General features: G+C 32.8%; 54 protein-coding genes, 2 pseudogenes and 1 other annotated feature. Of the genes and pseudogenes, 6 read left to right on the forward strand and 50 right to left on the reverse strand.

Features of this window, described 5'->3' with window-relative positions:
* Positions 1–127: 127 nt before the first annotated feature.
* The 14 genes from HMPREF2930_RS02045 to HMPREF2930_RS02115 form a co-directional block, all read right to left on the reverse strand.
* Positions 128–316, reverse strand: coding sequence for a hypothetical protein (locus tag HMPREF2930_RS02045; protein ID WP_017175343.1), 189 nt, complete (start codon positions 314–316; stop codon positions 128–130).
* Between the two features lie 717 nt (positions 317–1,033).
* A complete protein-coding gene (locus HMPREF2930_RS02050; RefSeq protein ID WP_017175341.1) occupies positions 1,034–1,510 on the reverse strand; it encodes a hypothetical protein in 477 nt (158 codons plus the stop codon).
* Between the two features lie 112 nt (positions 1,511–1,622).
* Positions 1,623–2,051 (reverse strand): terminase small subunit, encoded by a 429-nt coding sequence (locus tag HMPREF2930_RS02055; RefSeq protein WP_017175340.1) that lies wholly within the window; start codon positions 2,049–2,051, stop codon positions 1,623–1,625.
* A 25-nt stretch (positions 2,052–2,076) separates the two neighbouring features.
* Positions 2,077–2,316: a terminase small subunit gene (locus HMPREF2930_RS02060; RefSeq protein WP_017175339.1), complete on the reverse strand. Its 240-nt coding sequence runs from the start codon at positions 2,314–2,316 to the stop codon at positions 2,077–2,079.
* A 54-nt stretch (positions 2,317–2,370) separates the two neighbouring features.
* Positions 2,371–2,892 carry a coiled-coil domain-containing protein gene (locus HMPREF2930_RS02065; RefSeq protein ID WP_017175338.1) on the reverse strand — a complete coding sequence of 174 codons (522 nt, stop codon included), beginning with the start codon at positions 2,890–2,892 and terminating at the stop codon, positions 2,371–2,373.
* A gap of 11 nt (positions 2,893–2,903) precedes the next feature.
* Positions 2,904–3,137 carry a hypothetical protein gene (locus HMPREF2930_RS02070; protein WP_017175337.1) on the reverse strand — a complete coding sequence of 78 codons (234 nt, stop codon included), beginning with the start codon at positions 3,135–3,137 and terminating at the stop codon, positions 2,904–2,906.
* Positions 3,127–3,969, reverse strand: a complete 843-nt coding sequence (locus HMPREF2930_RS02075; protein ID WP_017175336.1) for a hypothetical protein — start codon at positions 3,967–3,969, stop codon at positions 3,127–3,129. Before HMPREF2930_RS02075 ends, HMPREF2930_RS02070 begins: the two co-directional genes overlap by 11 nt.
* A 53-nt stretch (positions 3,970–4,022) precedes the next feature.
* Positions 4,023–4,820: an AFG1/ZapE family ATPase gene (zapE, locus tag HMPREF2930_RS02080; RefSeq protein ID WP_017175335.1), complete on the reverse strand. Its 798-nt coding sequence runs from the start codon at positions 4,818–4,820 to the stop codon at positions 4,023–4,025.
* 12 nt (positions 4,821–4,832) lie between these two features.
* Positions 4,833–5,615, reverse strand: coding sequence for a DnaD domain protein (locus HMPREF2930_RS02085; protein WP_017175334.1), 783 nt, complete (start codon positions 5,613–5,615; stop codon positions 4,833–4,835).
* 277 nt (positions 5,616–5,892) lie between these two features.
* Positions 5,893–6,210 (reverse strand): type II toxin-antitoxin system toxin TscT, encoded by a 318-nt coding sequence (tscT, locus tag HMPREF2930_RS02095; RefSeq protein ID WP_017175332.1) that lies wholly within the window; start codon positions 6,208–6,210, stop codon positions 5,893–5,895.
* Between the two features lie 2 nt (positions 6,211–6,212).
* Entirely contained in the window at positions 6,213–6,416 is a 204-nt protein-coding gene (locus tag HMPREF2930_RS02100; RefSeq protein ID WP_002455736.1) for a TscA family type II toxin-antitoxin system antitoxin, read from the reverse strand.
* A 57-nt stretch (positions 6,417–6,473) separates the two neighbouring features.
* Complete coding sequence (locus HMPREF2930_RS02105; protein WP_231451770.1) at positions 6,474–6,683, reverse strand: hypothetical protein; 210 nt, start codon at positions 6,681–6,683, stop codon at positions 6,474–6,476.
* 65 nt (positions 6,684–6,748) lie between these two features.
* Positions 6,749–7,018, reverse strand: coding sequence for a hypothetical protein (locus HMPREF2930_RS02110; RefSeq protein ID WP_002455738.1), 270 nt, complete (start codon positions 7,016–7,018; stop codon positions 6,749–6,751).
* 37 nt (positions 7,019–7,055) lie between these two features.
* On the reverse strand, positions 7,056–7,259 hold the full coding sequence (locus HMPREF2930_RS02115) for a helix-turn-helix transcriptional regulator (RefSeq protein WP_002455739.1): 204 nt from the start codon (positions 7,257–7,259) through the stop codon (positions 7,056–7,058).
* A 149-nt stretch (positions 7,260–7,408) separates the two neighbouring features.
* Here HMPREF2930_RS02115 and HMPREF2930_RS02120 point away from each other — a divergent pair, with 149 nt between their 5' ends.
* The 3 genes from HMPREF2930_RS02120 to HMPREF2930_RS02130 all read left to right on the forward strand — a co-directional run bounded on the left by HMPREF2930_RS02120 (position 7,409) and on the right by HMPREF2930_RS02130 (position 10,077).
* Positions 7,409–8,269 carry a helix-turn-helix domain-containing protein gene (locus HMPREF2930_RS02120; RefSeq protein ID WP_017175330.1) on the forward strand — a complete coding sequence of 287 codons (861 nt, stop codon included), beginning with the start codon at positions 7,409–7,411 and terminating at the stop codon, positions 8,267–8,269.
* 101 nt (positions 8,270–8,370) lie between these two features.
* Positions 8,371–8,604: a hypothetical protein gene (locus HMPREF2930_RS02125; protein WP_002468636.1), complete on the forward strand. Its 234-nt coding sequence runs from the start codon at positions 8,371–8,373 to the stop codon at positions 8,602–8,604.
* Positions 8,605–8,940: 336 nt separating this feature from the next.
* Positions 8,941–10,077: a site-specific integrase gene (locus tag HMPREF2930_RS02130; RefSeq protein WP_017175329.1), complete on the forward strand. Its 1,137-nt coding sequence runs from the start codon at positions 8,941–8,943 to the stop codon at positions 10,075–10,077.
* A gap of 96 nt (positions 10,078–10,173) precedes the next feature.
* On the opposite strand, the gene HMPREF2930_RS02135 is transcribed toward HMPREF2930_RS02130, so the two are convergent.
* The 6 genes and pseudogenes from HMPREF2930_RS02135 to HMPREF2930_RS02160 form a co-directional block, all read right to left on the reverse strand.
* Positions 10,174–11,253: a branched-chain amino acid aminotransferase gene (locus tag HMPREF2930_RS02135; RefSeq protein ID WP_017175328.1), complete on the reverse strand. Its 1,080-nt coding sequence runs from the start codon at positions 11,251–11,253 to the stop codon at positions 10,174–10,176.
* 174 nt (positions 11,254–11,427) lie between these two features.
* Positions 11,428–12,375 carry an NAD-dependent epimerase/dehydratase family protein gene (locus HMPREF2930_RS02140; protein WP_017175327.1) on the reverse strand — a complete coding sequence of 316 codons (948 nt, stop codon included), beginning with the start codon at positions 12,373–12,375 and terminating at the stop codon, positions 11,428–11,430.
* A gap of 384 nt (positions 12,376–12,759) precedes the next feature.
* Positions 12,760–13,713 (reverse strand): ornithine cyclodeaminase family protein, encoded by a 954-nt coding sequence (locus tag HMPREF2930_RS02145; protein WP_017175326.1) that lies wholly within the window; start codon positions 13,711–13,713, stop codon positions 12,760–12,762.
* A gap of 312 nt (positions 13,714–14,025) precedes the next feature.
* On the reverse strand, positions 14,026–14,445 hold the full coding sequence (locus tag HMPREF2930_RS02150) for an NUDIX hydrolase (RefSeq protein ID WP_017175325.1): 420 nt from the start codon (positions 14,443–14,445) through the stop codon (positions 14,026–14,028).
* 4 nt (positions 14,446–14,449) lie between these two features.
* Positions 14,450–14,962: a GNAT family N-acetyltransferase gene (locus HMPREF2930_RS02155; protein WP_017175324.1), complete on the reverse strand. Its 513-nt coding sequence runs from the start codon at positions 14,960–14,962 to the stop codon at positions 14,450–14,452.
* 155 nt (positions 14,963–15,117) lie between these two features.
* A pseudogene (locus HMPREF2930_RS02160) lies at positions 15,118–15,261 on the reverse strand (8-amino-7-oxononanoate synthase); the annotation flags it as partial.
* Between the two features lie 178 nt (positions 15,262–15,439).
* On the opposite strand from HMPREF2930_RS02160, the gene HMPREF2930_RS02165 reads away from it, so the two are divergent.
* Positions 15,440–16,606: a M20 family metallopeptidase gene (locus HMPREF2930_RS02165; RefSeq protein ID WP_017175322.1), complete on the forward strand. Its 1,167-nt coding sequence runs from the start codon at positions 15,440–15,442 to the stop codon at positions 16,604–16,606.
* A 182-nt stretch (positions 16,607–16,788) separates the two neighbouring features.
* Here HMPREF2930_RS02165 and tuf read toward each other — a convergent pair whose 3' ends face one another.
* From tuf to HMPREF2930_RS02300, 28 genes and pseudogenes are all read right to left on the reverse strand, one after another.
* Positions 16,789–17,973 carry an elongation factor Tu gene (gene tuf / locus HMPREF2930_RS02170; RefSeq protein WP_070597221.1) on the reverse strand — a complete coding sequence of 395 codons (1,185 nt, stop codon included), beginning with the start codon at positions 17,971–17,973 and terminating at the stop codon, positions 16,789–16,791.
* A gap of 210 nt (positions 17,974–18,183) precedes the next feature.
* Positions 18,184–20,265: an elongation factor G gene (gene fusA, locus HMPREF2930_RS02175; protein ID WP_017175320.1), complete on the reverse strand. Its 2,082-nt coding sequence runs from the start codon at positions 20,263–20,265 to the stop codon at positions 18,184–18,186.
* A gap of 121 nt (positions 20,266–20,386) precedes the next feature.
* On the reverse strand, positions 20,387–20,857 hold the full coding sequence (rpsG, locus tag HMPREF2930_RS02180; RefSeq protein ID WP_001137495.1) for a 30S ribosomal protein S7: 471 nt from the start codon (positions 20,855–20,857) through the stop codon (positions 20,387–20,389).
* Between the two features lie 69 nt (positions 20,858–20,926).
* Positions 20,927–21,340, reverse strand: coding sequence for a 30S ribosomal protein S12 (rpsL, locus tag HMPREF2930_RS02185; protein WP_016931318.1), 414 nt, complete (start codon positions 21,338–21,340; stop codon positions 20,927–20,929).
* Between the two features lie 89 nt (positions 21,341–21,429).
* Positions 21,430–21,690 (reverse strand): ribosomal L7Ae/L30e/S12e/Gadd45 family protein, encoded by a 261-nt coding sequence (locus HMPREF2930_RS02190; RefSeq protein ID WP_017175319.1) that lies wholly within the window; start codon positions 21,688–21,690, stop codon positions 21,430–21,432.
* Positions 21,691–21,837: 147 nt separating this feature from the next.
* Positions 21,838–25,431, reverse strand: coding sequence for a DNA-directed RNA polymerase subunit beta' (gene rpoC / locus HMPREF2930_RS02195; protein ID WP_161800526.1), 3,594 nt, complete (start codon positions 25,429–25,431; stop codon positions 21,838–21,840).
* A gap of 189 nt (positions 25,432–25,620) precedes the next feature.
* On the reverse strand, positions 25,621–29,172 hold the full coding sequence (rpoB, locus tag HMPREF2930_RS02200; RefSeq protein ID WP_002449020.1) for a DNA-directed RNA polymerase subunit beta: 3,552 nt from the start codon (positions 29,170–29,172) through the stop codon (positions 25,621–25,623).
* A gap of 203 nt (positions 29,173–29,375) precedes the next feature.
* The gene (locus tag HMPREF2930_RS02205) at positions 29,376–29,984 is read right to left on the reverse strand and encodes a class I SAM-dependent methyltransferase (protein WP_017175316.1); all 609 of its coding nucleotides are present in this window, start codon (positions 29,982–29,984) and stop codon (positions 29,376–29,378) included.
* A 171-nt stretch (positions 29,985–30,155) separates the two neighbouring features.
* Entirely contained in the window at positions 30,156–30,524 is a 369-nt protein-coding gene (gene rplL / locus HMPREF2930_RS02210; RefSeq protein WP_002488409.1) for a 50S ribosomal protein L7/L12, read from the reverse strand.
* A 39-nt stretch (positions 30,525–30,563) separates the two neighbouring features.
* Positions 30,564–31,064, reverse strand: coding sequence for a 50S ribosomal protein L10 (gene rplJ, locus HMPREF2930_RS02215; RefSeq protein ID WP_002449049.1), 501 nt, complete (start codon positions 31,062–31,064; stop codon positions 30,564–30,566).
* A 30-nt stretch (positions 31,065–31,094) separates the two neighbouring features.
* Positions 31,095–31,248 (reverse strand) — a sequence feature (ribosomal protein L10 leader region).
* Between the two features lie 128 nt (positions 31,249–31,376).
* On the reverse strand, positions 31,377–32,072 hold the full coding sequence (rplA, locus tag HMPREF2930_RS02220) for a 50S ribosomal protein L1 (protein ID WP_017175315.1): 696 nt from the start codon (positions 32,070–32,072) through the stop codon (positions 31,377–31,379).
* Positions 32,073–32,278: 206 nt separating this feature from the next.
* Positions 32,279–32,701, reverse strand: a complete 423-nt coding sequence (gene rplK / locus HMPREF2930_RS02225; RefSeq protein WP_001832298.1) for a 50S ribosomal protein L11 — start codon at positions 32,699–32,701, stop codon at positions 32,279–32,281.
* A 186-nt stretch (positions 32,702–32,887) separates the two neighbouring features.
* The gene (gene nusG / locus HMPREF2930_RS02230; protein WP_017175314.1) at positions 32,888–33,436 is read right to left on the reverse strand and encodes a transcription termination/antitermination protein NusG; all 549 of its coding nucleotides are present in this window, start codon (positions 33,434–33,436) and stop codon (positions 32,888–32,890) included.
* Positions 33,437–33,453: 17 nt separating this feature from the next.
* Positions 33,454–33,654: a preprotein translocase subunit SecE gene (gene secE / locus HMPREF2930_RS02235; RefSeq protein WP_017175313.1), complete on the reverse strand. Its 201-nt coding sequence runs from the start codon at positions 33,652–33,654 to the stop codon at positions 33,454–33,456.
* Between the two features lie 43 nt (positions 33,655–33,697).
* Complete coding sequence (rpmG, locus tag HMPREF2930_RS11175) at positions 33,698–33,841, reverse strand: 50S ribosomal protein L33 (protein ID WP_049336738.1); 144 nt, start codon at positions 33,839–33,841, stop codon at positions 33,698–33,700.
* An 80-nt stretch (positions 33,842–33,921) separates the two neighbouring features.
* Positions 33,922–34,512, reverse strand: a complete 591-nt coding sequence (locus HMPREF2930_RS02240; RefSeq protein ID WP_017175312.1) for a sigma-70 family RNA polymerase sigma factor — start codon at positions 34,510–34,512, stop codon at positions 33,922–33,924.
* 67 nt (positions 34,513–34,579) lie between these two features.
* A complete protein-coding gene (locus tag HMPREF2930_RS02245; protein WP_017175311.1) occupies positions 34,580–35,110 on the reverse strand; it encodes an NYN domain-containing protein in 531 nt (176 codons plus the stop codon).
* Entirely contained in the window at positions 35,107–35,856 is a 750-nt protein-coding gene (gene rlmB, locus HMPREF2930_RS02250; RefSeq protein ID WP_070597223.1) for a 23S rRNA (guanosine(2251)-2'-O)-methyltransferase RlmB, read from the reverse strand. Before rlmB ends, HMPREF2930_RS02245 begins: the two co-directional genes overlap by 4 nt.
* A gap of 8 nt (positions 35,857–35,864) precedes the next feature.
* The gene (locus HMPREF2930_RS02255; RefSeq protein ID WP_017175309.1) at positions 35,865–36,251 is read right to left on the reverse strand and encodes a Mini-ribonuclease 3; all 387 of its coding nucleotides are present in this window, start codon (positions 36,249–36,251) and stop codon (positions 35,865–35,867) included.
* 1 nt (position 36,252) lies between these two features.
* Positions 36,253–37,652: pseudogene (cysS, locus tag HMPREF2930_RS02260) on the reverse strand (cysteine--tRNA ligase).
* The gene (gene cysE, locus HMPREF2930_RS02265; RefSeq protein ID WP_170999993.1) at positions 37,636–38,265 is read right to left on the reverse strand and encodes a serine O-acetyltransferase; all 630 of its coding nucleotides are present in this window, start codon (positions 38,263–38,265) and stop codon (positions 37,636–37,638) included. The pseudogene cysS and the gene cysE overlap by 17 nt, the downstream one beginning before the upstream one ends.
* A 386-nt stretch (positions 38,266–38,651) precedes the next feature.
* Entirely contained in the window at positions 38,652–40,106 is a 1,455-nt protein-coding gene (gltX, locus tag HMPREF2930_RS02270) for a glutamate--tRNA ligase (RefSeq protein ID WP_017175306.1), read from the reverse strand.
* Between the two features lie 277 nt (positions 40,107–40,383).
* Positions 40,384–41,457: a PIN/TRAM domain-containing protein gene (locus HMPREF2930_RS02275; RefSeq protein WP_017175305.1), complete on the reverse strand. Its 1,074-nt coding sequence runs from the start codon at positions 41,455–41,457 to the stop codon at positions 40,384–40,386.
* 22 nt (positions 41,458–41,479) lie between these two features.
* Positions 41,480–42,853, reverse strand: coding sequence for a DNA repair protein RadA (gene radA, locus HMPREF2930_RS02280; protein ID WP_017175304.1), 1,374 nt, complete (start codon positions 42,851–42,853; stop codon positions 41,480–41,482).
* 133 nt (positions 42,854–42,986) lie between these two features.
* Positions 42,987–45,506: an ATP-dependent Clp protease ATP-binding subunit gene (locus tag HMPREF2930_RS02285; RefSeq protein WP_070597225.1), complete on the reverse strand. Its 2,520-nt coding sequence runs from the start codon at positions 45,504–45,506 to the stop codon at positions 42,987–42,989.
* Positions 45,507–45,521: 15 nt separating this feature from the next.
* Positions 45,522–46,529: a protein arginine kinase gene (locus HMPREF2930_RS02290; RefSeq protein ID WP_017175302.1), complete on the reverse strand. Its 1,008-nt coding sequence runs from the start codon at positions 46,527–46,529 to the stop codon at positions 45,522–45,524.
* Entirely contained in the window at positions 46,522–47,085 is a 564-nt protein-coding gene (locus HMPREF2930_RS02295; protein ID WP_017175301.1) for a UvrB/UvrC motif-containing protein, read from the reverse strand. The genes HMPREF2930_RS02290 and HMPREF2930_RS02295 overlap by 8 nt, the downstream gene beginning before the upstream one ends.
* Before the next feature lie 31 nt (positions 47,086–47,116).
* Positions 47,117–47,578, reverse strand: coding sequence for a CtsR family transcriptional regulator (locus HMPREF2930_RS02300; protein WP_002449017.1), 462 nt, complete (start codon positions 47,576–47,578; stop codon positions 47,117–47,119).
* Positions 47,579–47,732: 154 nt separating this feature from the next.
* Here HMPREF2930_RS02300 and HMPREF2930_RS02305 point away from each other — a divergent pair, with 154 nt between their 5' ends.
* Complete coding sequence (locus HMPREF2930_RS02305; protein WP_017175300.1) at positions 47,733–48,947, forward strand: NupC/NupG family nucleoside CNT transporter; 1,215 nt, start codon at positions 47,733–47,735, stop codon at positions 48,945–48,947.
* A gap of 36 nt (positions 48,948–48,983) precedes the next feature.
* Here HMPREF2930_RS02305 and pdxT read toward each other — a convergent pair whose 3' ends face one another.
* Entirely contained in the window at positions 48,984–49,538 is a 555-nt protein-coding gene (gene pdxT, locus HMPREF2930_RS02310; protein WP_017175299.1) for a pyridoxal 5'-phosphate synthase glutaminase subunit PdxT, read from the reverse strand.
* Between the two features lie 3 nt (positions 49,539–49,541).
* Positions 49,542–50,429 (reverse strand): pyridoxal 5'-phosphate synthase lyase subunit PdxS, encoded by an 888-nt coding sequence (pdxS, locus tag HMPREF2930_RS02315; protein ID WP_017175298.1) that lies wholly within the window; start codon positions 50,427–50,429, stop codon positions 49,542–49,544.
* Between the two features lie 95 nt (positions 50,430–50,524).
* On the opposite strand from pdxS, the gene HMPREF2930_RS02320 reads away from it, so the two are divergent.
* A complete protein-coding gene (locus tag HMPREF2930_RS02320; RefSeq protein WP_017175297.1) occupies positions 50,525–51,895 on the forward strand; it encodes a MocR-like pyridoxine biosynthesis transcription factor PdxR in 1,371 nt (456 codons plus the stop codon).
* Positions 51,896–52,069 lie beyond the last annotated feature (174 nt).

Here is a 52,069-nt window from a genome sequence, read left to right on the forward strand (position 1 = left end):
GTTGAGCCTCGGAACCCTTAACAATCCCAAAACTTGTCGAATGGTCGGCTTAATAGCTCACGCTATGCCGACATTCGTCTGCAAGTTTAGTTAACCTCAATTAATTTTCTCGAAATACATGCGTGATCTATTTTTGTGAAGATTTCTTAAAAATACCAATAAACCAATTAATTAAAAGGCACACTAACACACCAAAGATAAGTCCATCCAAAAGTTTAAAAGATAACTTTTCAGGCGCTGGAAGTAAATAATTCATTGTACAACGAAGCATGATTGCTAATACTAATGCTTTTAAAAAGTAATTAATCTTATCCACTTATTTAACTCCTTTTAGCAAACTTTAAGTTTAGTTTAAACTTTTTCTCAACATTAATAAATTTTCTCGACATAAATGCTCGTTCTAATTAATAACAATTCCATAAATCAAAAGTAAAATTGCTGAAATTAAAACCAATACACTAGAAAGTATATCTAGTCTTTTATTTTTATTGCGATTTCCTAAATCTCTAAAAAGACTGCCAAAAGCAATTACCATTAAAACCGCACACGAAATATAAATAACCAAAAAGATGCCTCCTTTTTAGTAAAACTTATCACATGAACTATTTAAATTTAAAATACCCTTATTTGCAATTTTAAGGTACTTTTTAGAGCATTTAGGGGTATTTTATATATTTTATTTATACCCAAAACTATATAACGGCTCTTAAAACGCAAATATGAGCTAAATTTAAAAATCAGAAAAACAAACCTTTACTTTAGATACTAACAAATTAAACTCTTATTTAATACTAAATATAGGGTACTGCAAAATACCGATACCTTAATTACTCCTAAATAAAAGTACACATTCCCCAAAAGACTACATACTTTTAAATCATAACTGTTAATGAAGCTATAATCATGCTCTTTCATAAACAATAACTTATAGTAATTTAAAAACTGCTACTTTTAAACAAGTAGCAGCGTGTAACTTTAATCTTTTATTATCATTAATTAACTTTATTACCAAAAACATAATAGCTATTTATTATCATAAATCTGAAATAAACTTTTTATATAAAGTTATAGGTTCTACACTAACCTTATTTTTATTTAGTGGTATGTCAAAAGAAACACCATCTTTTAAATTAATTTTAAATGACGGTATTTTAGGGTAAGTTTTTATATCATCACAATTATCATTTACAGAAGAAAGTGACTCATATTGCAAAGATAAATCTGAAATTTTATTGTTAAAAATTTTTAATTTAAGTTTCTCTATACCTTGCTCATTATATATGAAATCATAAATACTTTCTTTAGTAATAGCTATAATATGTTGGTTCTGAGGATCCTCACTTAAATCTACAAAAATAAAATCAGACTCAATTTCCATATTAAACTTCGCAAAATGATTAGCGATAAAGTAAGCTATATTATTTGTTCCTGTAAAATCATGATTATTTAAATATGTCATTTCTATACTACTTAAATATTTATAATTTTTTTCTAATAATTCAAATTTCATTATTAATTCCCCTTTAGAATTCATAATCTAGTTATAAGGCTATTTTTATACATTTTCTATACTGTTGCAATAAAAACCTACCCGAATTATCTTTCGGATAGGCTAAAAATCTTTAATCTTCTTCTGGCACATCATCAATGAATATCGGTGTAGTAATTTCTACCTCATGCTTTTCAGTCCACATACGATAACGTTTGCCTAATAATTCTGCTGCTTTTATTCTGTCTTTGGCACTAGGCTGTATTGTTTGGATTTCTTGCATACCGTCGCCTACATATACCAATATTTCTTCTTTTTCTTCGGCTCTAAGCACTCGTGTTAAGTAACGCATGATCTCATCTGCTTCTGCTATGCTTTCTTTTTGAATAATTTCTAAGTTGTCATCTATATATTGATTTATTCCGACATTTTCCAACATCTTATGGCTTCTAGCCTTTGCATACTTTTCGCTATAACCTACATTAATAGCCGATTGATAGGCGTTGCCAGTTCGAATGTATTCATCTGCGAATTGCTTTTGTTTTAGCGTTAATGACTTCATTTTATCCCTCCTAAAAATTTATTGCCTACTTTATTAATCTTGTTAAATAACGCATAACTCCGTAATTTTCGACCATGTTATCATTCTTTATTTCTTCTAAACGCTCATGTATATAGGATTTCACACTAATATTTTCCAATAATTTTAAAGCATTATCTCTTGCATATACTTTACTATATCCCACTTTTACGGCTGAATAATAAGGATTACCCGTTTCTATATACTCATCTGCAAAGCGTCTTTGTTTAGTTGTTAATTTTTTCATGTAATACCTCGTTAAACTATAAAATAAGCCCACTATAAAAGTAGGCTACATTGATTAAATATAAAATGGTTTACGACTATTGACGCTACCCATAAACTCAGTTGGTTGAATATTGTTTTCTCTCGTTAATCTATCTATATAATGGCTTAAATTACGCTGATTAAGTAGATAACTATTGTTATGTTCTTCTAGTTTCTGTTCTGCTTGTTTTAGTTCTTCTTTGAGCTTGTTATAGCGTTGTAAATCATCATAGTAAATATCAATATATTCATCACTTAATTTATCAGCTTCTTCTTGCATGCTGCTACAATTTTTAATAATAACCTGTTTCAGTGATTGCTTCATAACGCTTAAACGTTTTACTTTTGCTTTATACGTCGTTTCTTGCTTATCAATTTTTGTATATAGCTTATCAGCTTTTTCAACTTGGCCACTTACTACTAATTCTTGATAATCTTTATTAAGTTGATCAATCTTTTCTTTTTCGCTATTTACTTCTTGTTCTAGTGCTTGTATATCCTTTTGATAGCTTTCAATATTCTTTTTATGCACTTCAATTTGTTTTAATGTTTTCATGAATAGCCCTCCTATTTAAATAATTCAACATGCTTCGCTATTTCTTCTTGTCGTTGGTTAGCGTCTTTAATAGACATGATTTGTTGGCGTTTCTCATGCTTTTCTAAGCTGCTTAATTCTTTCTTTTGTTCTTGTGTTTGTGCTTTCTCTTTTGCTTGGCGTTCACTATAACTATATAATGCTAATCTTTGTGATTCCGATAATTCTAGCGCGTCACTTAATTTATTCATTTCATCATTGTTCATATTGTTTTAACCTCTTTTCGATTGGATTATTTGTTAGCGTTCTCGTTATTGCTTTTAAATGATTATAGGCTTGTTTTCTTTGTTTCAATGGCAAGCGATAAAGTGCTGCATCAGTTAATATTTTGAGATTGTAACTATCGATATTAAACTCATGACGATCTAACACATAAGATAAGAGTTCATCATTGTTCATCTGTTGAATTAAGTCAATGAATACCCCCATATCTGTATTTCGTTCTTCTTCGTGTTCTTTAATTAATCGCAGCTCTTTCTCTTGATTGAGTGTTAGGCCATAACCATTATTAATCTTTTTCTTTTGTTGTCTTTTTCTTACGTCGTCTTTATCCACTAAGTACGCATTAAATGACTTTTTGTTATGTTCTTCTTGCCTTTTCTCTCTTTTAGCTTGGACATAGTTATATAAATCAATTTTAAAGCGTCTAATAAGCTTATTATCACGCACCTTTGCATTTCTAATGTAATTCTTTATAAATATCTGTTCTTGCTTTGTATAACCCTCTAAAACAGCGTATAAATGATATAGGTTTCTATTACTTTTTCTGATGAACGCATTCAACTTCTCTTTTTCTTCAATGATGTACATAACTAAGCTTTCTAAATTTTGCGATTGATAGTAAACCATTTGAGTGACTGGATCACATACCATGTTTGGTGTATTACGTTCGTATAATGTTTCGATATAGTCCTCTATCATCTGCTTTTTATCTTCAATAAATTTAGGATTGTAAACTGTGAACAAAGTATCATCACTAATCATTTCAATTTCTTCGGTGTCTGTGTCTTGTTGATACGCTTGTTTTAGACTTGCCATACTATGTGTTACTCCTTTCTTAGAAGCGGAACGGGTACAAAACCCGTTACCACTTATGATTTAAAATCTTTTAATCTATAATCTGTACCATGCATTTTTATAATTTGTGTGTTTTTCATTAAACGACTAAATCTTTTTGCTTTATCGTCATTGTTAGAAAGTTCTAATGCTTCACGATTAGTTGTTATGATGTTGCTTTTACCTGTTCTCATATCTGTTAATGAAAATAGTTTTTCATTGCCATAATCGTTTACTGTTGTTCCGTAATCATCTATCACAAGCAAATCTACATCTCTAATCATTTGATCTAATTCTTTTTCAGTCATTGCTACATTCTTGTTATAGGTATTTCGATATGCTTTTACTAATTCAGTAACATCTAAGAATAAAGCTGTATAGCCTTTCTTTTTAACTTCTCTTACAACCGACATAGCTAAATGACTTTTGCCTATACCATAACTCCCTTGTAAAAGTAGCGACTTTGGTTGATCTGGTTTAAAGTTAGCTGCATACTTTTGTAGAATCTGCTTAGCTTCTAATAAGTTTTTATTAGTTGGTTTATAATTATCAAATTCAGCTTTTAATAAATCATCATTCATCATGGATTGCTTAAATACTTTTTCAATATTCAAGCGTTTTTGATTTGCTTTGTGTTGGCTTCTGCTTTGTTTTCCTTTCTCAATGGATTCACACTCGCACCCGTTTCTGATTATTTGAATTGTACCGTCTGACTTTCTGAATTTATGATAACTATATATGTTTTTGCATTTATCACATTTAAGGTTATATTGTTCTTCAATCAATTCACTACGCATTTTGCTTTTTAAATCAATATCATTAATACTTTTCAAGCATCTTCCCTCCTAAAATAAATCAGCGTATTGAGAGTTATCGAATGTTTTTGTAGATTCCGTTTTATTCTTACTTGCTTCACGTTGTTTTCTACGTGCTTCTATGTCGTCAATAGACTTAATACCGTCTTGATACCAACTTTTAAGAATACTGTTAGCATAGCTCCATTTACACACGTTATTTGTTGCCGCTTCTTTTAATGCTTCAATAACAATATTTTCATTACCTTTGAAATCATCTATCCAGTTTTCAATCTGATCCACTACAAATGGTTGAAGTATTCCAAATCCATTTTCTTGATAAAAATTGAATACATTACTATAAGAATGTGACGGTGGTTGTTGTTTAGTAGTGCTTGCACTACTACTACTACTGTTATTCTTTTCTTTGTTTTTCTTAATATTGTTTTTCTTAGTTCCTACATTTTGTACGTGTACGTTTTGTACGCTTTCATTTCGTACGTTGTCGTTTTGTACGTGTACGTTTTGACTGTGTACGAAATGATGATTAATTGTATATATTGATTTACTAAAACCATTATTTGTACGTTCTCTATGAACTGAAATAATATTTTTATCAATGAGCTCTTTTCTATGTTTATAAAATCTTTTTTCACTGATATTAAGCTCATGACATATCAAGCTAATACTTGGAAAGGCTACATCTTTACCACCAGCGTAAGAGGACAAGTAAGCATAAATGCCTTTAGCCTCAATACTCAAATTAGAATCTTTAGTAATAGTTTTATAAACATTCCCGTAGCCTCCTGTATAATCTATTAATCTATCACTCACGATTGTCCTCCTCGTTTGTTGTTAATTTTATAAGTAACCTCTTTCAAATAATTGTGTTCGTAGTGTTTTAAACCGCTTATAGCTTATTTGTAGGTCGTTGCATGTTTGCGTAGCACTAGGAATAATATTGTCCCCTACATGTGCCATGTAATAGCAATATAATGCTTTAGCTTCGATACTGATATCTTTGCTAGACATAACACTTTGTGTAATTACGCCGTAACCTTTCGAACACTTGATTTTATTAGTCATAAAATGCTATCCTTTCAGTAGTTTATTAGTTTTTTAACTGTTCGTTATCAGTGGTTTGGTCGCTTTCTGATAACGTTTCTTTTTTATCTAATTCTTTAAATTGCTCTAGTAAGCTATCAAATTCTTTTAAGTACATACACATTAAATCAATCGTTTGTGTATTTTGTATTCTATGTTCATGATATCTATAACCATGTGCTAAAATTTCATTTTTATTTAATACATGATTAGGTTCATGAGTAAAATATTCTTCATCAAACCATGTAAAAGATGTCATTACATCATTAATTTTTTCTTTAATTATTTCCATATCACTCAATATATTTTTAATTTCCCAATTCATTTTTATTCCTCCCACTCGAAATTGTTTTCTATTTGCTGCATAACCAACTCACAAATGAATTGTAATTGTTGTTCACGATTAAGCGTCTCTTTCCATTTTTGGTTGCCTTCTTCTACTAAATGAACATAAATTTGTCGTTTATCATTTATTGCACTATTTAATAACTCATATATTTCTTTGATTACTCGAACATCTTGATTATCCATTTTTAAATCCTCCTATTGCTTCATAGAGAAGCGGTTTATTATTTTGATACATTCTACTTAAATTCTTTTACTGTCTTGTAAATGCTCTCTATATGCTTTATAGAGATATGAATACTCTTCATCTCGAATATCATATTTAATCGCTGCAATCATACTTCCAAATAAGAAAAACACTAACGCATAATGTAATTCAGAATACATATTTAGAAATATAGTAATTACACAGATATAAGCGAGTTCATTCAGAAATCTAATCAATTTAAACACCACCTTAAAATTGAATTAATACTATCGTTCAATCACAAATTACTAACATGCGGGACTTAGATAATTTATTTTTTCTGTGATAGTAAAAATTCTTCAACTTCTTTGAGATCATAATAATAACTGCGTCCTTGCTTTCGTTTAGTTAGACCTAAACGTTCCCACTCGGTAATATCACTATGTGTACATCTGTATAACTTTCTTAATTCTGTTTGTGTAGCCCATCTCTTTTGTTGTTGCTCTATCTTTCGCTGCGCTATCTGTTCGGCAAGTTTTAAGATACCGTTTGCTAATTCTAAAGAAGCGGACTCACTTAGTATTGGTTGCTGTTCTGCCATATCCAACCCTCCATTATGAACTTTTTAGAACTAATAATTAAAAAAATATATCTTCCATAGTTATATTTGGAAAATAAGGCAATAATAATTCTTTAAATTTTTTCTTTTCTTCATCGGTAAAGCTAGACTTATTTGTCTCTTTGTTATAGTAACTTTGCTTTGAAATACCTAATTTTTGTCCCATACCTTCTTGCGTCAAATTTAAGTAATTTCTATAACCTTTGATTTTATTAATTGTCATTTTAACACCTCTATTCAAAACTTTTTAGAACTTACAAATACATATTATCATCTTACTTTTTACTAAGTCAATAATTTTTTGTACTTTTTAGAACTTTCTATTTAATTTATCCCTATTATTTATTATAATTAGTGTTGAGGAGGAAAATTATGTATTCGTATAATAAAGAAGAAGTAGGTAAAAGAATCAAATCTATTCGACAACAAAAAGGACTTACTCAAGAATCGTTTGGGGAATTGTTTGGAGCTAGCAAAGGAAATGTAGCAACATGGGAAAAAGGTATTTCTTTACCTAATGCAAGCAGATTAAGAGAGATCGCTGATTTAGTAAGTATAACTGTAGAAGAGTTACTCTATGGAGAATTTGTAGATAATTTTCAATTAGTTAAATTGTTAAATAATAACCCTAATGAACTAGAGATTATGATTAAATCTAATATTAAAGCTTTTTTCAACTTATTAGATGACTTTGAATATTATGAATATACAATCGTTATTCCAAAGTCGCAAAGATTTTATTTTGTTAAATTACAAAATCGAATTTTATTAGCTATTTCATTAGAAAATAAATCTACTTATCAAGAAAAAGATAATAAAGATAAATTAATTAATAGAATGACAGATGTAGTTATGCATAATTTACAAAATGATAATGATTCAATGAATGAAATGTTGTATAAATCTGATATTATAAATAATTTGGTTGCTCTTATAAACTTAGAATCAAAAGAATTTAAAAATATAATTCTCTTTTTAATAGATATTTTAGAAACTATTGGCAAGCAATATCCAAAAATACTTAGTTTCATGTTAAATAGAAAATTAGATATTCTATCAAATGAAATAAATGATTACTTTGTTATTAATAATACTACTAAAAATTCCAAAGAAAATATTGATGATGAAATTTTTGATAAGAATTTAGTAATTGATACAGTAAGTTATGAAAAATATAAATATTTACAAAATCAAATATTTGATTTAAAAAAATATATTAATAAAAATTTCTAACCTTTTTTTCTTTTGCTTACGAGTTCATACATACTATTTACACATTAATATAGCATTACATAGTCGTTTATATTTAAATTTAATTAAAGGAGAAAGATAGAATGTACTTCAATGATTGGAAAGTTACTATTAACGGAAAAGGATCACATGATGTTGTGACAAATGAAGATACTTTGTTAATTTTGCAAGATTATCAACATGTTGAAATAGCATTAAAATTAGTAAACGATACTATTCAAGTAAAATCATTAGGATATGGAGAGGATGTAAGCATTAACCCTACTACAAAAGAAATAACGGTTAATGTAACAAATTTATTAGAAGATGATGAGTAATTAATTAAAGGAGGTTGAGAGATGGAAAACTTAAGTAAACAATTAGTTGATAGTTTAAAAAATAAAAAAAGATAACCCCAGGCACATAGGAATGCTCAGTGCGTATGCACCTACCCCTTTTTGGGACCCAGCGTTAATCCTTCTCGAGTTATCTTAATCACATTATAAGTTACATTGCTTATTATTTCAAGAATAATTATTGGGTAGCTCGCCTACCCTCCCATAAATTCACTTACAACAATATTATTACTATTACCGCACCAATGAGTAACCATTCTCAAAGGTGTGTTCAATCCAATCAAACGCATGCGGGCAAGTAGAAAGGATTGATTTACAATGATTAAGAAATATAAAAAGAAAGACGGCTCAACGGCGTATATGTTCGTTGCATATCTCGGTGTTGATCCAATTACTCGTAAGCAGAAGCGGACAACAAGACGTGGCTTTAAAACTGAGAGAGAGGCCAAAATTGCAGAAGCTAAGCTGCAAACAGAGATACAAAGTAAGGGATTTCTAAATAATGATATTACGACTTTTAAACAAGTATATGAGTTATGGATAGAGCAATATAAATGCACCGTTAGAGAAAGTACATTTGTTAGAGTTAGTAATATGTTTAAAATAAAAATACTTAAAGAATTTGATAATATGCCTATTCAAAGTATTACTACGCCTTATTGTCAAAAAGTTATAAACTACTGGATAGAAAATTATAAGGATTTTAGAAATATTAAGGTATATGCTGCGAATGTATTTGAATATGCTGTTATGTTAAAAATAATACATGAGAATCCATTTAAATATACTAAATTACCGAAAAGAACAAGAAATAAAAGCAATGAGCATTTAACCTATTATTCTAGTGATGAATTAAAACAATTTCTAGAACTTATTAAAGACGATTTAATGTATTATGCTATGTTTCGACTTTTAGGATTTACAGGTATGCGTAGAGGGGAATTAATGGCTTTAACTTGGGAAGATATAAACTTTAAAAATAAAACAATCAGTATAGATAAAACTGTTACTATTGGACTTAACAGTAAAGAGATTATACAGCCTCCTAAAACTCATTCATCTATAAGAGTTATAAGCATTGATGATCGTACGCTTTCAATATTAAAAAATTGGCGCGTAGAACAACGTAAACTTTGTTTAATGCATGGACATAACACAAGTAATAAATCACAATGTTTATTTACCAATTTACGAACAAATAAACGTCTTCAAGTGCAGCACCCCAATAAAGCAATGGATAAAATATGTAAGAAATATAACTTTAAAAAAATTAAAATTCATGGTTTTAGACATACTCATTGTTCATTATTATTTGAAGCGGGCTTATCTATTCAAGAAGTGCAAGATAGACTCGGACATGGCGATATTAATACAACCATGGATGTTTATGCTCATATTACCGAAAAACAACGTGAAAAAGTTGCTGAGAAGTTTGCAAATTATATTAGTTTTTAACAATAACGTATTCAAAACGTATTCAATTTATAATTATTAAAAAAACAACAAGCTAGAAACCGCGTAGTTATAACGTTTCTAGCTTGTTTTCACAAGTTATTTATATTCTGGCACAATAACTCTCCAGCCATGTTTATCTTCTAATTTACCACTTTGGATGCCAATGTATGTGTCATATAATTTTTTAGTGATTTCTCCAGGTTCATTATTATTAATCACAATTTCTCTATCTTCATATTTTAACGTACCTACTGGAGAGATGACTGCTGCCGTACCAGAACCAAATACTTCTGTTAATTCACCTTTATCGTAAGCTTCGAATAATTCATCAATAGATACTTTACGTTCTTCGACTTCATAGCCTAATTCTTTTGCTAATTCGATAATTGATTTACGTGTAATACCAGGTAAAATACTACCATTTAACGCAGGTGTTACTAATTTGCCATTTTCAACGAAGAAAATGTTCATACTACCTACTTCTTCAACATATTTTTGTTCAACGCCGTCCAACCATAATACTTGATCATATCCTAAGTTATTCGCATTCGTTTGTGCTAATAAACTTGCTGCATAGTTACCTGCTACTTTAGCAAAACCTACACCCCCACGAACTGCACGTACATATTCATCTTCAACATAAATTTTTGTTGATTTTAATGTATCACCGCCGTAGTAAGCACCTGATGGAGATAAGATAATTAATAATTTATATTTTTTAGAAGCACGAACACCTAAAATACCTTCTGTAGCGAATACGAATGGACGAATATATAAAGATTGACCCTCGCCTTCTGGTACCCAATCACGTTCGATATCAACAAGTTGTTTCAAACCATCTAATAATAATTCTTCATCTACTTTAGGCATTTCTAAACGCGCTAATGAATCATTGATACGTTTGAAGTTTTGATCTGGACGGAATAATACGACCTCACCATTATGTTTATATGCTTTTAAACCTTCAAATACAGCTTGACCATAGTGTAAACTTTGTGCTGCTGGAGAAATTTCAAACGGTGCATAAGGAATAATTTTTAATTCTTGCCAACCGCCTTTTTCTTCATCATAATCTACACTTAACATATAGTCAGTAAAATATTGCCCAAATCCAAGATTTCCTTCTGGTTTTTCTTTAAGTGTGTCACGTTGTTCAAATTTAACTTTTTCTGACATGTTGAAGCCTCCTAATATATTTCATGAATAAGATTTAATATAAATTATAGCAATCTCAGATAGTCTATTCAATAAATTTTCTAAAAATTCAAACAAAATAAAAAATGAAACCCTTTTCTTTTTTTATTCTTTAAAAGAGAGTCAAATTCCAAAGGCACCTTTTTAATTATGAACTTATGTCTTTTCTTTAATCGTTCGTATCATTGTTTCTGTCATTTTAGCCAAATGATACTTTGGATTAAAGCCCCATTCTTTTCGAGAATAACTGGTATCAATATTATCTGGCCATGTATCTGCAATCGTTTGTCTTACTGGATCGACATCATAATCTAAGGTGAATTCTGGAATATATTTCTGAATTTCTTTCTTAATCATCTCAGGTTCAAGACTCATTGCGCTTAAATTATAACCATTGCGTGTTACAAGTTTCTTACTATCCGCTTCCATAAGTTGAATAATCGCATCAATGGCATCATCCATATACATCATATCCATATACGTATTTTTAGCGATATAGCTCGTGTAGTGACCATGTCTAACCGCTTCGAAATATATTTCTACTGCGTAATCTGTAGTACCTCCACCTGGCTCTTTGACATGTGAAATGAGCCCTGGAAATCTTACACTACGTGTGTCGACACCAAATTTTTTAAAGTAATATTGGCATAATAATTCACCTGTAACTTTATTTATCCCGTACATTGTTGTCGGTTGTTGAATCGTATTTTGAGGTGTGTTTTTCTTAGGTGTAGACGCACCAAATGCCCCAATTGAACTTGGCATAAAGAAATGTAAGTCATACATTCTTGCAGTTTCTAAAGCATTCATTAACCCACCCATATTTAAATCCCAAGCCTGCAACGGATTTTTTTCAGCTGTTACAGAAAGTAACGCAGCCATATGCATAAGTGTATCTGCTTTAAAATCTTTTACTACAGCCATCATTGCGTCACGATCTGTTACATCAAGTAATTCAAATGGGCTGTCACTAATCAATGAATGTGGTTCTAGCTCTCTAATATCAGTGGCTAATACATTATTTTTCCCATATAATTGTCTACATTTTAGTACCAATTCAGTTCCTATTTGTCCTAGTGCTCCTGTAATTACAATTCTCTTCATTGTCATTTCTCCCTTTGTCTTATATATCCTAATAGTGTCTTTTTAGAACTTCCCATATTCTTCGATTCACTATATTATAAAAATGCTTACATATATCATTAGATTGTACGTTAAAGTGATAATTTTATTCTTCTAATAAATTATTTGATTTAACTTACGTTTTGTTTGTTAATCATTTTTAAAATTATCGTAAATTATTTTTTTCCTTCTTATATCTCAATGTCTATAGGCTACTATAAACTTGTAAATTATTTTTAAAAGAAGGCGAATATGAAGAAATACTTTGTATCACTCTTATTGATTTTCTTTATACAATAAAAATACCGTATCAGCCATGTTTATGTTATCACTGATACGGTATCTATTTTTTTATACAGTATATGGTTAATTAGTTTGTTGAGCTTTTTTATAAAAGTATTGTGCCACCACTATATCTACAATAGCTAAACCTACTGATTTAAATACTGTCACTTCTTCTTCATCATCACGTCCAGATATTTTTCCACTTACAATATCTCCTAATTCACCATGTAGTGATTGCTCAGTAATAATACCTTCTTCTAATGGTACTTTTAAATCACCTGTTTCTTCCATTGCTGCTTCTGTAGACTCAACAACTATTTTATTAGCAATCAACATCGTTTCTGAAGGTAGTTCTTGCATTTCAGGTTTAAATGAACCTACTGCATTTAAATGAACGCCGGGATGTAATGAATGAGAATACACCGTTTTATTTGAATTTGTAGCTGTCACAACAATATCTGCGTTTTCCATGGCTTGATCTGCTTCATCGAAGACTTTTGTTGACACGTGATACGTTTGTTTCACAAATTCAGCCAATTTTTCAGCTTTGGATCTTGTACGACTCGAGATATGAAGCATTTCAATATCTCTCACTGCTAATATCGCTGCAATGAGCCCCTCAGCTTGATCTCCAGCACCAATCACACACAATGTTTTTGCATCTTCACGTGCTAAATATTTTGTAGCTACACCTGAAATGGCGCCAGTACGAATCTTAGTTAAATAACTACCATCAAGTACAGCAAGGGTTTCTCCTGTATCATAATCACTCAGCAATACGGATCCTGTAATTGTTTTTTTATCTAGTTTAGGATTATTAGGGGCGAAAGTGACTGTTTTAATACCGACAATATTTAATTCGTCTGATAAAGCTGGCATCACTAAATATCTATTTTCTTTATTAAAAGGTAATACATAACGTAATGGCGTTTCAGTTTTTCCTTCTGAAAACACCTGTAACGCGTGACCGACTTCTTCAATCACTTCTTTCATATCTAATAAGTTTTGTTGATCCTGTTCATTTAAAACGAGCATTTCATAGACCTCCACTGTTTGGATATTGTTAAACAATAGATTAGAAGTAGCAATCATCCAATTTAATCATTATATATTCTAATCAATTGAATATTAATATTTTTTATAGTTTTTATTAACTTATTATTGTGATGATATACAATTGATGATATCTTTATATTATAAATAAAAGGTACAGTTTACATAGTAAAGTGCCTTGCGATTTCATAACACTATGAAACTATTTATAAACTTTTGACACCCATCACTTTTCTTATGAGAAAAGTGATTTTTTTATATCTTACTATAAATGATTGTTGTAATACCTGTTTTTCAATCTATAACACCTTCATTATAATAGGTGGCTTTATTATCTAAAAATACTTTTAAACTGTGATTATAATATGTAAGTTTTTGGTCTGCTTCTTCGATGGTCATCCATTTTGTTTCTGAAATTTCATCTTTCATTTGTATATCTATTACTTCATTTTGAATTGAAGCTTTAAACATAATAAATAATGTATGTACATTCATTTGAGTGGATTTACCTTCATTAATACTTACGATATCTCCAATCTTAGCATTAAGACCTGTTTCTTCCATTACTTCACGTTTCAAAGCTTCAACTAGTGTTTCTCCCTTTTTTACCTTTCCTCCTGGTAATGACCACCCCCCGCCATCTGTATTATTAACAAGTAATACTTTTCTTTCTTGATTTTGTATGAGTGCATATACGACTTTTAAATCTTTCACAGTTTCACCTTCCATCATTTAGAATTTCAAATCGACTTACTGGCTGACCGTTTTTTTTAATATACGAATTAATTTCATATCCTCCATGTTTTTTTATTACTTTTTGTGAAGCATCATTATAAGGATTACATGTCATTAATACTTTATGTATCCCCATTTTATTTAGTCTATTTAGTGCTTCTTCTAACATGCTTGAAGCATAACCATTTCCTCTGTATGGTTTGGCGACGCCATAGCCTACATGTCCTCCGATATTTTTTAATTTATCATTAAGTTCATGACGAATATTTACTGCACCAACAATATCATCATTTTTAAAATAAAATAATGTTGTAGAAGGAACGGTATTCATATTTACGGGTGGATGATGCAATTGTTCTACCATTTGTTCAAAAGATTGATAATGTGCGACATCAATATTAGATGGAATAATTTTCTCATTGTTATCATACCAATATTGTAAATATCGAATTAAACTTTCTTTATCTTTATACTCTAGTTTTCTTAATTCAAGCATGTATACACCTCTTTTTTACAATTAGTGTACCACTAAAAATGAAAAACAATCCATTTATACATTAAAACTAATAGATTACTCAAATTAATTAAATGTTTATTTAATAATATTTAACCCTTTTCTAACTTTTAATACTTTAAATGCTTGATCTAACATTTTTTAGTGCGTGCGACATCATCACCTACGACATCGATAGCTTTAGATAATGTACCGCTTTGGAAATCAATTTTGTCTTGTAAGCCTAAATGTTTTACTATTCCTGCGCCTTTATCTATCACAACTGAACCATGTGCCTCATCATTTCTCTTTTGTTATTGATTCATCATAATTTATTATCATCATAATCATTTTATGTTATAAGATAATTCATTTAATATTTGATAGTGTGTCTTTTATTAAAATTACAATGAGTGACTACTGAGTTTTAGTAGAATTTGTTATACTAAAGTTCATAATAATTAGGAAGAAGTGGTCAATGTGTTTGATTGGTTTCAATTAGCCAGTGAAAAAGAAAATAGAATGATTCAAATGCGTCGTTATATGCATCAATATCCAGAGCCTTCTTTTGAAGAAACGTGGACACATAACTACATTCTCAATCAGTTAAGTCATTTAGACTGTGAGATTGTGTCACCTGTAGGACGAAATGGTATCAAGGCAACTTTTAAAGGGAAAGAAAATGGTCCAACTATTGCATTTCGTGCAGACTTCGATGCATTACCAGTCCAAGAATTAAACGACGTTCCATATAAATCTAAAAACGATGGTTTTATGCATGCATGTGGTCACGATGGTCATACTGCTATTTTATTAGGTGTTGCTGAAATTGTTCATGAACATCGCCACTTATTAAAAGGAAATGTTGTATTTATTTTTCAATATGGTGAAGAGATTATGCCAGGTGGCTCTCAAGAAATGATTGATGATGGCTGTTTAAACGATGTTGATAAAATTTATGGTACTCATCTTTGGAGTGGTTATCCCACTGGTACAATTTATTCAAGACCAGGTGCAATCATGGCTTCTCCAGATGAATTCTCGATTACCATTAAAGGTAAAGGAGGACATGGTGCTAAACCTCATGAAACAATTGATCCAATTGTAATTATGGCTGAGTTTATACTAAGTGCTCAAAAAATCATTTCTCGTACCATCGATCCTGTAAAAGAAGCAGTATTAACCTTTGGTATGGTACAAGCAGGTTCTTCTGATAGTGTTATTCCAGATTCGGCATTTTGCAAAGGGACAGTACGTACCTTTGATACAAAACTGCAAGCTCATGTTCAAGAGAAAATGGATAAGTTATTACAAGGTCTTGCATTAGCGAATGATATCACTTATGACATGGAATATATTAGAGGGTATTTACCAGTTCATAATCATGAAGAAGCTTATGAAACAGTTAAACAAGCGGCAAATGATTTACATTTACGTTTTAATAAATCAGAATTGATGATGATTGGTGAAGACTTTTCACACTATCTAAAAGTCCGACCTGGCGCATTTTTCTTAACTGGATGTGGCAATGCTGATAAGGGTATTACAGCCCCACATCACAATCCGCATTTTGATATTGATGAAGCAGCATTTAAATATGCTGCAAGCGAATTTCTTAAAATCTTAGAACTTGAAAGCGTTTTTTAATTCTTTGTTAAATATGTATCGTAAATCTTAGAATATAAACGATTGAAACAGCTCATAGATAGTATTTATCTATGGGCTGTTTTATTAATATTTTTTACTAAATAAAAGTACAGTGAACTTAAGTCTTATTTTCAAATAAAAAAAGACTCCCAATAAGGGAGTCTTCTATATCAAATAATAAATTATTCGAAGATTTCAGTTACAACGCCTGATCCTACAGTACGTCCACCTTCACGGATTGAGAAACGAGTACCGTCTTCAATCGCGATAGGAGCGATTAATTCTACTGTCATTTCAACGTTGTCGCCAGGCATTACCATTTCAGTACCTTCTGGTAAGTTAACAACACCAGTTACGTCAGTAGTACGGAAATAGAATTGTGGACGATAGTTAGTGAAGAATGGAGTATGACGTCCACCTTCATCTTTTGATAAAACGTATACGTCTGCTTTGAATTTTGTGTGAGGTGTAATTGAACCTGGAGCAGCTAATACTTGACCACGTTGTACATCTTCACGAGCAACACCACGTAATAAAGCACCGATGTTGTCACCAGCTTCAGCGTAGTCTAATAATTTACGGAACATTTCTACACCAGTAACAGTTGTTTTAGAAGTTTCTTTGATACCAATAATTTCAACTTCTTCACCAACTTTGATTTGACCACGTTCAACACGGCCTGTAGCAACAGTACCACGACCAGTGATTGAGAATACGTCCTCAACTGGCATCATGAATGGTTTATCAGAGTCACGTTCTGGAGTTGGAATGTAATCATCAACTGCTTGCATTAATTCTAAGATTTTTTCTTCGTATTGAGCATCGCCTTCTAAAGCTTTTAAAGCTGAACCAGCAATTACAGGTACGTCGTCACCTGGGAAGTCGTATTCAGATAATAAGTCACGTACTTCCATTTCAACTAATTCTAATAATTCTTCATCGTCAACCATGTCAACTTTGTTTAAGAATACTACTAATGCTGGTACACCAACGTTACGTGATAAAAGAATGTGTTCACGAGTTTGTGGCATTGGACCGTCAGCAGCAGATACTACTAAGATACCACCGTCCATTTGAGCAGCACCAGTGATCATATTTTTAACATAGTCAGCGTGTCCTGGGCAGTCAACGTGAGCATAGTGACGTTTGTCAGTTTGATATTCGATGTGTGCAGTATTGATTGTAATACCACGTTCTTTTTCTTCTGGAGCGTTGTCAATCATGTCATATGATTGTGCTACAGTGTCACCATTTTTAGCTAATACAGTTGCGATAGCAGCTTTTAAAGTAGTTTTACCATGGTCAACGTGACCGATAGTACCAATATTGGCATGTTCTTTTGAGCGATCAAATTTTTCTTTTGCCATTATTAAATCTCTCCTATTCTAGTTAAAGTTATTTCAATATTATCTCTCATGATAGTTACTCACTATCATGAGACATAATGATTGTTCTAAAAAGAATTCATAGTTCTTTTATAATGCATTTTGGATAAAAAATCAATTCATAAAGATGAATGCTTAATTAATAAGCTCAAGCTGTATTTTACCTAGATTTACTAGTTAAAACAAGTTATATTATTCACCTTTATTTTTTTTGATGATTTCTTCAGCAATTGATTTTGGAACTTCTGCATAATGGTCAAAGTACATAGTGTAAGTACCGCGACCTTGAGTGTTAGAACGTAATGAAGTTGCATAACCAAACATTTCTGAAAGTGGTACATAAGCGTTAACAACTTGTGCATTACCACGTGGTTCCATACCATCAACACGTCCACGACGAGCTGTTACGTCACCCATGATATCACCCATGTATTCTTCAGGCATTTCGATTGTAACTTTCATCATTGGTTCTAAGATAACTGGATCACATTTTTTAGCAGCTTCTTTAAGTGCTAATGATGCAGCAATTTTGAAGGCCATTTCTGATGAATCGACATCATGGTATGAACCATCAAATAATTTAGCTTTAACATCAATTAATGGATAACCAGCTAATACACCGTTTTCCATAGCATCTTTAAGACCAGCTTCAACTGATGGAATGTATTCACGAGGAACTACACCACCAACGATAGCGTTTTCGAATTCGAAACCTGCGCCAGTTTCATTTGGAGTGAATTCAATATGAACATCACCATATTGTCCACGACCACCTGATTGACGAGAGAATTTACCTTGAACTTGAGCAGATTGTTTAAATGTTTCACGATATGAAACCATTGGTGCACCTACGTTACATTCAACGTTGAATTCTTTTTTCATACGGTCTACTAAGATATCTAAGTGTAACTCACCCATACCACCGATGATAACTTGTCCAGTTTCTTCGTCAGTATGTGCATGGAAAGTAGGGTCTTCTTCTTGTAATTTAACTAAAGCTTGAGTCATTTTATCTTGGTCAGCTTTAGACTTAGGTTCTACTGATAAGTGAATAACTGGTTCTGGGAATTCCATTGATTCCAAGATAATGTCATTTTTCTCACCACATAAAGTGTCACCAGTACCTGTTTCTTTAAGACCTACAGCTGCAGCGATATCTCCTGAGTAAACAGTGTCAATTTCTTGACGAGAGTTCGCATGCATTTGTAATAAACGACCTACACGTTCACGTTTATCTTTTGTTGAGTTTTTAACGTATGAACCAGATGTTAACGTACCTGAATATACACGGAAGAAAGTTAATTTACCAACATAAGGGTCAGTCATAACTTTGAAAGCTAACGCTGCGAATTCAGCATTATCGTCAGCTTTTGCAATGACTTCTTCATCAGGATTTTCAGCACGATGACCTACGATAGGTTTAACATCTAATGGTGATGGTAAGTAATCAATTACTGCATTAAGCATTAATTGAACACCTTTGTTTTTGAATGCTGTACCACAAAGTACTGGGTAGAATTCTACGTCAGTAGTTGCTTGACGGATAGCATTTTTTAATTCAGCTACTGAAATTTCTTCGTCACCAAGATATTTTTCCATTAATTCGTCGCTAGTTTCTGCAACTGCTTCGATTAAGTTAGAACGAGCTTCTTCTGCTCTTTCTTTGTGATCTTCAGGAATTTCAATTTCTTCAATTTCTGTACCTAAGTCATTTGTATATTTGAAACATTTCATTTCAACTAAGTCAATGATTGCTTCAAATTCATCTTCGGCACCAATTGGTAATTGGATAGGTGCTGCATTTGCTTGTAAGCGATCATGTAATGTACTTACTGAATACTCAAAGTTTGCACCAAGTTTATCCATTTTGTTAACGAATACAATACGAGGAACACCATAAGTAGTAGCTTGACGCCAAACTGTTTCAGTTTGAGGTTCTACACCTGATTGAGCATCAAGTACAGTAACCGCACCGTCAAGTACACGTAATGAACGTTCAACTTCTACAGTGAAGTCTACGTGTCCTGGTGTATCGATAATGTTAACACGGTGGTCTTTCCAAGAAGCTGTTGTTGCAGCTGATGTGATTGTAATACCACGATCTTGTTCTTGTTCCATCCAGTCCATTTGTGAAGCACCTTCATGTGTTTCACCAATTTTGTGGATACGACCTGTATAATAAAGAATACGTTCAGTCGTTGTAGTTTTACCAGCATCGATGTGAGCCATGATACCGATATTACGAGTGTTTTTCAAAGAAAATTCTCTAGCCATTGTTTTTCTCCTTCCAGTTATTACTGAATAAGTACTATAGAATATGGCGATGCCCTAAGCATGAACCATTTTACTTGGTAAACCAATATGACGGAACACACTCAGGGTTAAAGCTTCAATCTTACCAACGATAGTGAGCGAATGCTTTGTTCGCTTCAGCCATTTTGTGAGTGTCCTCACGTTTTTTGACTGCACCACCTGTATTGTTAGCAGCATCTAAGATTTCGTTAGCTAAACGATCTTCCATAGTTTTTTCACCACGAAGACGAGCGTAGTTTACTAACCAACGTAATCCTAAAGTTGTACGACGTTCTGGGCGCACCTCAACAGGTACTTGGTAGTTTGAACCACCTACACGACGCGCTTTTACTTCTAATACTGGCATAATGTTGTTAATAGCTTCTTCGAATACTTCTAAAGCATCACGACCACTGCGTTGTTCTACAAGGTCAAATGCAGAATAAAGAATTCTTTGTGCTGTTCCGCGTTTACCATCTAACATAATTTTGTTAATTAATTTTGTAACTAACTTAGAGTTATGAATTGGATCTGGTAATACGTCTCTTTTAGGTACTGATCCTTTACGAGGCATTATAAAGTCCTCCCTTCCTATTATAATATATTCTTAAAAATTGATAGTAAAATTTACACAATCTTAAACTTAATTTTTAGGTTTTTTAGTTCCGTATAATGAACGTCCTTGTCTACGTCCATCTACACCTGAAGTATCAAGTGCACCACGTACAATATGGTAACGCACACCAGGTAAGTCTTTTACACGTCCACCACGTACAAGTACAACACTGTGTTCTTGTAAGTTATGGCCGATACCAGGAATGTATGCGTTGATTTCAATGTTGTTTGATAAACGCACACGAGCGTATTTACGTAACGCTGAGTTAGGTTTTTTAGGTGTCATTGTACCTACACGAGTACAAACACCACGTTTTTGAGGTGAGTTTAAGTTAGTAAATTGTTTCTTTTTACTATTGAAACCTCTGTTTAACGCTGGTGAATCTGATTTTTTAGATTTACTTTGTCTAGGTTTACGTACTAATTGATTAATAGTTGGCATTGAATGTCCTCCTCTCTTCATTTTTTAATTCCACACATCCAGGTGGTTCATTTTTAGGTTAAATAAAATTTAGTAAGTGTAAAAACTTACTAATTCTCATTCAATAACGCAACAATTGTCGCATTAACATTAATACCTACTGCTTTTCCTAAAGCCGATTTGCTTTCGAAATAAGTAATCGGTATGCTTTTATGATTGATTTGGCTAAATACTTGAGCTAATAAGTATATCTCAACATCTTTAGCAATAATCAATGATGCAACTTGATCTTTTTTCAACGCTTTTAACGTTTGTTTAAGACCAACTACAAAATGTTGTTTGTTAAAGCGTGCAACTTTTTCATTAGACATTAAATATCCTCCAAAGTTCTGCTTGCATCAACCTTTACAATAATAACACTTTATATAATAATTAGTCAACATTTTTTATCATTTTCTGTAAATATTAAAAGAAAAGAACTTGGAACAAATTAAAGTTCCAAGTTACTTTCACATTAATTACTCAGTCACTTCTGCTTCGTCAGCTTCAGCAACTGGAGTACTCACTTTATCGTATTTAACGTCACTATAACGTCTCATACCTGTACCAGCTGGGATAAGTTTACCGATAATAACATTCTCTTTAAGTCCAAGTAAGTCATCGCGTTTACCTTTAATAGCAGCATCAGTAAGTACACGAGTAGTTTCTTGGAATGAAGCCGCAGATAAGAAGCTTTCTGTTTCAAGAGATGCTTTAGTAATACCAAGTAATACTGGTTTTGCAGTAGCTGGGCGTTTACGTTCTTTAAACGCTTCTCTATTTGCATCAGTAAAGTTATGAATATCTACTAATGAACCTGGTAGAAGTTTAGTGTCACCAGCTTCAATAATTCTTACTTTACGTAACATTTGTCTAACCATTACTTCAACGTGTTTATCATCAATTTCTACACCTTGCATACGATAAACTTTTTGCACTTCTTTAAGTAAGTAGCTTTCAGTCGCGTTTAAACCAGCAACAGCTAAGAAGTTCTTAGGTTCAATAGAACCTTCAGTTAATACTTCTCCACGTTCTACTGATTGGCCAATTTCTACTTTAATTCTTGAAGTACCTGAAGCAAGATAAGATCGTGTTTCATTAGCGCCTTTAATCACAATTTCTTGTTGGCGATCTTTTGCTAATTTAATATCTTCAACGACACCTTCGATTTCAGTAATTACCGCTTGACCTTTAGGGTTACGTGCTTCAAAGATCTCTTGGATACGAGGAAGACCTTGAGTGATATCGCTTCCTGCTACCCCACCTGTATGGAAGGTACGCATTGTAAGTTGAGTACCAGGCTCACCAATTGATTGAGCGGCAATAGTACCAACTGCTTCACCTACTTCAACTTTTTCACCTGTAGCAAGGTTTTTACCGTAACATTTTTCACATACACCATGACGAGTATTACATGTAAATGCTGAACGGATATACATTTTTTCAATACCTGCATCTGTAATTTTCTTAGCAATTTCAGGTGTGATTAATTCATCAGGACGAATAATGATTTCATCCGTTTCAGGATGACGAATTGTTTCTTTAGAATAACGGCCTTCAATACGTTCGATAAATGGTTCAATCATTTCTGTACCTTCTTTAATATCAGAAACTAATAAACCACGGTCCGTACCACAATCTTCTTCACGAACGATAACATCTTGTGCAACATCAACAAGACGACGAGTAAGATAACCTGAATCGGCTGTTTTAAGTGCTGTATCGGCAAGACCTTTACGCGCACCATGAGTTGAGATGAAGTATTCTAATACTGTTAAACCTTCACGGAATGATGAAGTAATTGGTAACTCAATAATTTTACCTGATGGCGCAGCCATTAATCCACGCATACCGGCTAATTGTGTGAAGTTAGATGCGTTACCACGGGCACCTGAGTCACTCATCATAAAGATTGGGTTTGTTTTTTCAAGTGATTGCATTAATTCGCCTTGAATTTGATCTTTAGCATCTGTCCAAATTTCAACAACTGCATTGTAACGTTCATCTTCAGTGATTAAACCACGATTAAATTGTTTAGATACACGTTCTACTAATTTTTCGTGTTCATCTAAAATTTGTTGTTTATCTGGAAGTACTACGATATCAGATACACCAACTGTAATACCAGCTTTAGATGAGAACTTGAATCCTAAGTCTTTCATGCGATCAAGCATCATTGATGTATCTGTGATGCTAAATCTGTTAAATACTTCAGCAATAATATTACCTAAGAATTTTTTGTTGAAAGGTGCAGTAAGTTCTTGCTCTTCGAAGTAAGCTTTAAGACCACCTTCACCTAATTGTGTTGGATCAACAAAATATTTATCAGGTGTTTTATCTTCTAAGTTTTCTTGAGTAGGCTCATTAATATATGCAAATGAATCTGGAATGATTTCATTAAAGATCACTTTACCTACAGAAGTAGCTAAAATTTTATTATTTTGTTCTTCTGTAAATGTAGGGTTATTAAGTGAACGCGCATGTAAACCTATACGAGTGTGTAGATGAACATAACCATTTGCATATGCTTTAAGTACTTCATTTGTATCATTAAAGATTATACCAGTATTTACAGCATCTTTACGTTCTAAAGTTAAGTAATAGTTACCTAATACCATATCTTGTGATGGTGTAACAACTGGTTTACCATCTTTAGGGTTCAAGATATTTTGTGCCGCTAACATTAACATACGTGCTTCAGCTTGTGCTTCTTTAGATAATGGTACGTGTACCGCCATTTGGTCACCATCAAAGTCAGCGTTATAAGCTGTTGTTACAAGTGGATGTAAACGGATTGCACGCCCTTCTACTAAAGTAGGTTCGAAAGCTTGAATACCTAATCTGTGAAGCGTTGGCGCACGGTTAAGTAATACTGGGTGTTCTTTAATGACATCTTCTAATACATCCCATACTTCATCATCCATGCGTTCAATTTTACTTTTCGCATTTTTAATGTTTGTTGCGATTTCACGTTGAACTAATTCTTTCATGACGAAAGGTTTAAATAATTCAAGTGCCATTTCTTTTGGAAGACCACATTGATACATTTTTAAGTTTGGTCCTACCGCGATAACTGAACGACCTGAGTAGTCAACACGTTTACCAAGTAAGTTTTGACGGAAACGACCTTGTTTACCTTTTAACATATGTGATAAAGATTTCAATGGTCTATTACCTGGACCAGTTACTGGACGACCACGACGACCATTATCGATTAGTGCATCTACTGCTTCTTGTAACATACGTTTTTCGTTTTGAACGATGATACCAGGAGCACCAAGATCTAATAAACGTTTCAAACGATTATTACGGTTAATAACACGACGATATAAATCATTTAAATCACTTGTTGCAAAACGTCCACCATCTAATTGAACCATAGGACGAATTTCTGGTGGAATAATTGGTAGTACATCTAAAATCATCCATGAAGGATTATTTCCAGAATTTCTAAATGATTCCACAACTTCTAAACGTTTAATTGCACGTGTTAATCTTTGTCCAGTTGCTGATTCTAATTCATCACGTAATGCTTTTAATTCTTCATCTAAGTCAATTTCTTCTAATAGGTCTTTAATACCTTCTGCACCCATTTTTGCTACAAATTGACCTGGGTATTTATCATAATATTCTCTGAATTCAGCTTCAGATAATAATGATTTTTTCTCTAATCCAGTTGGACCTGGATCTACAACCACATAAGAAGCAAAATAAATAACTTCTTCTAATGATCTTGGAGACATATCTAATAAAAGACCCATACGACTTGGGATACCTTTAAAGTACCAAATGTGAGAAACAGGTGCTGCTAATTCAATATGACCCATTCTTTCACGACGAACTTTAGATTTTGTGACTTCTACACCACAACGGTCACAAACCATGCCTTTGTAGCGTACACGTTTGTACTTACCACAACTACACTCCCAGTCTTTTGTAGGTCCAAAAATTCTTTCACAGAAAAGACCATCTTTCTCAGGTTTCAAAGTACGATAGTTAATTGTTTCTGGTTTTTTCACTTCACCATATGACCAAGAACGGATTTTTTCAGGTGAGGCTAAACCGATTTTCATATAATGGAAATTATTTACATCAATCAAGGAGCCTACCTCCTTCAATTTAGATTAGCTGTGCTATTTGATTGATTTACATTTACTGAAACTGACATCACATACATAAGATGCACATCAGTGCGCAATCTAAATCTTGATGAGATTAAAATTACGCAACTCATGTTTATTCATCTTAAATTTATAATTTTATTATTCGTTAGTTTCTTTTTGAGTTTCTGGAACATCTTTTTGTTGTAAATCTACTTTGCGCTCAGTTGCATCTTCATCATCAACATCGGCCATTTCGATTTCATTATCATGTTCATCCATAACTTTTACATCTAAACCTAAACTTTGTAATTCTTTCATCAATACTCGGAATGATTCAGGAACACTTGGTCTTGAAATGTTTTCACCTTTAACGATAGATTCGTATGTTTTAACACGACCTACAGTATCGTCAGATTTATAAGTTAAGATTTCTTGTAATGTGTATGCTGCACCATAAGCTTCAAGTGCCCATACCTCCATCTCACCGAAACGTTGTCCACCGAATTGTGCTTTACCACCAAGTGGTTGTTGTGTAACAAGTGAGTAAGGTCCAGTTGAACGCGCATGCAATTTATCGTCAACCATGTGAGCAAGTTTAAGCATATACATTACTCCAACAGAAATACGATTATCGAATGGTTCACCAGTACGTCCATCATATAATACTGTTTTACCATCACGTGCCATACCAGCCTCTTCGATTGTAGACCATACATCATCGTCGTTTGCACCATCGAATACTGGAGAAGCAACATGAATACCTAAGTTTTTAGCAGCCATACCTAAATGTAACTCTAAAACTTGTCCAATGTTCATACGTGATGGTACACCTAGTGGGTTTAACATGATATCGATTGGACGTCCATCTGGTAAGTAAGGCATATCTTCTTCAGGAACAATCTTAGAGATAACCCCTTTGTTACCATGACGACCACACATTTTGTCCCCAACATGGATTTTACGTTTTTGAACGATATATACACGAACAAGTTGGTTCACACCTGGTGATAAAGTATCATCGCCTTCTTCACGATTAAATACTTTAACGTCTAGAACGATACCACCTGCACCATGTGGCACACGTAATGAAGTATCGCGAACTTCTCTTGCTTTTTCACCAAAGATGGCGTGTAATAATCGTTCTTCTGCAGTTAATTCTGTGACACCTTTTGGCGTTACTTTACCAACTAAGATATCTCCATCTTTAACTTCTGCACCGACGTATATAATACCACGATCGTCTAAGTTTTTAAGTGCATTTTCAGAAACGTTAGGAATATCACGTGTAATTTCTTCAGGTCCTAATTTAGTATCACGTGCTTCAGATTCGTATTCTTCAATATGAATTGAAGTATATACATCGTCTTTAACTAATCGTTCACTCATGATAACGGCATCCTCATAGTTATATCCGTCCCAAGTCATGAAACCTACAACGACGTTACGACCTAATGCCATTTCTCCTAATTCCATTGAAGGACCATCAGCTAAAATTTCATTGTATTCTACAACGTCACCTACAGAAACGATTGGACGTTGGTTATAACAAGTACCAGAGTTTGAACGTTTAAATTTAGCTAATGGGTAACGGTCTAATTCGCCTTCATGTTCAGTTCCATTTTCCTCAACTAAACGACGAACTAGGATTTCATTAGACTCAACATGTTCAACACGACCTCTATGTTTTGCAGTAATTGCTGCACCAGAGTCACGAGCTGCCACATGTTCCATACCTGTACCCACAAATGGAGCTTCAGGATTCATCAATGGTACTGCTTGACGTTGCATGTTCGCACCCATTAACGCACGGTTAGAGTCATCGTTTTCAAGGAATGGGATACAAGCTGTCGCTGCTGATACTACTTGTTTAGGTGATACATCCATGTAGTCCATTTTTTCTTTTGCCATAACAGTATTGTTACCACGGAAACGACATACCACTTCATCATCTAGGAAACGACCATTTTCATCTAAACGAGAATTGGCTTGTGCAACTACATAGCTATCTTCTTCATCAGCAGTTAAATAATCAATTTGATCAGTAATTGAATTTGTATCAATATCTACTTTACGATATGGTGTTTCGATAAAACCAAATTCATTTACACGTGCATAACTAGATAATGAGTTAATTAAACCAATGTTTGGTCCCTCTGGTGTCTCAATTGGACACATACGACCATAGTGAGAATAGTGTACGTCACGAACTTCCATTTGTGCACGTTCACGTGTTAAACCACCAGGTCCTAAAGCAGAAAGACGACGTTTATGTGTTAACTCTGCTAATGGGTTAGCTTGGTCCATGAATTGAGACAATTGAGAACTACCAAAGAATTCTTTAATTGAAGCAATTACAGGTCTAATATTAATTAATTGTTGTGGTGTAATTGAATCAGTATCTTGAATAGACATTCTTTCGCGAACGACACGTTCCATTCTAGATAAACCAATTCGGAATTGGTTTTGTAACAGTTCACCTACTGAACGTAAACGACGATTACCTAAATGGTCAATATCATCTGTATAACCAATACCATTCAATAAGTTAAAGAAATAACTCATTGAGGCAATAATATCTGCTGGTGTAATACATTTCACTTCTGAATCAGGTAATGCATTACCAATCACTGTTGTAGTGCGTTCTTCTTCATCATTTGGAACATACACTTTAATTGATTGAATTTCTACAGGTTCATCAATAACGCTACCTTCTAACTCGAACACTTCACTGTTTGCATTTGACTCTAAAACATTCATAATTTCGTCTAATTTACGACGATCTAAAACTGTTCCTTCTTCAGCAACAATTTCACCTGTTTCGCTGTCAACGATTGGTTCAGCTAATTTTTGGTTAAATAAACGATGTTTTAGGTGTAACTTTTTATTTGTTTTATAGCGACCAACACTTGCTAAATCATAGCGTTTAGGGTCGAAGAAACGTGAATATAATAAGCTTTTTGCGTTTTCAACTGTTGGTGGTTCACCAGGACGTAAACGTTCATAGATTTCTAATAAAGCTTGTTCAGTATTTTCAGTACTATCTTTTTCAAGCGTATTACGTAAGTATTCACTATCTCCTAATAAATCGATAATTTCTTGATCACTAGAGAATCCTAAAGCACGTAATAATACTGTTAAAGGTAATTTACGTGTTCTATCAATTCGAACGTAAACGATGTCTTTAGCATCTGTTTCATATTCTAACCACGCGCCACGGTTTGGAATAATCGTTGCGTCGTAATTTTCACGTCCATTTTTATCTATTTTTTCATTAAAATATACTGATGGTGAACGTACTAATTGTGAAACGATAACACGTTCTGCACCATTAATTACGAACGTACCAGTATCCGTCATCAATGGGAAGTCACCCATGAAAACTTCTTGTTCTTTAACTTCACCAGTTTCTTTGATAATGAGACGTACTTTAACACGAAGAGGTGCAGCATAAGTAGCGTCACGGTTTTTTGATTCTTCTAAATCATATTTTGGTTCACCTAATCTATAATCCACAAATTCTAAAGATAGGTTTCCAGTGAAATCTTCAATTGGTGAAATATCACGGAACATTTCTAATAAACCTTCTTTTAAGAACCAGTCATAAGATTTAGTTTGAATTTCTATTAAGTTAGGTAATTCTAATACTTCTGAAATTCTCGCATAATTTCTACGTTTACGATGTCTTCCATATTGGACAACTTGACCTGCCAAACAGATTCACCCCTCAAATATTGTGTTGAACTTATACACAAAATTTCACATAACAAGACAAAAAGAAAACGGCAACACAATTGATGACACCATTTTCGATTCTTCTCTTATTCTTGTTTATCGTGCTCAATTTGCGTAAAAGTACACACTTGTTGAACATAAATTTTTACATTTTATAACTATATCAGAATACCATTTTGAAATCAACCTTTTTGGCTCTTCAATATATAGTACCCTTTACTTTTGTTCACAGTTTCTACATTATTAAATATTTCTTCCATTTTCTTTTTAGCAGAAGGCATACCTTGCTTTTTCTGAATGACAACATAGAGTTCACCTTGATTTTTTAGCTTTTGATATGCTTCTTCAAAGATTCGATGAACAACATTTTTCCCAGCTCTAATTGGTGGATTTGTTAATACAAAGTCAAAGTATTCATTCTCAACTTGTGACAGACCATCACTTTCTGTAATGATGACATTATCAATTTGATTTTGCTTTTTGTTCTTTTCAGCTAAATGTAAAGCTCGATGATTCACATCCACCATAGTCATTTGATGGTGTGGTGACACTTTAGCAATCATTAAACCAATAGGACCATAACCACAGCCAACATCAATGATACGTTTACTTGGACCTGGTGGATGTTCATTTAAAAACGTTCGTACTAATAAATCAGACCCAAAATCTACTTTTCCTTTTGAAAAAACGCCCGCATCTGTCGTTAGTTTTAACTGAGATTTATGATAAAAGTATTGAATTGTTTTTTCATCACTTTGTACTTCAGGATTTTCATCATAGTAGTGACTCATGATTTCACCTCTTTATTTGTTCATCTATTTGATTAGAAAATGAATTAAAACCCCGTTATCAACAATAACGGGGTTTTAATTTCTCAAAGAATGCAAGTAATCATTAACGCTTTCACTCTAAAGTGACTAAGTTAAAATGATTTACTTATATATTAAGTTAAGATACTAGAATTATTTTAATTCTACAGTAGCTCCAACTTCTTCTAATTGTTCTTTAAGTTTTTCAGCATCTTCTTTAGCAACAGCTTCTTTGATTACTTTAGGAGCGTTGTCTACTAATTCTTTAGCGTCTTTTAAGCCTAAGCCAGTTGCTTCTTTAACTGCTTTAACAACTTTGATTTTTGAAGATCCAGCTGAAGTTAATTCAACGTCAAATTCAGTTTTTTCTGCGCCAGCGTCTCCGCCACCAGCTGCACCAGCTGCTGCTACAGGAGCTGCTGCTGTTACACCAAATTCTTCTTCAATTGCTTTTACTAAATCGTTTAATTCTAATACTGACATTTCTTTAATTGCTTCAATGATTTGTTCTTGATTAGCCATTTTATTATTCCTCCATTTATTTTAAAATTTTATGCGCAATTATTCAGCGCTTTCTTCTTTTTGTTCTCCAACAGCTTTAACCGCATAAGCGAAGTTGCGTACTGGAGCTTGTAATACTGATAAAAGCATAGATACAAGACCATCGTGTGAAGGTAATGAACCAACAGTTTTAACTTCTTCTGCTGAGATAACGTTACCTTCCATAACGCCTGTTTTAATTTCTAAAGCTTCATGTTCTTTAGCAAATCCTGAGATCACTTTCGCTGGAGCAACTACATCATCAGTAGTTGTAGCGATAGCTGTAGGACCAGTTAAGAATTCATCTAAGCCTTCGATACCTGCTTTTTCAGCTGCACGACGAACTAATGTGTTTTTGTATACTTTATACTCAACACCAGCTTCACGTAATTGAGCACGTAAATCAGTTACTTCCGCAACCGTTAAACCACGGTAGTCCACAATAACAGTTGAAACTGAATTTTTAAGTTGTTCAGCGATAACGTCAACTTGTTGTTTTTTAGCTTCAATAATAGCAGACATTCAGACACCTCCATTTTTATTTTTGGTGCTTTTTTAATAAAAAAAGCACTTTCTACCCACGGCAAAAAGTGCTTGAAAGATCATTATAATAATCATCACGTTCAAGTCAATTTTAGCCTCGGTAGGATATTGTTTTAAGTTAAAAATTAACTCCTACTGTCTTAGGTAAAATAATCACAATAAATAATATAACTTGTTTATTGTGATATGTCAATTGTTTTTTTTAAAAAAGACTGGAAGAAAATGTATCTTATCTTTTTCAAAATAAGCAATTATTATCTACCAGTCTATAATCTATTAATATATTTAAAATTAAAGTTTAAATGCTGAAGTATCTACTTTAACTCCAGGACCCATTGTTGTAGTTACAGCAACAGATTTGAAGTAAGTACCTTTAGCAGATGCTGGTTTAGCTTTAGCTAAAACATCTTGTAAAGCATTAAAGTTTTCAACTAATTTTTCTTCGTCGAAAGATACTTTACCAATCGTAGCATGTACGATACCTGCTTTTTCAGCACGATATTCAACTTTACCAGCTTTAATTTCTTCTACAGCTTTTTTAACGTCCATAGTTACTGTACCAGTTTTAGGGTTTGGCATTAAACCTTTAGGTCCTAATACACGACCTAATTTACCAACTTCACCCATCATGTCAGGTGTTGCTACTACTACGTCAAAGTCGAACCAACCTTGTTGGATTTTTTGAGCATATTCAGATTCACCTACGTAATCTGCGCCTGCTTCTTCTGCTTCTGTAATTTTATCACCTTTAGCGAAAACTAATACACGTTGTGATTTACCAGTACCGTTTGGTAGCACTACTGCACCACGGATTTGTTGGTCATTTTTACGTGTATCAATACCTAAACGGAATGCTACTTCAACTGATGCATCAAAGTTAGCGATACTAGTTTCTTTAGCTAATTTAATTGCTTCTTCAACACTATAGTATTTAGTACGGTCAACTTTATTAGCTGCTTCTTGATACTTTTTACCTTTTTTAGCCATTTATTGTTCCTCCTTTAGTGGTTTTAGCGGAATTTCCTCCCACGCTTACTTGTGTGATTTACACAAGTTAAGAGCAGATAACAGATGATGTCAATAATAAATATTAATTTACTAAAGACTAATCATAGACAATATATGTTGTCGTTTCTGTTACCTGCTATCGTCTATCAGTTTATTTCAAATTCAAACTAATTTTCATTTAATAATTATTGTACAGTGATACCCATACTACGTGCAGTACCTTCGATAATACGCATAGCTGCTTCTTCGTCTGCAGCGTTTAAGTCTTGCATTTTTGTTTGAGCAATTTCACGTACTTGATCTTTAGTTACTGTAGCAACTTTAGTTTTGTTTGGTTCACCAGAACCTTTTTCAACGCCAGCTGCTTTTTTAAGTAGTACTGGAGCCGGTGGAGTTTTAGTAATGAATGTAAATGAACGATCTTCATATACACTGATTTCTACCGGAATGATTAAACCTGCTTGTTCTTGTGTACGTGCATTGAATTCTTTACAGAATCCCATGATGTTCACACCTGCTTGACCTAATGCTGGACCAACTGGTGGTGCTGGGTTCGCTTTACCTGCAGGAATTTGTAATTTAACTACTTTTTCTACTTTTTTAGCCACGATGTGCACCTCCTTGATATCGTGATGTGGTCACAGGGCTCAGTTTTGCCCTCCCACTCATAAACATTTCGTGACGAAATGAGCGTTCTAAAAACGCGACCACATTATTTTAACATTAAACTTAATTGAAAATCAATAGTAAAATTTCATCTTTTTAAGCAAATCATACTTTATAATTTAAAATGATTATAATTTTTCTATTTGATCGAATTCTACTTCGACTGGTGTTTCTCTACCAAACATATCGACTAATACAGTTAATTTAAATTTATCTGCTTCGATTTCTTGAACTTCACCAACTTGATTTGCAAATGGTCCTGATTTGATGCGGACTTGTTCACCTACATCTAATTCTACATCAATTGTTTTTTCTTTAAGTCCCATTTGTTTTAAGATAAATCTCATTTCTTCAGGAAGTAATGGATTAGGTTTTGAACCTGCACCTGCTGAACCAACAAATCCTGTGACACCTGGTGTATTACGTACAACATACCATGATTCATCTGTCATAATAAGTTCTACTAAAACATACCCAGGAAATGTCTTTTTAACTTGTTTTTTTGCTTTCCCATCTTTAACTTGTGTTTCTTCCTCTTCAGGTATGACAACTCTAAAAATTTGCTCTGTCATATTCATTGATTCTACTCTTTTTTCTAAATTCTTTTTAACTTTATTTTCATATCCAGAATACGTATGCACTGCGTACCAACGCTTAGTCCCAACTTCTTCAGACATGTTGTCACTCCTTACTCTTATCTAAATAATTCAATTAAATTACCAATACCTACGTCTAATACCCAGAAAAAGACCATAAAGAAAATTACTGTAGCTACTACAATGACAGTATATTTAAAAAGTTCTTCTTTCGTAGGCCAACTTGTTTTTTCCATTTCGCTTTTAACGCCTTGGAAGAAACTTTCTTTATTCTTACTTGCGTCTTTATCTTTAGCCATAACCTTACCTCCATGCTCTTCAAAGTATATACTTATAAACTCATTACTTTGATTCTTTATGCATCGTGTGTTCATTACATCTGGAACAATATTTCTTCAGTTGTAATCTCTTAGCTGATGTTTCTTTTTTAGGTACATTATAATTTCTGCTACCACACATTTCACAAACTAAAGGTACTTTTCTCACATCAATTCACCTTTGCTCATATTAATACCAGTATACTATACATAAACTTATAATAAACTGTCAAACTCGTACTAAAATACTTAACATTTGTATTTTAATAAATATTGTTTCATTTTTATTTTACAACGTTGAATACTATTGTAAACTACTTTATCTTTTACATTTAGTCTTTTCGCTATTTCTGATGGGGAATAATCAAGTAGAAGTAAATTTGCAACTTCTCTTTCAAACATACTTAACTTCTTAAAACTATCTATCAAGTCTTCTTTACTTAATCTAGTTAAATATAGTTCTTCCGTCCTTTTTATCATTTGATTCAAACGATATTCTACTACACATTCATTGATTAACAATTGTTGACGTTGATTAAACGCATAACGTTTTCTCCAAAAATCTTTTTTTACAGAATAAACTAAACGATTTAAATAATGTTCGAATGGAACATTCGTATTAAAATTAAATGTGTGTAAAGCTAAATATATCTTTAACGAGGTATCTTGAATTAAATCTTCCAGTTCTTGATGATCTATACCTAGCATTCTAAACTTCATCATAAGTTTAGGACGTATCACATTCATTATATTTGCGAATAACTGTTCTTTCTCCAATGTATTTTGGCTATATTGAAAAGCTTTAAATATATCTTCTAGTTGTCGAAAATGATAAGTCATATACAAAACCTTTCTTTATAAGTTAGGCACATTGTATAAGACGCATCTTTTAAATATCAAGACTGTATTATTTATGTTTTTTACCATATCCTCGTCGTATTTTTTCAAATTCTGCAAGTACATCTTTTGATAACGAAATTCGAGTTCTTGGTTTACGTTCATTAAAATCATCTACTGATTTACTAACCGTCATTGCATTCTCTTTTAAATCTCGCCACATTTCTCTAGATGAAACACGATATGCACCTGCTCCAAAAATAGCATGTTGCTCGCTCATATCGCTAGTCACTACTGTAATATGTGTCGTATGTTTATTGTATAAATTATATACATAACGCTCAATATAGCTATCTGCAGTTTCTTTTTCTTTCGTAAAAACTGTTTTAACACCATGATACATGTATTCTCTTTCTATACCAGATTGTTCATATGCATCAAATACACATACAATCTCATCAGCGACAACTGCATTGTAATTGGCAATCACATCTAAGAGTTGTTCACGTGCTTCCTCTAAACTTTCTCTTGCTACTTTACTCAATTCCCTTGATTGACCAATCATATTGTAACCATCAATAATTAGATATCTATCTTTCATTGGGTGTCTCCAATTTGATGTCGTTTTCGATAGACTTCATACATCATTAAACTAGCAGCTACAGAAGCATTTAAGCTATTAACATGGCCTACCATAGGAATTTTAATATAGAAATCACATTTATCTTTAACCAATCTACTCATACCTTGCCCTTCACTACCAATTACGATAGCCAATGGCATATCAGCAGCCATATTGCGATAATCTGTAGCATTATCCGCTTCAGCTCCTGCTACCCAATATCCATTATCTTTCAGCTCATCAATTGTTTTTGATAAATTTGTAACACGCATCACTGGGACATGTTGAATCGCACCTGTTGACGCTTTTGCGACAGTTTGTGTGAGCGCAACAGAACGTCTCTTAGGGATAATAACTCCATCTACTCCACTTGCATCTGCCGTTCTAATGATCGAACCAAGATTATGTGGGTCTTCTAAACCATCTAAAATAATTATTGTAGAAAGGCCTTCTTTTTCTTTTTGAGATTGAATAAACTGATCAAAATCTGCATATTCGTATGGTGCAATCAGTGCAGCTACACCTTGATGAGGTGCATTTGCTAAATTATCTAATTTGGATTTTGGAACAGTTTGTATAATCAATTTCTGTGCTTTAGCATTTTTTAAAAGATCATTAATTTGCTGCTTTCTTATTCCTTCTTGTATCCAAATTTTATTTATTGTATGACCAGACACAATTGCTTCTTTAACAGCGTGTCTACCGACAATAACGATATCTTCCACTATGTTCACTACCTTTCATCAACAATTTGTACAATCGTATCAAGTAACGCATCTAATCGTTCATTTTGATGATCTAAATAAAGAAATCCTATAACAGCTTCTAAACCTGAACTTTTACGATACGTTTGTACATCTGTATTTTTAGCTTTCGTATAACTTTTAGCGTTACGGCCTCTTCTAACAATATCTAGTTCTTCTTCAGTAAACCATTCTTTTGTTATTAATACCTCGAGCGTTTGTGCTTGGCTTTTTGCAGACACATATTGTTTCGATACTTGGTGTAAGCGATTCGGTTTACTCTGTAATTTAAGCACAATGTATTCACGTACATGCTGGTCTAATACAGCATCTCCCATATAAGCTAACGTTAATGGGTTTAATAGCTTTGCATCCATATTAACCCCTTCTAAATCTTACACCTTGAGGCGTATCTTCAAGAATAATATTTTGTTCTTTTAGCATATCTCTAATTTCGTCAGCTCGAGCAAAATCTTTATTTTTACGTGCTTCATTACGTTCTTCGATAAGTTTTTCTATGTCTTCATCAAGTAATACATCATTTTCTTTTCCTTCTAATGGCACACCTAATACGTCACTAAAAATGTGATATACTTCTTTAAAGCGCTGAATCACTTTAGTAGATGTTGTATTTTCTAATACATATTTATTAGCTAATTTCGATAAATCATACCATGCAGTTACAGCATTTGCTGTATTAAAATCATCATCCATTACAGCTTCAAATTGTTTTAAAATATCATTAATTTGATCAATATAGTCTGTTTGTGTTTCTAAATCAGTTGTGATTGCTTCTCTTTCTTTAATTAATTGATAACTATTACGTATACGCTCTAATCCACTTTTAGCAGCATTCACTAATTCAACGTTATAGTTGATTGGACTTCTATAATGAACACTGATCATGAAGAAACGTAATACATCTGGATCAATTTCTTTAATAATATCGTGTACTAAAATAAAGTTACCTAATGATTTACTCATTTTTTCATTATCTATATTAATGAAACCATTATGCATCCAATAATTAGCAAAAGGCGCGTGATTGTGTGCTTCAGATTGCGCTATTTCATTTTCATGATGTGGAAATTGTAAATCTGATCCTCCTGCATGGATATCAATTGTTTTTCCCAATTCATGATAAGCCATTACAGAGCATTCAATATGCCATCCTGGACGTCCTTGTCCAAATGGGCTCTCCCAACTAATTTCTCCAGGTTTTGCCTTTTCCATAGCGTAAAGTCCAATGCATCCTCTTTTTGTTCACCTGCTTCTATACGAGCGCCAACTTTTAAATCATCAATAGACTGATGACTTAATTTACCATATCCATCAAATTTACGGGTTCTAAAATACACATCTCCATTACTTTCATATGCATAACCTTCATCTACAAGTTGTTTAATGAAGTCAATGATTTCATCCATATGATTCATTACTCGCGGATTAGATGTCGCTCTTTTAACATTAAGTGCCCCTACATCTTCATAGAATGCCTTGATATATCGATCAGCAATTTCTGGCACACTTTCATTTAATTCTTTAGACCGATTAATGAGTTTATCATCTACATCAGTAAAATTAGATACGTAATCAACCGTATAGCCTTTATATTCAAAATATCGACGTACCACGTCATAATTAATTGCTGGACGGGCATTACCAATATGAATGTAATTATACACTGTAGGTCCACATACATACATTTTTACCTTACCAGGCTCAATAGGCTTAAACACCTCTTTTTGACGTGTTAAAGTATTATATAATGTAATCATCTTTAATCTCTCCATTCTTAGCTTTTTCCAATTGTCGTTCTAGTTGCTTAATTTGTTCAAATAAAGGATCAGGCAAATTACGATGATCAAATGTTTTCCCAATTCGTTTTCCTTCTTGTTTAACAATATGACCTGGAATGCCTACAACTGTTGTATAACTTGGCACAGATTGTAAGACTACTGAATTCGCACCAATATTAACATTAGAATTAATTTGGATATTTCCTAAAACTTTTGATCCTGCTGCAATTAAAACATTATCTCCAATATCTGGATGACGCTTTCCTTTTTGTTTACCTGTACCACCAAGTGTCACGCCTTGATAAATAGTTACGTTATCTCCAATCGTACATGTTTCACCAATGACTACACCCATACCATGATCAATAAATAGACGTTTTCCGATTTTTGCTCCAGGATGAATTTCAATTCCTGTAAAAAAGCGAGATACTTGTGAAATCATTCTCGCCAAAACGTAGTGTTTTTTATTATATAATTTATGTGCAATTAAGTGACTCCATACCGCATGCAAGCCTGCATAAGTTGTGATTACTTCAAATGTTGTACGTGCTGCAGGGTCTTGTTCAAATACCATTTTTACATCATCTTTCATTCTTTTTATCAAGACGCTCGCCTCCCCATTTTCTATATATTATGAATATCTTACAGTCCATGTATAATAATTCAAATATTTAAAAAAAGCGCCCCTAACATTAACTGCTAGAGGCGCTATTGCACGGTTCCACTCTTCATTTTAGATAAAGTAAGTTGATGAACATACTAGTCTACCTTATCATACTCATTTCTATATTTAATTGAACATTCAAAGGTGCATTCGATATAGATAATGATATGCTCACAGCAACCGCATACTCTCTAACAACATTATCGTATATTTACTAATCCTTTAACTAACATATGTTTAATTTTATCATAAGAAGTTTTTTATAAAATTTCAAGTTTAAACATGTGTGTCTGACTTATTATATTAACATTGTTTTAAACATATTTTTTTAAACGAGATAGTACTTTTTCTTTTCCTAATACTTCAATTGTATTCGGTAATTCAGGACCATGCATTTGACCAGTCACTGCTACACGAATAGGCATAAATAATTGTTTACCTTTAATACCCGTTTCTTTTTGTACTTCTTTAATCGTTTTTTTAATTTCAGCAGCTTCAAATGGTTCAAGCGCTTCTAATTTACCATATAAATGAGACATTAATTCAGGAACTTGTTCGCCATTTAATACCTCTTGTTCTTCTTCACCTAATTCAGGCATATCATGGAAGAACATTTCTGATAACGGAACAATTTCTCCTGCATAACTCATTTCTTTTTGATAAAGACCAATTAATTTGCGTCCCCATTCTCTATCTTCTTCACTTGGATTTTCAGGAATTAAATTTGCTTTGATCAAGTGTGGTAAAGCAAGCTCAAATACTGTTTCTGTATCTTTTGTTTTCATATATTGGTTGTTAACCCAAGCTAATTTTTGTCTATCAAACATTGCTGGAGATTTAGAAAGACGTTGTTCATCAAAAATCTTAATGAATTCTTCTTTAGAAAAGATCTCATCTTCACCTTCAGGAGACCAACCTAGTAAAGCAATAAAATTGAATAACGCTTCAGGTAAATAACCTAAATCACGATATTGCTCGATAAATTGTAAAATTTGGCCATCTCGTTTACTTAATTTTTTACGTTGTTCATTTACAATTAATGACATATGCGCAAAACGTGGTGATTCCCAACCAAATGCTTCATAAATCATTAATTGCTTAGGTGTATTTGATACATGATCATCTCCACGAATAACATCAGAAATTTCCATATAGTGATCATCTACTGCTACCGCGAAATTATACGTAGGGACGCCATCTTTTTTCACGATAACCCAATCTCCAATATTATTAGAGTCAAAAGAAATTTCTCCTTTAACCATATCATCAAATGTATATGTTTTATCTTTTGGAACACGGAAACGAATAGCGGGTTTGCGTCCTTCAGCTTCAAATTGTTGACGTTGTTCTTCAGTTAGATGTGCATGTTTACCGCCATATCGTGGCATTTCTCCACGAGCAATTTGAGCTTCACGTTCTTCTTCTAATTCTTCTTCAGTCATGTAACATTTGTATGCTTTATCTTCATCTAATAATTGTTGAATAAGTGGATTATAGATGTCTGCACGTTCAGACTGACGATAAGGACCATGACCTTTGTCTTTATCGATAGATTCATCCCAATCTAAGCCTAACCATTTTAAGTTATCAAATTGTGAAGATTCTCCATCTTCAAGATTTCTTTTACTATCTGTATCTTCAATACGTACTACAAAATCTCCATCATAATGTTTAGCAAATAAATAATTAAATAATGCAGTTCTTGCATTTCCGATGTGTAAATATCCAGTTGGACTTGGCGCATATCTTACTCTTACGCGTTCACTCATTCGTTTCACTCCTAATTTTGTTATTCATTCTTTATAGCGAATGATTTCTTTCATTAGAAAAAAGTTATCCCAAACAATCTTTAAAGAATCGTTTTTGAATAACTTTAACTTCTAATCTATACTTAGATCAACTTCGCATTTCCTTATTATTGTAGCATTAATTGGCTGGTTTGATAAGTCTATTGCTGTTGTTGTTACGTTACTCATCAATATCTCATAGCGAAAAATGTTATACAATAATTTATAAATGAATACGTTTCACATGAAACCCTTTTCTCTATTCACTTAAGGACTCCTCTATAGTCTTAGCAAATATAATACGACCAGATGATGTTTGTAATAAACTAATGACTTCTAATTCAACCTGTTTACCTATAAGAGATTTGGCATGATCTACAACTACCATTGTTCCATCATCTAGATATCCTACCCCTTGGCCAGGTTCTTTACCCATTTTAGTTAATAAAATATTAAGTCGGTCACCTTGATGAACATTGGGTTTAATTGCTTCTGACAAATCATTAACATTTAATGCAGTAATCCCTTGAACATGACATACCTTATTCAAGTTGAAATCGGTTGTAATGACATGAGCATGATAAACTTGAGCTAATTCAACTAACAGTTTGTCAATATCACTATGAGATTTTTGAGGATGAATCACACGAGTTGGATAGTCTAAATCATAAAGTTGATTTAAAATATCTAATCCACGTTGTCCTTTTTCACGTTTGATACTATCATTAGCATCTGCAACTACTTGTAATTCATTTATAACTCCTTGAGGAATAAGAATTTCTCCATCTATAAATCCGCATTTAATAATATCTAAAATTCTTCCATCAATAATTGCACTTGTATCTAACAGTTTAGGTATGGCGCTGATATTATTTTTAGACATTGAACGTGCTATATTTTCTGGCAAAAACATAAGCATTTCATCACGCTTTTTCAAACCAAACTGGAATCCTAAATAACATAATAATAATGTAATAATAATAGGCACAAGGTGATTTAATATAGAATTTCCTATCATTTCTAAAATAAATGAAACCATTACTGAAATAAATAAACCAACGACTAATCCTAGTGTAGCAAACAAAATTTCAACTGCACTACGTTGCATAATCCAAATTTCAGCTTCTTTAAGTAATCGTGTTACTTTATTAATAAATAACCCAAATATTAGAAAGAATACAATCATCCCTATTAAACCATCAACATAATGATTAGTATAAATGGGATGGTTGTTCATACCTAAATCATTTAAAATTTCTGGAATTAACATGATTCCAAATGATGCACCAAGAATGATGTAGATTATAATAATAATTCCTTTTAATACCTTCATACGTTATCACCCCTTTAAATGCCTATGATGAGCGATTACTAAACGCATATGTTAAGGCATCATGTACCGTTGTCACACCAACGACCTGAACACCTTCTGGGAATGTCCATCCACCTATATTCGTTTGGGGAATAATCACTCTCTTAAATCCTAGTTTTGCCGCTTCTTGTACACGTTGCTCGATACGCGATACTCGTCTTACCTCACCAGTTAATCCCACTTCACCAATATAACAATCCAAACCATCTACGGCTTTATCTTTAAAACTTGAAGCAGTCGCTACAATAATACTTAAATCTACAGCCGGTTCAGTAAGTCTCACTCCACCCGCTACTTTAATGTAAGCATCTTGTTGTTGTAAAAGATAATTTTCTTTTTTCTCTAAAACAGCCATAAGTAAGCTAAGTCGATTGTGGTCGATGCCTGTGGCCATTCGTCTTGGATTATTAAATGTAGTAGGTGTTACTAGAGATTGCACCTCAATCAATAGTGGTCGTGTGCCTTCCATAGTAGCCACAATTGTTGATCCTGGAACATTTGTAGAGCGTTCTTCTAAAAACATTTCTGAAGGGTTTTGTACCCCTTTCAAACCACTTTGTTTCATTTCAAAAATACCCATTTCATTTGTTGAACCAAAACGATTTTTAACTGCTCTTAGAATTCGATAAGCATGGTGTTCATCACCTTCGAAGTATAAAACTGTATCTACCATATGTTCTAATAGTCTTGGACCAGCAATTTGCCCTTCTTTTGTTACGTGACCTACTATAAAAGTTGCGATATTCATTTGTTTTGCAATATTCATTAAACTTTGTGTACTTTCTCGAACTTGTGATACTGAGCCAGGTGCTGAACTAATCTCAGGATGATAAATCGTTTGAATTGAATCGACAACAAGTATGTCTGGGCGCTCTTGTTCCACGGTTTGATGAATAACTTCTAAATCTGTTTCAGCTAGTACATTTAAATTACTAGAGTCTTCCTCTAGACGATCTGCACGCAATTTCGTTTGATTTAGTGATTCTTCACCCGTGATATAAAGTACATTAAGTTTCTGTGATAACGATGCACAAATCTGTAATAATAATGTAGATTTCCCAATACCCGGGTCGCCGCCAATCAGTACGAGTGATCCACTAACAATTCCACCACCAAGTACACGATTAAATTCTTTAGAGTCCGTTTGAACTCTCGGTGTTGCCTCATGCTTAATACTATTTAATTTCTGTACTTTTGCTTGTGTCTCTTTTGCTTTTACGCCATGCTTTGGATTGGAAGTCTTTTCAATAATTTCCTCCATTTGATTCCAAGCACCACAATTCGGACATTTTCCCATCCATTTAGGAGACTGATATCCACAAGCCATACATTCGAAAATTACTTTTTTCTTGGCCAAAACTGCACCTCCGATTTTTTTGAACATATCTATTTTATATGTATCCAGTTATAATGACAAATTTAAATATATATATAAATGAAAAGAAGAGTCTAGGATTTAATGACTCCTAGACTCTGAATTTAAGCTCTTTTTATTCTTCTGTTGCTGGTTCTTTTGTATCTTCTATATTATTTTCTTGTTTATCATGGATATCATATTTGAATTCATTACCATCATGATCAATTGTGACTTCTTTTCCTTCAATTTGATTACCATCAAGTATCAATTCACTTAAATTATCTTCAACTGTTTTTTGAATTGCTCTAATTAATGGACGAGCACCGTATTCTGGATCATATCCTTCTTCGGCAATTTTTTCTTTAGCTTTATCAGTAACTACAATATTAATATCTTGTTCTGATAAACGTTTTGTTAATTTATTTACCATCATAGTCACAATTTCTTTAAGTTCATCTTTTGTTAATTTATTTACCATCATAGTCACAATTTCTTTAAGTTCATCTTTTGTTAATTTATGGAAAACAATAATATCATCTACACGGTTTAAGAACTCAGGACGGAATGAATTTTTAAGTTCTTTCATCATAGTTCTACGAATTGTTTCATAATCTTGTCCTTCAGATGCACCACCGAATCCAGCGAAACGTTGATCTTGTAGTTCTTGTGCTCCTACATTTGATGTCATAATAATAACAGTATTACGGAAATCAACTTGACGCCCTTTTGTATCAGTTAGATGTCCATCATCAAGTACTTGTAATAAGATATTAAACACATCTGGATGCGCTTTTTCAATTTCATCAAATAGGATAACAGAATATGGCTTACGTCTAACTTTTTCAGTTAATTGACCACCATCATCATGGCCTACATAACCTGGAGGCGCTCCAACTAAACGACTCACAGCATGTTTCTCCATAAATTCACTCATATCAACACGTATCATTGCGTCTTCTTCACCAAACATTGATTCAGCTAATGCACGTGCAAGTTCTGTTTTACCTACACCAGTTGGTCCTAAGAAAATGAAACTACCGATTGGACGTTTAGGATCTTTTAGGCCTGCACGTGCACGACGAACTGCTTTACTAATAGAAGTTACAGCATCGTTTTGTCCAATTACTCGATCATGTAATGTTTCTTCTAAATTAAGCAAACGATCTGACTCTGTTTCATTAATTCTAGTTAATGGAATCCCTGTCCATCCTGCAATAACTTCAGCAATATCTTCTTTAGATAATGATGTTGATTGTCCGCCTTGAGATGTCTTCCATTCATTTTTAGCATCTTCATATTGTTTTTCAAGTTTTGATTGTTTATCTCTTAAGTTAGCTGCATTTTCAAATTCTTGTGCATGGACGGCAGCATCTTTTTCATTTTTAACTTTTTCAATTTCTTGTTCAATCTCTTTTAAATTATTTGGAGTTGTGTGACTTTTTAGTCTCACTTTTGAACTTGCTTCGTCAATCAAATCAATTGCTTTATCTGGTAGGAAACGATCAGATACATAACGGTTACTTAATTTAGCAGCCGCTTCCAGTGCTTCATCAGAAATATTAATACGATGATGAGCTTCGTAGCGATCACGTAAACCTTTTAGAATAGCAACAGTATCTTCTACAGAAGGTTCATCAACTTGAATAGGTTGGAAACGACGTTCTAATGCAGCATCTTTTTCGATGTTTTTACGATATTCATCTAATGTTGTTGCACCTATGCATTGTAATTCACCACGCGCTAACGCTGGTTTTAAAATATTAGATGCATCAATTGCACCTTCTGCACCACCAGCACCAACTAGTGTATGCAATTCATCAATGAATAAAATGACATTACCTGCATGATGGATTTCATCCATGACTTTTTTCAAACGTTCTTCGAATTCACCACGATATTTAGTACCTGCCACGACTGTTCCCATATCTAGTGACATTACACGTTTATTTTTTAGCGTTTCTGGCACTTCATTATTTACAATAGCTTGTGCAAGACCTTCAGCAATGGCTGTTTTACCTACACCTGGTTCACCAATAAGTACAGGGTTATTTTTAGTTCTACGACTTAATACTTCAATAACACGTGTAATTTCTTTATCTCTACCCACAACTGGATCTAACGTACCGTCTTTAGCAATAACTGTTAAGTCTCGTGCTAGTCCATCCAATGTAGGAGTGTTGTTTGATTTATTTGCAGTTGCATTTTTAGTATTCATTTCAGGACTACCTAATGCTTTCACTACTTGTGCACGTGCTTTAGTAATATTCAAATCTAAGTTAGCAAATACACGTGCTGCTACTCCTTCATTTTCACGAATTAAACCTAATAAAATATGTTCTGTACCTACAAAATTATGATGCAATTTTCTTGCCTCATCCATTGATAGTTCAATGACTTTTTTAGCTCTTGGGGTATAGTGCAACGTACCTGAATGTTCTTGACCATGACCGATTAATTTTTCAACTTCTTCAATAACTTTATCTTCAGTAATATTAAAACTTTCAAGTACTTTAGCAGCAATACCTTCTGGTTCTTTCATTAATCCAAGTAGTAAGTGCTCAGTACCAATGTTCGAATGATTTAAACGAATTGCTTCTTCTTGTGCATGTGCTAATACACGTTGTGCGCGTTCAGTTAATCTACCAAATAACATATCGTTTACAACCTCCTAATTTGTATGTTTTCTTAATATATTTGCCCGTTTTTCATTTACAGATACGTTTTCATCTTCATCATTATATAAAAACGCAGATTGGATACTTACCATTAATTCATTAAACTTAAAGTTACTTAAATTTAAATATCCTAAATCTATGCCTAACTTAATTTCACTTAATCTATATGACGCTTCTTCCATTGATATCATACGGCTATTTTGTAATATTCCTAACGAACGATAAATACGGTCAAGCGTTTCTAATTCACTATATTGTGTTAAACGTTCACGAATTTGCATTTCTTCATTAATAATTTGTTGAACTACTTCTGTCAGCTGGTCAATAATATCTTCTTCTGTCTTACCTAATGTAAGTTGATTTGAAATTTGATAAATATGACCATAAACTTGTGAACCCTCTCCATATATACCTCGAATCGTAAATCCAAAACGATTAATTGTTTGTGCAATACGATTCATACGTTTCATTATAGATAATCCAGGTAAATGAAGCATCACACTTGCTCGCATTCCAGTCCCAATATTTGTAGGACAAGTAGTTAAATAACCTAAATCTTCATCGAAACTAATTTCTAATTGTTCATCAAGAATATCATCAATTTCTGAAGCCTTTTGATATAAATCTGTCAGAGATAAATCATTACCCATTGCTTGAATTCGTATATGATCTTCTTCATTAATCATAATACTTAAAGATTCATCGTCATTTAATAACACCGCTGAAGCTGGTTGTTTAATCAATTCTTTACTAATGAGATGTTTAGCCACTAACTTCATCTTACTTTGTTGGTCCATGGTATCTAAACGCATTAAAGATAAATTAGGTAGTGCATCTTGCACTTCATTGATTACTCTAAAACCTGCTTGTTCAGATGGAAACATTAAAGGATGAACATGATTTTCTAAATTACGTGCTAAACGAATACGCGAAGACATTACAATGGGAGATTCATCTGTTTCTTTCATCCATTCACTAATATGTGCATCCATATCATTCATCATGCTCCATCTCGCTTTCATGTTTCAAGGCTTTAATTTCATCTCTAATGACAGCTGCTTCTTCAAATTTTTGCTTTTCAATTAATATATTTAAGTAATTCGTTTTTTCTTCAATTTGTTTTTTTATTGCCAGTTTATGATGTGAAGAACGAGGCATCTTGCCTACATGTTCAAATTGTCCACCTTGTACTCGTCTTACAATATCAACAATATCCTCTTTAAATACTGCATAGCAATTTGCACATCCAAATTTACCTACATGAGCTATATCTTTCAATGTCATATTACATGTAGGACATCGTTTTTCTTCTTGAAATGCTACTTCATGAAAATTTAATCCGTGTTTAGTTGCTAAATGTTGTAAGATTTGTTTGACTACAAAGGCTTCTTCAATATCATCTTGAAACTCTGAATGTGACGCAGCATGTTCTTGTTGATTCCAAGGTTGCTCTCCTTGCGCACATTCTGAACACACCCACTTTTCAGAGGTACCATCTTTACTTTTTACTGTGAGTTTAACCTCTGCTTCATTTAAATGACAATTTTCGCAAAGCACACATAGACACCTCGCATTTCTTTATTATTTATTAATAGTAATTAATGATAGGTAATAATCGTTTGAGAATATTTGCTCTAATAATATCTCTAGAAACAACATCCATTGATAGTGTTTCACGATCAATAATCACTTGAATCATTCTTGCTTCTCTATCACTAATTAATCCTTTATCTAACAAACCATCAATTATATAATATGCTTGCTGTTGAGATATAGAAGGACCAATTAATTGCAATAGATGATTAATATAACCCGTTGCATCTTTATTTTCAATTTTCGTGATTCGGATATATCCTCCTCCACCACGTTTACTTTCTATTTCATAACCATGTTCATTTGTAAATCTCGTTTTAATAACATAGTTGAGTTGAGAAGGCACACAATCGAAACGTTGAGCAATATTAGCTCTTTGAATTTCTACCATATCTTCATTACTTTCTTCAAATAATTGTTTAATGTATTGTTCTATGATGTCAGACATGTTGTGCATGATTTACCACCCCTATTGACCTTCTTTGACTATATTATATGACCAACTTTGACCTTTTTCAACCAATTTGTTTTTTTTATTTAAAAATATTAATGTTACTTCTATTATTTTATTGTATTATATAAGATAAAGAGAATTTTAAAGGAGTAGAATCATGCATATTCTTATTGGGATCATTGGGATTATTGTCTTTTTAGCGCTGGCATTTTTATTTAGTTCAGATAAAAAGAATGTTCGTTGGCACTATGTTGGATTATTATTAATTATTCAACTTATATTCGCATTTATTCTTTTGAAAACGACTGCTGGTATTACAATTATCGGTGGTATTTCAAATGGATTTAACTATTTGTTACAAAAAGCTGCTGAAGGGGTTAATTTTGTTTTTGGAGGATTTAAATTTGTAGATCCAAAAAATCCACCATTCTTCTTTAGTGTCTTATTACCAATCGTATTTATTTCGGCATTAATTGGTATTTTACAATATACTAGAATTCTTCCATGGATTATTAATGTGTTAGGGTTCTTAATCTCTAAAATTAATGGTATGGGGCGTTTAGAATCATATAATGCAGTAGCAGCTGCGATTCTTGGCCAATCTGAAGTATTTATTTCATTAAAACAACAATTACCATATATACCTAAACAACGTTTATATACTTTAACTGCTTCTGCAATGTCTACTGTATCTGCATCTATTATCGGTGCATATTTTACATTGATTGAACCTAAATACGTTGTTACAGCGGTTGTATTAAACTTATTTGGTGGCTTCATTATTGCTTCTATTATTAACCCTTATACAGTTAATGAAGAAGATGATAAATTGCTAGTGGATGAATCAGAAACTAAAAAACAATCATTTTTTGAAATGTTAGGTGAATATATTTTAGATGGTTTCAAAGTAGCAGTTATCGTTGGTGCAATGTTAATTGGCTACATTGCAATCATTGCTTTATTAAATGGCCTTGTAAGTGGTATTTTTAGTTTAATTTCTGGCGGAGCAATCAAATGGGATTTCCAAACGTTAATTGGTTTTGTGTTTGCGCCATTTGCTTTCTTAGCAGGTGTTCCTTGGCAGGATGCAGTTAAATCAGGTTCTGTGATGGCAACAAAATTATTATCTAATGAATTTGTTGCTATGCAATCACTTGGAAGCTTGAAGGGTATTTCTGAACATGCAAAAGGTATTACGTCTGTATTTCTAGTTTCATTTGCTAACTTTAGTTCTATTGGTATCATTTCTGGTGCGATTAAATCACTTAACTCTGAAAAAGGTGATGTCGTAGCACGTTTTGGTATTAAGTTATTATTCGGTGCAACACTTGTATCATTTATTTCAGCTGCTATCGCTGGATTCTTCATTTAATAAGAAAAAGCTTGAGACTTTAATCTCAAGCTTTTTTTATTTAACTATATGTTCAATAAAATACTGAGTTATACGATAGTCATCTGTTAATTCTGGATGGAAAGACACCCCTAGGTATTTCCCTTGCTTAACAGCTACTATTTTATCACTAATAGAACTTAATATTTCTACATTATTTTCTACACTAACAATATGTGGTGCTCTTATAAAGACACCTTCTATATCTTTTGCAATACCTTTAACATCTAACTCAGCTTCAAAACTATCTACTTGTCTACCAAAGGAATTACGCGCAACAGTAATATCTAATTTTTTTAGATATCCTGTCTCACCTTCTACATCTTTTGCAAGCACAATAAGACCTGCGCAAGTTCCAAACATTGGTAAATCAGATTGTTGTAATTTTTCTTTAAAGCCATATAAATCCATAAGTCTTCTTAAAGTTGTAGATTCACCACCAGGGAGAATAAGACCATCAATTTCATCTAATTGTTCAACTTTCTTAACTGCTATACCTTCGTGACCACTTAATTCAATGTGACGAATATGTTCACGTACTGCACCTTGTAACGCTAATACACCAATCTTCATAAATTACCAACCACGCTCTTGCATACGTTCTTCTAATGAGATTTTATTTATATCTAAACCTTTCATTGCAGTTCCTAATTCAGCTGCTAATTTTCCAATTAATTCATAATCTTGATAATGAGTTGTAGCTTGAACAATAGCTTTTGCAAATTTTTCTGGAGCTTCAGATTTAAAAATACCTGAACCCACAAATACCCCATCAGCACCTAATTCCATCATTAAGGCAGCATCTTGAGGTGTTGCTACACCACCCGCTGCAAAGTTTACTACTGGTAAACGACCTTCTTCTTTAATTTGTTTTAATACATTATATGGTGCACCTAATTCTTTGGCATAAGTCATAATTTCATCGTCATTCATTACAGTTAGACGACTAACCTCAGAATTAACTTTTCTCATGTGACGTACAGCTTCTACAATATTACCTGTTCCAGGTTCTCCTTTAGTACGTAACATCGCTGCACCTTCGCCAATACGTCGTGCTGCTTCACCTAAATTACGGCAACCACAAACAAACGGTACAGTAAATTGATCTTTTCTTAAATGAAATTCTTCATCTGCAGGAGTAAGAACTTCAGATTCATCAATATAGTCTACACCCATAGCTTCTAACACACGTGCTTCTGTAATATGACCAATACGTGCTTTAGCCATTACTGGAATTGAAACAGCATTCATTACTTCTTCAACAATTTTAGGATTGGCACTACGTGCTACACCACCAGCTGCTCTAATATCAGATGGTACGCGTTCTAAGGCCATAACTGCTACTGCTCCAGCTTCCTCTGCGATTCTAGCTTGTTCAGCATTCACAACATCCATAATGACGCCGCCTTTTTGCATTTCAGCCATACCGCGTTTAACTCTTTCAGATCCTACAATTTTAGACATTTATAAAACCCCTTTTCAATTGATTAAATCCATTTTAAAATATAAACTGATGTTTAAAAAGGTACAATTTTAATAAAAAATTAGGGGTCAGATTTATGACGAAGAAAAAATCATTATATATTTCTTTATATGAAAAGCTAAAAAAACAAATTATTGAAGGTGTATATGAATCAAACGATAAATTTCCATCTAAAAGACAGTTGAGTCAACATTTATCACTTAGTCATACTACAATTGAGCATGCCTATCAGTTACTTTTAGATGAAGGATTTATATACTCAAAACCACGTTCAGGTTATTATGTTTCAGAAATTCAATCATTACCAGTAACAAATAGTTATCCTGAAATAAGTGATATATTAGAAACTGATAAGACTACACAGAAAAATACGTATCAGTATCAATTCAATTTAGCTGAAATTGATGCTGAACATTTTCCTAGCCATTTATTTAAAAGGTATGCTAAAGAAGTATTTGAAGAAGATCAACTTGCCCTTTTGAGTAAAGGAAGCGTTCAGGGAGAATTTAACTTAAGACAGCAAATTTCTCATTATTTATTTAATAGTAGAGGAGTATCTTGTCATCCAGATCAAATCATAATTGCCTCTTCAACTGAACAATTATTAAATATGGTCACTGATTTATTAAAAGATTCATCATTTATTATAGAACAACCTAGTTATCCACCAATTAAACATGTACTGGATAAGCATAGAATAAGTTATACACAAGCTAGAGTAGAAAAAGATGGAATTAATATCGATGAAGTCTTTCAAAAAAATAATGATATTTTATATATCACACCATCTCATCAATTTCCAACAGGATATGTGATGAGTTTAAAGAAGCGCACACAACTTATAAAATGGGCACAACAAAAGAAAGAACGATATATTATTGAAGATGATTATGATTCAGAATTTAGATATTTCGGAAAACCTATTCCAGCATTACAGAATTTAGATAAAAAACAAAAAGTAATATATATTAGTACATTTTCGAAATCGCTTTATCCAAGTTGTCGTATGGCATACATTGTCTTACCAAATAAACTGCTAAAATTATTCCGAGAGATGAAATATGTTGAAAGCAATACTGTGCCTGTACATCTACAACATATGGTAGCACAATTTATGGCAACTGGTAGCTTTGAACGTCATCTTAATAAAATGAGAAGAATATATAAAAATAAATTAACTTTTATTTTAGAAAAACTAACACCATATAAAGGACAATTGAAAATTGAAGGCGCACTAACAGGAATGCACTTCACACTTGTAGTTAAAAATAATTTAACATTAAATGAATGCATAAAAAGAACGAAAAAATGCAATCTTAAATTAACGCCTTATCCTTATAGCAACAAAAAAGCACAACCTCCTACCTTCTTAATTGGCTTTGGAGGTATCCCAGAAGAAAAATTAGAGAAGCATGTTAATGCGCTTATTAAAGCACTTACTGTTTAAATAGAAGAAATAAGTTCTGACTCATTTTGGATTGGTAGTCATTGAACGTGAACTTTTTTAAGAAAGTCACTATGCTAGCAATCCTTAGTGTATATTCATTTAGTCATCTTTTAATTAGTTATATATAGATATATATTTTAAAATAAAAAAAGAGACCTCACGGTCTCAATATCA

The organism is Staphylococcus sp. HMSC068C09, assembly GCF_001813735.1.
Lineage (GTDB): Bacteria > Bacillota > Bacilli > Staphylococcales > Staphylococcaceae > Staphylococcus > Staphylococcus hominis.

Bases quoted from the DNA above. Each gene is read 5' to 3' on its own strand.
- rpsL (WP_016931318.1), bottom strand. From the start codon at position 21,340: ATGCCAACTATTAATCAATTAGTACGTAAACCTAGACAAAGTAAATCT.
- HMPREF2930_RS02075 (WP_017175336.1), bottom strand. From the start codon at position 3,969: ATGGCAAGTCTAAAACAAGCGTATCAACAAGACACAGACACCGAAGAA.
- cysE (WP_170999993.1), bottom strand. From the start codon at position 38,265: ATGAAAGATGATGTAAAAATGGTATTTGAACAAGACCCTGCAGCACGT.
- HMPREF2930_RS02205 (WP_017175316.1), bottom strand. From the start codon at position 29,984: ATGAGTCACTACTATGATGAAAATCCTGAAGTACAAAGTGATGAAAAA.
- HMPREF2930_RS02065 (WP_017175338.1), bottom strand. From the start codon at position 2,892: ATGAAAACATTAAAACAAATTGAAGTGCATAAAAAGAATATTGAAAGC.
- HMPREF2930_RS02190 (WP_017175319.1), bottom strand. From the start codon at position 21,690: ATGTCTAATGAAAAAGTTGCACGCTTTAACAAACAACATTTTGTAGTT.
- HMPREF2930_RS02070 (WP_017175337.1), bottom strand. From the start codon at position 3,137: ATGAACAATGATGAAATGAATAAATTAAGTGACGCGCTAGAATTATCG.
- HMPREF2930_RS02255 (WP_017175309.1), bottom strand. From the start codon at position 36,251: ATGGATGCAAAGCTATTAAACCCATTAACGTTAGCTTATATGGGAGAT.
- rplL (WP_002488409.1), bottom strand. From the start codon at position 30,524: ATGGCTAATCAAGAACAAATCATTGAAGCAATTAAAGAAATGTCAGTA.
- HMPREF2930_RS02290 (WP_017175302.1), bottom strand. From the start codon at position 46,529: ATGAATGATATGGATGCACATATTAGTGAATGGATGAAAGAAACAGAT.
- HMPREF2930_RS02120 (WP_017175330.1), top strand. From the start codon at position 7,409: ATGTATTCGTATAATAAAGAAGAAGTAGGTAAAAGAATCAAATCTATT.
- fusA (WP_017175320.1), bottom strand. From the start codon at position 20,265: ATGGCTAGAGAATTTTCTTTGAAAAACACTCGTAATATCGGTATCATG.
- rplJ (WP_002449049.1), bottom strand. From the start codon at position 31,064: ATGTCTGCTATTATTGAAGCTAAAAAACAACAAGTTGACGTTATCGCT.
- HMPREF2930_RS02060 (WP_017175339.1), bottom strand. From the start codon at position 2,316: ATGAAAAAATTAACAACTAAACAAAGACGCTTTGCAGATGAGTATATA.
- pdxS (WP_017175298.1), bottom strand. From the start codon at position 50,429: ATGTCTAAAATTGTAGGATCTGAAAGAGTTAAACGCGGTATGGCTGAA.
- HMPREF2930_RS02055 (WP_017175340.1), bottom strand. From the start codon at position 2,051: ATGAAGTCATTAACGCTAAAACAAAAGCAATTCGCAGATGAATACATT.
- HMPREF2930_RS02155 (WP_017175324.1), bottom strand. From the start codon at position 14,962: ATGCTTGAATTAAGAAAACTAGAGTATAAAGATAAAGAAAGTTTAATT.
- secE (WP_017175313.1), bottom strand. From the start codon at position 33,654: ATGGCTAAAGATAAAGACGCAAGTAAGAATAAAGAAAGTTTCTTCCAA.
- HMPREF2930_RS02100 (WP_002455736.1), bottom strand. From the start codon at position 6,416: ATGGATAATCAAGATGTTCGAGTAATCAAAGAAATATATGAGTTATTA.
- HMPREF2930_RS02130 (WP_017175329.1), top strand. From the start codon at position 8,941: ATGATTAAGAAATATAAAAAGAAAGACGGCTCAACGGCGTATATGTTC.
- nusG (WP_017175314.1), bottom strand. From the start codon at position 33,436: ATGTCTGAAGAAGTTGGGACTAAGCGTTGGTACGCAGTGCATACGTAT.
- HMPREF2930_RS02275 (WP_017175305.1), bottom strand. From the start codon at position 41,457: ATGAAGGTATTAAAAGGAATTATTATTATAATCTACATCATTCTTGGT.
- rpoC (WP_161800526.1), bottom strand. From the start codon at position 25,431: ATGAAAATCGGTTTAGCCTCACCTGAAAAAATCCGTTCTTGGTCATAT.
- HMPREF2930_RS02135 (WP_017175328.1), bottom strand. From the start codon at position 11,253: ATGTCAGAAAAAGTTAAATTTGAACAACGTGACACACTTAAAGAAAAA.
- HMPREF2930_RS02300 (WP_002449017.1), bottom strand. From the start codon at position 47,578: ATGCACAACATGTCTGACATCATAGAACAATACATTAAACAATTATTT.
- HMPREF2930_RS02140 (WP_017175327.1), bottom strand. From the start codon at position 12,375: ATGAAGAGAATTGTAATTACAGGAGCACTAGGACAAATAGGAACTGAA.
- HMPREF2930_RS02305 (WP_017175300.1), top strand. From the start codon at position 47,733: ATGCATATTCTTATTGGGATCATTGGGATTATTGTCTTTTTAGCGCTG.
- HMPREF2930_RS02145 (WP_017175326.1), bottom strand. From the start codon at position 13,713: ATGCTCGTTTTAAATGAACAGGATCAACAAAACTTATTAGATATGAAA.
- rplA (WP_017175315.1), bottom strand. From the start codon at position 32,072: ATGGCTAAAAAAGGTAAAAAGTATCAAGAAGCAGCTAATAAAGTTGAC.
- HMPREF2930_RS02240 (WP_017175312.1), bottom strand. From the start codon at position 34,512: ATGACTTATCATTTTCGACAACTAGAAGATATATTTAAAGCTTTTCAA.
- HMPREF2930_RS02115 (WP_002455739.1), bottom strand. From the start codon at position 7,259: ATGACAATTAATAAAATCAAAGGTTATAGAAATTACTTAAATTTGACG.
- gltX (WP_017175306.1), bottom strand. From the start codon at position 40,106: ATGAGTGAACGCGTAAGAGTAAGATATGCGCCAAGTCCAACTGGATAT.
- HMPREF2930_RS02245 (WP_017175311.1), bottom strand. From the start codon at position 35,110: ATGAAAGATAGATATCTAATTATTGATGGTTACAATATGATTGGTCAA.
- pdxT (WP_017175299.1), bottom strand. From the start codon at position 49,538: ATGAAGATTGGTGTATTAGCGTTACAAGGTGCAGTACGTGAACATATT.
- tuf (WP_070597221.1), bottom strand. From the start codon at position 17,973: ATGGCAAAAGAAAAATTTGATCGCTCAAAAGAACATGCCAATATTGGT.
- HMPREF2930_RS02125 (WP_002468636.1), top strand. From the start codon at position 8,371: ATGTACTTCAATGATTGGAAAGTTACTATTAACGGAAAAGGATCACAT.
- HMPREF2930_RS02285 (WP_070597225.1), bottom strand. From the start codon at position 45,506: ATGTTATTTGGTAGATTAACTGAACGCGCACAACGTGTATTAGCACAT.
- HMPREF2930_RS02110 (WP_002455738.1), bottom strand. From the start codon at position 7,018: ATGGCAGAACAGCAACCAATACTAAGTGAGTCCGCTTCTTTAGAATTA.
- HMPREF2930_RS02050 (WP_017175341.1), bottom strand. From the start codon at position 1,510: ATGAAATTTGAATTATTAGAAAAAAATTATAAATATTTAAGTAGTATA.
- rpsG (WP_001137495.1), bottom strand. From the start codon at position 20,857: ATGCCTCGTAAAGGATCAGTACCTAAAAGAGACGTATTACCAGATCCA.
- tscT (WP_017175332.1), bottom strand. From the start codon at position 6,210: ATGAATTGGGAAATTAAAAATATATTGAGTGATATGGAAATAATTAAA.
- HMPREF2930_RS02320 (WP_017175297.1), top strand. From the start codon at position 50,525: ATGACGAAGAAAAAATCATTATATATTTCTTTATATGAAAAGCTAAAA.